Below are 55626 nucleotides of genomic sequence, written 5' to 3'. Positions count from 1 at the left end.
GCCAGCCCAGGAAAAGTCTTTCGGCGCGGCCGGTCAGCTGCGACGCCGCCACCAGCCCCGGTCCGCCTGCGGCACGTGGCAGGCGGCTGTCGATGCTGTCGCCGCGATTGTCCCCCAGCACGAAATAATGGCCGGGCGGAATGCGGGTTCCGGGATGATCGGCGAACGGCCCGCCCGCGCGGTCGGCAACGATGTGGCTGCGTCCGTCCGGCATCTGTTCGCGGCACAGGCCCGGGCCTTCCGGCCAGCAGGGCAGGGCGCGGCCGTTCAGCCGCACTTCGCCCCTCAGGAGGGCCACATCGTCTCCGCCTATGCCGATCACCCGTTTCACATAGTGCCGCCCGTCCGCTCCGGCAAACAGGATGATGTCCCCCCTGCGGATGGAGAGGGCCTGCCGGCTGCCGGCGAAGGCGGCTGTCGCCATTCCTGGCAGGCTGGCGGGCGCCAGGGGCTGGCCCAGCACATGGTCGCCGGGCAGAAGCGTGGGCGCCATGGAGGCGGAATCCACCCGATAGGGCTGGCCCACGAGCATGCGCACCGCCAGCCCGGCGAGAATGGCGAGCAGGACAAGGCGCAGGCTTGTGCCGGGCAATGTGGATGCTGCGCGTATCATCTGCCCGGGCGCTGCGCCGTGGGCGGCCTGCTGTCAAGAAGTGCCTGCCGTTCAGGAGGCATCAACGGGAGCACCGACGGGGAAAGGGCGTGGTTCGTGAAGAAATGTCAATCTCTGCGACAGCAGTCGCGTGGCCTCTTGCGATCGGCTAGGGTGGGGTCATGCTTCCGCACCAGACGCCTGCATGGTCCGCGCTCGAGATGCTGGCGCGCCGTCCACTCCCCCGCATCGCCGCGCTTTTTACGCAGGAACCGGAGCGGCTTTCGCGCATGGCGCCCGAAGTGGCCGGCATCCGGTTCGATTATGCGAAACTCCCGCTCGACCGGCTTTTATTGTCCGCCCTCAAGGATCTCGCCGAGCAGGCCGACCTTGCCGGCTGGCGGGCGCGGCTTGCCGAAGGCGCCATCGTCAATGAATCGGAAGGGCGGGCGGCAACGCACATGCGCCTGCGGGATCCTGCCCGAAGGGGCGGGCATGCAGCGCTTCTCGATCTCGCGCGCCGCGTGCGAACGGGCGCGTTCGGGCCGGTGCGCCACATCATCCATGTCGGAATCGGTGGCTCGGCCCTCGGGCCGAACCTGCTTGTCGATGCGCTGGGGGACAGCGGGGACGGCCCGCGGATCCACATCGCCTCCAACATCGACGGCATGGCGCTTGCCCGCATCCTTGCCGAGGCCGATCCGGCGCACACCATGATCGTCGCCGTTTCCAAGACCTTCACGACCCAGGAAACGCGCACCAACCTCGACACGGCGCTTGCCTGGCTGAAGGCCGGGCGGGTCGCTGACCCCATCGCGCGCACGATTGCCGTGACGGCGGCGCCCGAAAGGGCGCGCGCGCTCGGCATTGCCGAGATCCTGCCCTTCGATGAAAGCGTGGGCGGGCGCTATTCGCTCTGGTCGGCGGTGGGCCTGCCCTTTGCCCTTCGCTGCGGCCCGGATGCGTTCGAGGCGCTTCTCGATGGCGCACATGCAATGGACCGGCATTTCCTGGAAGCGCCGCTGGACGCCAATGCCCCAGTGATGGGGGCGATGGCCGATGTGTGGCAGGCCTGTTTCCTCGGCCGGCCGACACGCGCCATCTTTGCCTATGACGAACGGTTGCGGCTGCTGCCTTCCTATCTCCAGCAGCTGGAGATGGAATCGAACGGCAAGTCTGTCGCACACGACGGGACGCCGCTGCCCTTCCCGACTGCGCCCATCACCTGGGGCGGCACGGGCACCGATGCCCAGCATGCGGTCTTCCAGCTTCTGCACCAGGGCAGCCACGCTGATCCGGTCGAGTTCGTGGCTGTGGCCACAGCCGGGCATCGGCTGGACGCGGTGCATCACCGGCTGCTGCTGGCCAATTGCTTTGCGCAGGGCGCAGCGCTGCTGCGTGGCCGCACGCCTGACGAAGCGCTTGCCGAGGCCGGCGGCGATGAAGCGCTGGCGCGGGCGAAAAGCTTTCCCGGCAATCGAGGGTCAGCCACCATCCTGCTCGACCGCCTGACACCCGAAAGGCTGGGGGCGCTGCTTGCCTATTATGAAGCACGCACCTTTTCGGCTGCGGTGCTGATGGGGGTCAATCCGTTCGACCAGTGGGGTGTGGAACTCGGGAAGCAGGTGGCCGGCCGGCTGGCCGCCGGCGAGGGGGACGGGTTCGACCCGTCTACCGAGGCACTGATGGCGACTGTCGCCCGCCAATGCTGAACGGCCACCCCTGATCCGCCATCCCTGATCCGCCATCTGGGCGGGGCGGCCAATCTCAGACTGGAAAGCCGTGCTGGCGCAGGGCCTCGGCGGCGCCTGTGGCATCGATGAAGCGGTGGGCATGCCAGCCTGCGTTGCGTGCGGCTTCGACATTGGCCGGATTGTCGTCGATGAACAGGGCCTCGCCGTCTTCCAGGCCGAAACGCCGGCGGGCAAGCGCGTAGATGGCCGGATCCGGCTTCACGAGCCGTTCCGCGCCCGATACGACAATGTCGCGGAAATGATCGAAGACGGGGGCTGTCGGCCGGAACATGGCCCAGAATTCCGCCGAGAAATTGGTGATTCCGAACAGGGGCACGCCGGCTTCTGCCAGCCGTTCCACAAGCGGAAGGCTTCCCGGAATGGGGCCGGGGATGGTTTCCAGCCAGCGCGGACCATAGGCGCGGATCAGGTCACTTTCGCCGGGGTAGCGGGCGATGAGTTCGGCGCTGGTTTCGGTGAAAGGCCGGCCGGCGTCATGCTGGAAATGCCATTCGCGCGTGACGACATGGGCAAGGAACCAGTCGAGCCTGTCGGCTTCGGGTATCAGCTTTTCATAGAGGAAGCGCGGATCCCAGTCATAAAGGACATGGCCGACATCGAAGACGACGGCGCGGGGTTGCCGCGCCGAACGTGCAGCCCACATGCCTGCCGGCTGGGTTCCTGTCTCGCCTGCGGCCCCGGCCTTGCCGAAAGGCGCGCCTCCTGTGCCTTGCGGCACGCTTCCTGTGCCTTGCGGCACGCTTCCTGTGCCTTGCGGCACGGGGAATCAGCCCTGGCGGGCCTTGAAGCGGCGGTTCGTCTTGTTGATGACGTAGGTGCGGCCGCGGCGGCGGATCACGCGGTTGTCACGGTGCCGCCCCTTGAGCGACTTGAGGCTGTTGCGGATCTTCATCGGTGTTCCCCGGGGATACGTAAATGAGCCGCGGCGCTTACGGGCAAAGCCGCCCCAAGTCAATTCCTTTCGCCTGTCCGTGCCTTCGCACGCGCCTGTCCGTGCCTTCGCGCGCGGGATGCTTCCTCTTTCCGTTCATGTTTCCTGGGCGCACGGTTGGCCCGGCCGGCACGGGCTGCTAGCTGCCCGGTTCATGGCTATCAGCATTTCAGCATGTTTCGATTCGGGCAACATCGAGACGGTCGACCAGCCGGCGGCCGATCATGTCCGCCTGCGCATCCGCCGCGACGCCGACGGCGTGTTCTTCCAGTGGTTCCACTTCCGCCTTTCAGGCGCAAAGGGGCGGCCCGTCCGCATCGACATCATCGGGCTGGAGGAATCCGCCTATCCGGGCGGCTGGCCCGGCTATCGTGCCCGCGTCTCTTCTGACCGGGAACGCTGGGTCCAGGCTGACAGCAGCTATGACAAGGCTGCTGATGGCGGCACCCTCACGATCCGCGTGACGCCCGAGTCCGATCTTCTGTGGTGCGCCTATTTCGCGCCCTATTCGATGGAGCGGCATCAGGATCTCGTCGCGCGCATGGCGCTGAAGCCGGGTGTTTCGGCTGACGTCCTGGGCCATACGCTCGACGGCCGGCCGATGGATTGCCTCAGCCTTGGGCAGGGGCCGCGCCAAGTCTGGCTCTATGCCCGCCAGCACCCCGGCGAGACCATGGCGCAATGGTGGATGGAAGGCGCGCTGGATGAACTGACGGACCCGTCCTCTCCGGTCGCCCGGTCGTTGCTGGCCAAGGCCCGTTTCCACATCGTGCCAAACATGAACCCCGATGGCGCCTTCAGGGGCTATCTGCGCACCAATGCGGCAGGCGCGAACCTCAACCGCGAATGGGCCAATCCCGCAGCCGACCGCGCGCCCGAGGTGAAGGCCGTTCTCGACCGCATGGGCGAAACCGGAGTCGATTTCGCGCTCGACGTGCATGGCGACGAAGAGCTTCCCCATGTCTTCATCGCCGGCTTCGAGGGCATCCCCTCCCTGCAGGAGCGTCAGACAAGGCTTCTTGAACGATTCAAGACGAGCCTGATGACGCACAGCCGCGATTTCCAGACCCGCGTCGGCTATCCCGTCGCCTCTGCGGGGACGGCCAATCTCTCCATGTCCACCAATGCGCTGGCGGAACGCTTCGGCTGTGTTTCAGCGACACTGGAAATGCCCTTCAAGGATGCGGATGACCTGCCCGAGCCCGTAGAGGGCTGGTCGCCCGACCGTTCCCGCCAGCTTGCGCGCGCCTGCCTTGCAGCGCTCGCCGACATCATCGATGATCTGAGATAGGAAGCCCCGAATGTCTGAACTCGTGCTTGTCCGCCATGGCCAGTCTGCCTGGAACCTCGAAAACCGCTTCACCGGCTGGTGGGACGTGGACATCACCGACAAGGGTGCAGCCGAGGCGCGCGCCGCCGGCAAGGCGCTGAAGGCGCAGGGCTTCGATTTCGATGTCGCCTTCACCAGCGTGCAGACCCGGGCCATCAAGACCCTTCACCTCGTGCTCGAGGAAATGGAGCGGCTTTGGCTTCCCGTCACCAAGGACTGGCGCTTCAACGAGCGCCACTATGGCGGGCTGACAGGCCTCGACAAGGCCGAAACGGCAGCCAGACATGGCGATGAGCAGGTGAAGATCTGGCGCCGCAGCTTCGATGTGCCGCCGCCGCCGCAGGAACGGGGCAGCAGCTTCGATGTGTCCGCCGACCGGCGCTATGCCGGCGTCGACGTGCCGGCCACCGAAAGCCTGAAGGACACCATCGCCCGGGCGCTTCCGGCCTTCGAGGAACTGGTGGTGCCGCAGCTGAAGGCCGGCAAGCGGGTGCTGATCGCGGCCCATGGCAATTCGCTGCGGGCGCTGGTGAAGCATCTGTCGGGCATTTCGGATGCCGATATCGTCTCGTTCGAGATTCCGACGGGCGTGCCCATCGTCTACACACTCGATGCCGGTCTGAAGGCGACCGGGCGGCGGTTCCTGGACATTGCCTGAGCTTGCCGGCCCTGGCTGAAGGGGCGGTGCCTCGGATAACCGGCAGGGGGTCCGCCTCTTGCCAAGGGCGGCCCTTCACCCCTAGGGGCCGTTTTTTGACGGGGGTTTGCCGGTGAGCGAGCAGAAGACCGATCATGAGACTGGCGCCGGGACGGCCGAGGCTGTCCAGGTCGGCATCATCATGGGCAGCGTTTCCGATTGGGAGACGATGCGCCATGCAGCGGAAACGCTGGCAGCCCTTGATGTGCCGCACGAGGTGAAGATCGTTTCCGCCCACCGCACCCCGCGCCGGATGGTGGACTATGCCGACAGCGCCGAGGCGCGTGGCATACGCGTGATCGTCGCCGGGGCCGGTGGCGCTGCCCATCTGCCGGGCATGGTGGCAAGCCTCACGTCGCTTCCGGTTCTGGGCGTGCCGGTCCAGTCGAAGGCGCTTAACGGCATGGATTCGCTTCTGTCCATTGCGCAGATGCCGGCCGGCATCCCGGTTGGCACGCTGGCCATCGGCAAGGCCGGGGCGACCAACGCCGGGCTTCTGGCGGCCGCCATCCTCGCCACCACCGATCCGGCGCTTTCCGCGCGCCTGAAGGCATGGCGCCAGCGCCAGACGGATGCCGTCGCCGATGCCCCCTGAAACTGGCGCCATCATTCCGCCGGGGGGGACCATCGGCATTCTGGGCGGCGGCCAGCTTGGGCGCATGCTGGCGCTTGCCGCGGCGCCGCTTGGCTATCGCACCCACATCTTCGCGCCCGAAGCCGAACTGGTGGCGGCCGATGTTTCGGCTCATGTGACCCGAGCGGCCTATGACGACAAGGCAGCCCTTTCGGCCTTTGCTGCCTCGGTCGATGTCATCACCTACGAGTTCGAGAATGTGCCATCCGGAACGGTCGCCTTTCTCGAAGGGCTGAAGCCTGTCCGCCCCGGTCATCAGGCGCTCGATGTCGCGCAGGACCGGCTGGCCGAGAAACGCTTTGTCGAAGGGCTGGGCGGGTGCACGGCGCCATTCAGGCCGGTCGACAGTCTGGCCGATCTTGAAGCCGGCCTTGCGGCGCTGGGTTGCCCGGCCATATTGAAGACCCGCCGTTTCGGCTATGACGGCAAGGGGCAGGCGCGCATCCACGCCTCGTCCGATGCGGCGGCGGCCCTGGCCGATCTTGGCGGGCGCGACCTCATTCTCGAAGGGTTTGTCCGCTTCGATGCGGAATTCTCGATCATTCTTGCACGCGGGCCAAGCGGGGAAGAGCGCCACTTTCCGGCCTGCCTCAACCGGCATGAAGGCGGCATTCTGGCCGAAAGCCGCGTTCCCGCCCGCAAGCTCGACCCGGCCCATGTCGAGGCGGCGACGGCGCTTGTCGTGCGTATTGCCGATGCGCTTGGCTATGTCGGGGTTCTGGCCTGCGAATTCTTTGCCTGCGCGGATGGCCCCGTCTTCAACGAGATGGCGCCACGGGTGCACAACAGCGGCCACTGGACCATCGAGGGCGCCGAGACCTCGCAGTTCGAGCAGCATGTCAGGGCCATTTGCGGCCTGCCGCTCGGGCCTGTCGGCCTGCGCGCGCCCGAGGTGGTGATGCACAATCTTCTTGGCCAGGATATCGGGCAGTGGCCGGCGATCCTTGCTGATCCGGCGGCCCATCTTCACCTCTATGGCAAGTCCGAAGCCGTGCCCGGGCGCAAGATGGGGCATGTGACCCGCCTGCTGTAAACGGGGCGCGGGTGGCTGCGGCCACAGGCGTGCCCGTGCGTGATGGAAAAACCTGCTTCCTGTGTTAACCTGCATGCCGGGAGGAAGGAGGAGAGCATGAACTTCAGAACTGTCCTGCAACTGGCGGTGATCGGGAAGATCGCTGTTCTGGGCATCTATGTGCTTGATGCACTTCCGGCGCAGGCGGCCATCAGCACGCTTGGCGGCGGGCTGGGCCGGGAATGCTATATGGCGGCCGAACTGCGGCGCGAACCGCGCACCGGGCTGGGCATGTGCGACCGGGCCCTTGCCGAAGAGAATCTTTCCCGGCGGGATCGCGCCGCCACGCTCGTCAACCGTGGCATCATCTACATGCAGTCCCGCGATCTCGAGCAGGCGATCCGGGATTATCGCAGTGCCCTGAAGACGGACCTTGAAATGGCCGAGGCCCATGTGAACCTGGGCATTGCCCTGCTGCACAAGGGCGGCAACGACCGCGAGGCCATAGCGGCGCTCACCAGGGGGCTGGACATGAAACCGTCGCGGCCGGAAGTGGCGCATTACACGCGCGCTGTCGCCCATGAGCTTCTGGGCAATGTGCGCGAGGCCTATGAGGATTATCTCGCCGCAGCCGCCCTGAAGCCGGAGTGGAAGGAGCCGGTCGAGCAATTGAAGCGCTTTTCCGTGGAGAAGCGCGAAACCGCCAACGGCTGACAGGGCGCTGTCAACCACAGGCGGAAAGCTGGCAGCCGGTCGTCGAGACCGGCTGCCTTTTCCTTGATTGCCTTGCGCCGCGCCGCTTAGCGGGGTTTCCAGATGATGCCGTGGCTGGGGCGCGTATCGCCGTTCAGCAGGGCCTCGAAATCGCGCGCATAGCCGTCCGGCCCATGGGTTTCCTCGATGGTCAGCCAGGGCCGGGTGCTGGCCAGGAAGGCCTTGAGGCTGGCGCCCAGTTCGGCGTCGAAAGCGGCCGGTCCGATCTCGCGGGCGCGCGCTTCCCACCAGGTGGGTGCGAAGAACATGGATGGAGCCGGGCCGGGCAGGGTGGTGGCCATCTGCGGCGCATTCCAGTGCGTGCCGCCTACCATGTGACTGGCCTTCAGAGTCTTCACATGGGCATGGACCTGCGCCGTGACGGCGCCATTGCCAGCCACGTCGACAAGCACCGTCGGCCTTTCAGGGTCGAGCTTGCCGATGGACTCATAATCGAGGACCTGATCGTAATAGCCCGTCGTTTCCACGAAGCCCTTGTGCGAAGATGAAGTGATGCCGACGGATTGCGGGCCGCCTGCCTGCCGCAGCGCATAGCCGGTGCCGAGCGCAGTTTTGGATGAGGCGCTGGTGATCAGCACGAGGCAGTCGGCGGCTGTCTGCCGGAGCATGGCGGCAAGCACGAAGGCCGTGCCATAAAGCGGCTGGAACAGGGCCATCAGCTCTTCGGTCTGCTGGTCGAAATCATCCGCCCAGCGATAGCGGTTGTAGACGGCTGCCTGTTCCTGCCGGTGGGGTGCCATGTCCGTCAGCCCGCTTTCGCTGATGGCGCCAGGCGTGATGGCAAGGTGGCTGCCGCTGGGCCAGTAGCCGAACAGCCGCCTGCCGACGGCGACATCGGGGTGCCGGCTTTCCACCACTGTTGCGGTTCCCCACAGCGGAACGATGCCCCAGTCCGGATCGGAAGAAGGAAAGAAACGCCAGTAGTTGAGCGGCGGCCCGCCATGCACGGCATAGGTGAGGTTGTTTGACGTGACAGCCGCCGAATCGATGCGGCACAGGATGCCGTCCTTGCCCGCTTCCATATCAAGGGTGGCAATGCGGCCCTTTTCCAGCGCGCCCTTCTGCCGTTCCAGCCAATAGCCTTCCATCTGGCCCTCCTTCCTCTCTCCCGCTCAGCAGGCTAGGATGGAAGGCGCGGGCTGAACAGACCCAATATTGGCACAAGGGCCGGGGATCGCCTCATATTCCGCACAAAAAAGGGGGCCGGCATGCCGGCCCCCTTCCTGTTCGCTGCCCGAAAGGCTCAGGCGGCAGCGCGCTCGCCCTCGATCACGGGCTGGGCCGGCTTGCTGCCGATCTCGACCTTGCGGGGCTTCTTGTGCTCGGGCACTTCGCGCACCAGGTCAATGTTGAGCAGGCCGTTCTCGCACGAGGCGCCAACCACCTTGATCACGTCAGCCAGCTGGAAGCGGCGCTCGAACGCGCGCTTGGCGATGCCGCGATGGAGGAACTGACGACCGGCCGCGCTCTTGTCCTCGGCGGCCTTGCCGGTGACCACAAGGGTGTTTTCCTGCACCGTGATGTCAAGCTCGGCGCTGTCGAAGCCGGCGACCGCCATGGTGATGCGATAGCTGTCTTCGCCAAGCTTCTCGATGTTGTAGGGCGGGAAGCTGGTGTCGCCTTCGGTGGCGCGGGTGGCGAGGTCGAAGAGCCGGTTCAGATTCTCGAATCCGATCGACGAGCGGAGGAGGGGGGTGAAATCCAGATTGCCACGCATGTGATCCATCCTTTCAAAGCAATGGGTTCATGTTTCCCGCCAAATGGCCGGGCATATGGCCGCAACCCCATGAAGGCAGCCGCAGCCATGGGCATGATCTGGTTTGAAGCGGGCGGATTTCAAGAGGTCGGGGCCGGCGCGGGCAGGGCCTGCCCAAGGCTTCTCTTGCGTCAGGCGCCGTCGCGCCCCTAATGGAGCGCGACCGCCGCATGCCGGCCATCCACAGGCAAAGCCAGGAACATGACGTCAACGTCCGACATCCGACAGTCCTTCCTCGACCATTTCGCCCGCGCCGGGCATGTGGTCGTGCCGTCCGCACCGCTGGTGCCGCAGAACGATCCGACGCTCATGTTCGTGAACGCTGGCATGGTTCCGTTCAAGAACCTGTTCACCGGCCTCGAGACGCGGCCCTACACGCAGGCGGTTTCCGCCCAGAAGTGTGTGCGCGCCGGCGGCAAGCACAATGACCTCGACAATGTGGGCTATACCGCGCGGCACCACACCTTCTTCGAAATGCTGGGGAATTTCTCCTTCGGGGACTATTTCAAGGAAGAGGCGATCCGCCTGTCCTGGGATCTCCTGACCGGCACCTGGGGCATTCCGAAGGAGCGGCTGACTGTCACCGTCTATCACACGGACGATGAAGCCCATGCCCTGTGGAAGAAGATCGCCGGCCTGCCCGACGAGCGGATCATCCGCATCGCGACGAGCGACAATTTCTGGTCGATGGGCGATACCGGTCCCTGTGGCCCCTGTTCGGAAATCTTCTACGACCACGGCTCCCACATCCACGGTGGTCCCCCGGGCAGCCCGGACGAGGACGGCGACCGTTTCGTCGAGGTCTGGAACCTCGTCTTCATGCAATATGACCAGCAGGCCGATGGAACCCGCCTGCCGCTGCCCCGCCCCTCGATCGATACCGGCATGGGGCTGGAGCGCATTTCGGCCGTGCTGCAGGGCACGCACGACAATTTCGAAACCGACACCTTCCGCATGCTGATCGGCGAATCCGCCGCCCTGACGAAAACGCCCATCGATGCGCCCGCCACCCGTGCCTCGCATCGAATCATCGCCGATCATCTGCGCTCGGCCGGCTTCCTCGTGGCCGATGGCGTGCTGCCGGCCAATGAGGGGCGCGGCTATGTGCTGCGCCGAATCATGCGCCGGGCCATGCGCCATGCCCATCTGCTTGGCGCCCAGGAACCGCTGATGCACCGGTTGGTGCCGTCTCTGGTTTCCGCCATGGGGGCGGCCTATCCGGAACTCAGCCGCGCCCAGGCGCTGATCGGCGAAACGCTGAAACTGGAGGAAACGCGCTTCCGCCAGACCCTCGACAAGGGGCTGAAGCTGCTGGACGAGGCAACCGCAGGCCTGAAGCATGGCGATGTGCTGCCTGGCGATGTCGCCTTCCGCCTCTATGACACCTACGGCTTCCCCTATGACCTGACCGAGGACGCGCTGAAGGCCCATGGGCTTGGCGTGGACAGGGGCGGTTTCGATGCCGCCATGGCCGAGCAGAAGGCCCGTGCGCGGGCCGCCTGGGCCGGCAGCGGCGCCAGCGCCACCGACAGCCTGTGGTTCGACCTGGCCGACCGTCTGGGGGCAACGGACTTCATCGGCTATTCCACCACCGAGGCGCAGGGCGAGATCGTCGCCATCGTGAAGGATGGTGTCGAGGTTTCCAGCGCATCTGAAGGCGATGACGTCATGCTCATCGCCAACCAGACGCCCTTCTATGGCGAATCGGGCGGGCAGGTGGGTGACACCGGCCGCATCGAGGGGGCGGGCTTTTGTATTGCCATCACCGATACGCAAAAGCCGCTGGGCAAGCTTCATGCCCATGCCGGGCGGGTGGAAAAGGGCATGGTGCGCGTGGGCGACACCGTCACCCTGTCCGTCGATGGCGGGCGCCGCGCCGCCATCCGGTCCAACCATTCCGCTACCCACCTTCTGCACGCGGCCTTGCGCCGGGTGCTGGGCGAGCATGTCTCGCAGAAGGGGTCGATGGTCGCGCCCGACAAGCTGCGTTTCGATTTTTCGCACCAGAAGGCGCTGACTGCGGAAGAAATCGCCGCCATCGAACGCGAGGTGAATGCGGAGATCCGCGCCAATCTGCCCGTATCCACCCGGCTGATGACGCCGGATGCCGCGATCGAGGCGGGGGCACTCGCCCTGTTCGGTGAAAAATATGGCGATGAGGTGCGCGTGCTGTCCATGGGACGCCCCGGCGACAGCGGGCGGACCTATTCCGTCGAACTGTGCGGCGGCACCCATGTGAACGCCACGGGGGACATCGCGCTCTTCCGGATTCTGTCCGACAGCGCCGTTTCCTCGGGCGTGCGTCGTATCGAGGCGCTCACGGGCGAAGCGGCGCTTGCCCATCTTGCCAGTCAGGAAGCGCTGTTGAAGTCGGCGGCCTCCACCCTCAGGACACGGCCCGAGGAACTGCCCGAACGCGTGCAGTCGCTGGCCGATACGGTGAAACGGCTGGAGCGCGAACTGGCCGATGCGAAGAAGGCGCTGGCCCTGGCCGGCCCCGCAACCGGTGGCGCGCAGGAACCGGAAAAGCTGGGGGCGGCCGCCTTCCTGGGCCAGGTGCTTGAAGGCGTGGAAGCCAAGGCTCTGCGCGGCCTTGTCGATGAAGCCAAGGCGCGGATCGGCTCCGGCATTTCCGCCATCGTCGCCGTGAACGAAGGGCGCGCATCCGTCGCCATCGGCGTGACGGATGACCTGAAGGCCATGGTATCGGCGGTCGATCTCGTTCGTGTCGCCGCAGCGACGCTGGGCGGGCAGGGCGGCGGTGGCCGGCCTGACATGGCGCAGGCCGGCGGGCCGGATGGCGACAAGGCCGCCGAAGCGGTGGCGGCCGTGCGCGCAGCAGCTGCGCAGGCGCTGGGCGTGGCCGCCTGAACATGGCCACGGTGGCGATCGAGCCGGGCGAGAGGCCCATGCTCCTTGCCGCCAGTCCGCGTGTCGCCATCATCGACATCGGGTCCAACTCGGTTCGTCTCGTCGTCTATTCCGGGCTGAGCCGCACGCCTGCCGTTCTTTTCAACGAGAAGGTGATGGCGGGCCTGGGTCGCGGCATCGCCAATGGCGGGACGCTGCTGCCCGAATCCATGGATGCAGCCCTTGCCGCCCTCGCGCGCTTTGCACGACTGTGCGACAGCATGGGCGTCGACAGCATGCGTGCGGTCGCGACGGCGGCCGTCCGCGCCGCCAGCAATGGCCGGGCCTTCCTCGATCGCATCCGGGCCGAAACGGGAATCGAAGTCGAGGTCATCGACGGCGAGACGGAAGCGCGCTGCGCTGCAATGGGGGTGATCGCGGGCATTCCCGATGCGGACGGCGTGGTGGGGGATCTCGGCGGCGGCTCGCTGGAACTGGTGCGTATCGAGGGCGGCGAAGCGCATGAGCGGCTTTCGCTTCCAATCGGCGCCCTGCGCCTCGATGCGCTTCGCAAGGGCAGCCGCCGCGTGCTTGCGGCCGAAATCGAGGCGCGCCTTACCGCGCTCGACTGGGCCGAAAAGGGCCGGGGCAAGCCTTTTTATGCCGTTGGCGGAAGCTGGCGGGCGCTGGCGCACCTCCACATGCACCTGACCGGCTGGCCGCTGCCGGTGATCCACCATCATGTCATGCCGGCCGACACGCCGGCCCGGCTGATCCGTTCGCTTGCCCACATGGACCCCAAGTCCCTGAAGGCGGTGCCGAACATATCCTCTTCAAGAATATCGCAGTTGCCGGGCGCTGCCATCATGCTGAAGGCGGTGCTTCGCCATTTCGGCAGCAGCGCGATCATCACTTCCGCCTACGGGCTGCGCGAGGGCCTGCTTTATCAGGCGCTCCCCCGTGAAGCGCAGCGTCAGGACCCTCTTGTCAGCGCCGCGCGCGAGACGGCCGTCCGCCTCGGCCGCTTTTCGGATGGCTATGACGCCAATGTGGGCGAGGCGCTGCTCGCCTTCATCGACCCGGTGTTCCCGGGGGAACCGCCCAGCCTGAGGCGGATTCGCCACGCCGCCTGCCTGCTCGCCGATGCCTCGTGGCGCGCCCACCCCGACATGCGCGAATCAGACGGGCTGGATCTTGCGCTGCATGGCAACTGGGTTGGGATCGACGCCAATGGCCGGGCGATGCTTGCCGCAGCGCTGTGGGTGGTGAACGGCGGTTCCATGCCCAGCCCGTCGACGGATCACCTCGGCCTGCTGGCTGCCCCGCCGCTGCTTGAGCAGGCGCGTCTGTGGGGCCTTGCCATGCGGCTCGGCCAGCGCCTGGGCGGCGGCACCGCCGAGCCGCTGCAAGGCGCCAGGCTGGTGCCGGAAAGCCGCTGGCTGGTGCTCAGCCTTTCGCGCGCCTGCGCCCCCCTTTACGGGGATTCGGTCCAGAGGCGGCATCGGGCTCTGGCGCAGGCGCTTGGTCTTGAGCCGCGTCTTCGCCTTCTGACGGAAGCCGAGGTTCGAGCGCTCGCATCCTGAGCTTTCCATCTGTCACCGAGAATCCGAGGCGCCCCTCGACAAGCGCCAGAGCATCGGCGCCGAAACTCTGGTAGCGCCAGCCTTCCAGCAACTGCAGGCCTTCGCGCTGGCCGCCGGCCAGCGCTTCAAGCTCATCCGAACGGCCGATCAGGCGCGGCGCCACGCCGGCTTCCTTGGCGCGGATCTTCAACAGCAGTTTCAAGAGGTCGGCGATCAGCGACGCTTCGCTCGACAGGCCGGGCCGGTGTTCACGTGCTGGCATCTCCGCCTCGGGAAGCGGACCGGCTTCGGCGATTGCCGCCATCATCCGCCCGCCGATGGCGTTGCCGGCCCAGGCCGCAGACAGGCCCCGCACCCGCGCCAGATCGGCCTGGGTGGCCGGCGGCGAGGCGGCGATGTCGGCCAGCGTCTCGTCCTTCACGATACGGCCACGCGGGACATTCTTGTCCCGCGCCTCGAATTCGCGCCAGCGGGCAAGCGCCTTCAGCCGGCCAAGCACTTCGGGCTTGCGGTTGGGCAGCTTCAGCCGCTGCCAGGCAGAATCCGGGTCGACCACATAGTTGGACGGGTCCGAGATCCGGGCCATTTCCTCATCGAGCCATTCGCCGCGCCCGGTCTTGCGCAGGCGTGACAGCATTTTCGGGAAAAGCGCCGAAAGATGGGTCACATCGCCGATGGCATATTCTATCTGCCGCTCCGAAAGCGGCCTGCGGGACCAGTCGGTGAAGCGGGCGCCCTTGTCGATCTGGTGGCCGGTGAAATGCGCCACCAGATTGGCGTAGCTCACCTGTTCGCCCATGCCCATGGCCATGGCGGCGACCTGCGTATCGAACAGCGGTTGCGGCACGCGGCCGGAAAGATTCACGAAAATCTCGATATCCTGGCCGCCCGCATGCAGGACTTTCAGCAGCGAGTCGTCGGCAAGAAGCTCCAGAAAGGGGTCGAGGCTGATTCCATCGGCCAGCGGATCGACCGCGAAGGCTTCCTCTGGGCTTGCCATCTGGATCAGGCAAAGCTCTGGATAATACGTGTTTTCCCGCATGAACTCGGTGTCGATGCAGAGATGAGGGTGGGCCTTCATGCGCTTGCACAGGCGCGCGAGGCTGTCGGTGTCGGTCACGAGCGGATGAATCTGCATGAGGCCCGTTAGCGGCTTCGGCGGCGCTTGACAAAAGGGCTGCAACCAGCCTTCTCCCCCGGCCATGACCCATGCCTATCGCACCCACCACTGCGCCCAGCTGACCGTTTCCGATGTCGGTGCCACCGTCCGCCTTTCCGGCTGGATCCACCGCAAGCGTGACCATGGCGGCGTTCTATTCATCGACCTGCGCGACCATCACGGCCTGACCCAGCTGGTTGTCGCGTCCGGTTCGCCGCACCTGCCTTTGCTGGATGGCTTGCGGCTGGAATCGGTGATCATGGTGGATGGCGAAGTCGTTGCGCGCGAAGCCGGAACCGTGAACCCCAATCTCGCCACCGGCGCGATCGAGGTGCGCGTGCGCGGCGTGAGCGTGCTTTCGGAAGCCGCCGAACTGCCGCTGCCGGTTGCAGCCGATACCGACTACCCCGAGGATATCCGCCTGCGCTACCGCTTCCTCGACCTTCGGCGCGAGCGCATCCACCGCAACATCATGCTGCGCTCGAAGGTGATCGCATCGCTGCGGCAGCGCATGCAGGACCAGGGCTTCACCGAATTCCAGACCCCGATCCTCACTGCTTCCAGCCCCGAGGGCGCACGCGATTTCCTCGTGCCGTCGCGCCTGCATCCGGGCAAATTCTATGCGCTGCCGCAGGCGCCGCAGATGTTCAAGCAGCTGCTGATGGTGGCCGGCTTCGACCGCTATTTCCAGATCGCTCCCTGCTTCCGCGACGAGGATGCCCGCGCCGACCGGTCGCCGGGCGAATTCTACCAGCTCGATTTCGAGATGAGCTTCGTCACGCAGGAGGATGTGTTCGCTGCCATCGAGCCGGTGCTGGCCGGGCTGTTCCAGGAATTTTCGGGCTGGAACCGCGAAACGCCGTGGACGGTGACCGCAGCGCCATTCCCCCGCATCCCCTATGCCGAGTCGATGCTGAAATATGGCTCCGACAAGCCGGACCTCAGGAACCCGCTCGTCATCCATGACGTGACGGAGCATTTCCGTGGCGGCGGCTTCGGCGTCTTCGCCCGCATGATCGAGCAGGGCAGCGTTGTCCGTGCAATTCCGGCCCCGGGCGCCGGCCTCAGGCCCCGCAGCTTCTTCGATGGGATGAACGAATGGGCGCGCTCAGAAGGCTGGGCCGGTCTTGGCTATGTCAACTTCAAGGGCGGCGAGGCCGGTGGCCCCATCGCGCGCAACCTGGAAGCCGAGCGCGTGGCCGCGATCGTTGCCCAGATGGGCCTCGGGGCCGATGATGGCGTGTTCTTCGCGACCGACAAGCCGCTGCGGGCGGCGAAGCTTGCCGGCCAGGCGCGCACGCGGGTCGGCGAACAGCTCGGCCTGATAGAGGAGGGCACCTATCGCTTCTGCTGGATCGTCGATTTCCCGATGTATGAAGCCGACGAGGAAACCGGCAGGATCGACTTCTCGCACAACCCCTTCTCCATGCCGCAGGGAGAAATGGAAGCGCTGGAGACGAAGGATCCGCTCGACATCCTTGCCTATCAGTATGACATCGTGTGCAACGGGGTGGAGCTGTCCTCGGGGGCGATCAGGAACCATCGCCCCGACATCATGTACAAGGCCTTCGAAATCGCCGGTTATACGCAAAGCCAGGTGGATACGAACTTCCCCGGCATGATCAACGCCTTCAAATATGGCGCACCGCCCCATGGCGGTTCGGCGCCCGGCGTGGACCGGATCGTGATGCTTCTGGCAGACGAGCCCAACATCCGCGAAGTGACGCTCTTCCCGCTGAACCAGAAGGCGGAAGACCTGATGATGAACGCGCCCTCGGCCGTGACGGAAAAGCAGTTGCGCGAACTGCATATCCGCCCGGCCATGCCGCCCAAGGCCTGAGGCTCACTGCTTGCGGATGAACGGCGCTGCCCGCGTGCAGCGCCGGCACGCTTCATCCTTTGGCCATATTCACCCCCCGGCTCCCATTCATCCCCTGCAAGGCCCGGTATGTCCTGATTTCATGCCGCCGCCTTCTTGTGCATTGCGGCAGAATCGCATAAAATCATGATTAACAACAATTAACCATTTGTTTCCGGATGGGTCGCAAAAAGTCGGGGAAATCTGCGTGAGCAGCTTTCCTCCTTTCTTTTCCGGATCTTTCAATGCCCTCGAAGGAAAATCGAAGGCAAATCGAAAGCCAGGAGACCGAACATGACCATCAGGATGACAGCCTTTCTCGCTCCCTTGGCCCTTGTCGCAGCCGTACCGGCCCATGCCGTGACGGTTGTTCCTGACAATGGTGCTGCGGATTTCACGCTTCCCGCCCCTGCGTTCAGCAACATGCCCGCTGCAATCGAACCGACCGCAGCCGTGCCCGAGCCTGCAACCTGGGCGATGCTGATCGCCGGTTTCGGCGCTGTGGGCCTTGTGGCCCGTCGACGCCGGAAAAAGGACGCGATCAACGCCTGAATCCCGCCCGGGTGCGCCGCCCTGTGTGTGACGGCCTATCCGGTCTATCAGGCCGCAATCATGAAAAAGGGAGCCATAACGGCTCCCTTTTTTTGTCGGGATAGCTCAGTGCCCGCAAAGCGGGCAGGGCCTTCTTCCTCAGTATTTCACCGAGCAGCCGTAAGGCCGGCTCGTCGTGGTGGCGACGGGCTTTCCGGCCTTGATGTCGGCAAGCGCGAGCTTCACAAAATTCTGCGCCTTGCCGATATCGGCCGGATCGGCCGAGGGGATGTTGTCGATACCGCCAGCATAGACAAGCGTCCCCTTCGGGTCGATCACGAACATGTGCGGGGTGGTTTTCGCACCATAGGCGCGCCCGATATCGCCGCTGGCATCGAGCAGATAGGCTGTGGAATTGAAGCCCTGCCGCTTCATGATGGCATTGGCCTGCTGGCCGTTCACATTGCCCTGCTTGCCAGTCGCGCCGGAATTGATCGTCAGCCACACGACGCCATCCGCCCTGGCGGCGGACTGGGTGCGCTGCATGTCGCCGGCGGTATAGAATTTCTGCACGAAGGGGCATTCGGCATTGGTCCATTCCAGCACCACAGTCTTGCCGCGATAGGCCGACAGGCTGTGGCTCTTGCCGTTGCTGTCGGTCGCGGTGAAGGCGGGGGCCGGCTGGCCAACCACGGCGGCTGCCACGGCGGGGGCGGAAATGGCGATGGCGGTGGCTGCGATCAGGATCTTCATCATGGTCTCTCCCTAGCCAATGCTGGATGAACCCTCGCTTGCGAGCGCGGTCAGCATGTTGACGGTCAGTAATTGCGGCAATTCCTGCACTTCCCCGTCGGCGCCATAGAACAGGTAAAGCGGAATGCCGGCGCGGCCCTGCTGTTCGAGGAAGCTGGCGATTGCCGGGTCCGGGCGGGTCCAGTCGCCTACCATTACCTTGATGCCGGCCTGCCCGAAGGCGTGGGCCACATCCGGAGACGCGAGCGCACCGCGCTCGTTCACCTTGCAGGTCAGGCACCAGTCAGCGGTGAAATAGAGGAAGGTGGGCGTGCGCGCGGCCCGCGCGCCGGCCAGTGCTTCGGCCGTATAGGCCGTGGCGTTCAGGCCGGCAGGGGCCGCACCGGTGCCGTCTGCAACAGCGGCCGATGCCGGAAGCTGCGCGAGGCCGAACGGTGCCGCAACCGCTACCAGAAGCGCCAGAAAAGCCGGCACGGTGCCACCTGCCATGCGCTGCTGCCTGAGGCCCAGAACCCAGAGGCCAAGGGCCATCAGCAGCGCGGTCACCAGCCCGAGCATCAGCCCGTTCACACCCGCCTGGCGGCCGAGCACCCAGGCAAGGGCCAGAGCCGTGAGCAGCATGGGAACGGCAAGGATGCGGCGGAAGCTGAGCATCCACGCACCGGGCTTTGGAAGCCGGCGTCGCAGGGCCGGCACGAAGCCGATGGCGAGGAAGGGCAGGGCAAGGCCGAAGCCCAGCCCGGCAAAGACGGCAAGGCCGGCAGCAGGCGGAAGGATCAGCGCCGCCCCCAGGGCGCCTGCCATGAAAGGCCCGGTGCAGGGTGTGGCGACAAAGGCCGCGAGTGCCCCGGTGAAGAATGCTCCTCTGGAGCCGGGCGCCTGTGCCAGCCTTGCGCCAGCGTTGGCGCTGCCCAGCTGCATTTCGAAAAGGCCGGCGAAGTTCAGCCCGATGGCAAAGGTGAGCAGCATGAGGAGAAGGATGACGCGGGGATCCTGCAGCTGGAAGGCCCAGCCAGCCCCCGCACCCGCCCGGGCGATGAGGATGGCGGCAAGCCCGAGCAGGGTGCAGACCAGCACCACGCCCGCCGTATAGGCGAGGCCTTCCTTGCGCGCATGGGCCGGGGATTCGCCGGCCTTGGCAAGGCTCAGCGCCTTCAGGCTGAGTATGGGGAAGACGCAGGGCATCAGGTTGAGCAGCAGGCCCCCCAGGATCGCCAGCCCCAGCGCGGGCAGGAAGGCAGCCGTGGAGCGCGATGCCGCTTGCAGCGGTTCGCCGGTCGCAACCGCCCCCGGGTCTGCGGCAAGCGTAAGTCCCATCACAGTGTCGCCGCGCTCGACGCGGAGAAGGCCTTCCACGCGTGCCGGCGTGGCGCCTGCGACGGCATCGGCCTCGATGATCAGGGCGCTTGCCGTGCGGGTCACGGTTTGCGGGCTGGCAAGGACGAAACTGTCATCGCCGGCTGCGAAGAAATGAGCGGCCGTCACCTTGTCGGTCGCGGCCATGGGCACGGACAGGCGGATTCGCTCAGCAGTGTGGGCGAAGCTGGCGGGTTCCAGCAACTGGCGGGGCAGGGCTGCACGCGCTCCTGCGAAAAGGGTTTCGTGCGCAGGGTCTTTCCTGCCCGTGCCGATGGGCAGGTCGAGCGCGAGGCTTGCGGTTTCGGGGACGCAGATCTTGTCGTCGCAGATCAGCCAGTCGACCTTCACGCGGATCGGCAGCGTGCCGCTGAGGGTTTCAGGGGTCTCCACTTCGGCCAGCAGCACGTTCCGGCTGCCATAGACATGGTTCATGATGCCGGCGACGATGAAGGTTTCCGGCACCGGATAGCGCAAGGCGCTGACGCTCACGCCGGCCGGCACGTCCCACCGGGCGATGGTGGGCATGCCACTGTCGCCGGGATGCTCCCAATAGCTGTGCCAGCCAGCATCGGGTGTCATCACCAGGCCAATGGTGAAACGCTTGCCGGGGGCAGGGTCTGCGACTTCCGAAACCAGTTCGACGCGGGTGTGTTCCTGCCGGGACACGGATTGCGCCGCTGCCGGGCTCGAAGCCCAGCCCAGCAGAAGTGCCATGAGCAGGAGGATCTGTTTCACCATCGGAAGGTCACATAGGGCCAGCCGCGGGAGAGGCCAAGGGCAAGACTGCCGCAGCCTTGCCCGTTCCCGCTGTCTGCGCAGCAATGCCGGGCATCATGGGCGTCTTCAGTCATCCAGTTCGGTGCGGATGATCTTCAGGTCAGAGGGGCGCAGCTTGAGGTCATATTTGCTGCCATTGGGCAGAAGGGCATTGTCCACTTCCCAGCGGCCGTCATCCAGTTCGATGTCTTCCCAGCTTGTGTAGCCGGCCGCGCGCAGCACCTTTTCGATGGCCGTCCGTTCCCCGGGGGTGGGTTGGCGATCGTCGTTGGCGTGCGCGGCAGTTGCAAACGATAGAAGAAGGGCTGGAAGGAGCATAAGGGCTTTCATGCAGCTATCCTGTTTGCAGTGAAATCGGAATGCTTCGATCATGAAGCGGCGTGGTTAATCGCTGGTGAACAGGTGGCGGTATCTGCCAGCCGGAATGATGCCAAGGGACACACGCAAAAAAAAGAGGCCGGAAGACCGGCCTCTTTTCTGTTCGTTTCTGCAGTTCCAGCTTAACGCTTCGAGAACTGGAAGGAGCGGCGGGCCTTGGCCTTGCCGTATTTCTTCCGTTCCACCGCCCGGCTGTCGCGGGTGAGGAAGCCGGCACGCTTCACCACGGTGCGCAGGGTCGGTTCAAAGCGGGTCAGCGCCTGGGCGATGCCATGTTTCACTGCGCCGGCCTGGCCGGAAAGGCCACCACCGGTGACGGTTGCGATCACGTCATACTGATCGCGGCGTTCGGCAACGTCGAACGGCTGGTTGATGACGAGACGCAGGGTCGGGCGGGCGAAATAGACCGTCTGGTCGCGGCCGTTGACCACGATCTTGCCCGAGCCGGGCTTGATCCACACGCGGGCCACGGCATCCTTCCGGCGGCCGGTAGCATAGGCGCGGCCGAACTTGTCGAGGATCTGCGGGCGCAGGGCGACGGGCTCGGACTGGACAGGCGCGGCTTCGGTCACGGCTTCGGCCGCCTGCGCGGCAGCAGGTGCCGCTTCGCTCGCCGGTGCCGGGGCGGCATCGGCTTCAGCCTTCAGCTTCGCCAGATCGGCGAGGCTCATGCGGGTATCTTCCTGGGGGGTGTTCTCGACGCTCATTGCGCGCTCACCTTGTTCTTGCGGTTCATCGAGGCAACGTCCAGCACTTCGGGCTGCTGCGCGGCATGGGGATGCTCGGTGCCCTTGAAGATGCGCAGGTTGCGCATCTGCTGGCGTCCAAGCGGTCCACGCGGGACCATCCGCTCGACAGCCTTTTCGAGCACGCGCTCGGGGAAGCGGCCTTCCAGCACCTTGTCGGCACGGATTTCCTTGATCCCGCCGGCATAGCCGGTGTGGCGATAGTACATCTTCTGCGTCGCCTTGCGGCCGGTGAAGCGCACCTTGTCCGCGTTGATGACGATCACATTGTCACCGCAATCGACATGCGGCGTGAAGCTGGGCTTGTGCTTGCCGCGCAGGCGGTTCGCAACGATGGTGGCCAGACGGCCGACGACGAGACCGTCGGCATCGATCAGGATCCACTTCTTTTCGACCTCGGCCGGCTTTGCCGAGGCGGTCATTCTGGTCAACATGGGATTTCCTCAGGGCGGATGACTTGATCCAAGGTGGCGGGCAATGCACGAGACCTGCCCGGAAATCAACAGATTCAGCCTGTGGTAAAATGATACCTCAAGGGCGGACAGCGCGGCCGCGCCCCTTTTCCCGTGGCTGTGCTAGGCGGGCCGGCGGCCAAGGGCGTGGATGCCCCAGGCCGTGCTGGCGACGACAAGGGCGCCGACCGCCTGGTGAAGGACGGCAAGCGTGATGTTCATGCCTGTCATCACCACGGCGATGCCCAGCAGGATCTGGATTCCGAAGGCGCTGTGGATAGCCACCGAAATGGCGCGGTGGCCCAGCCTGCGCACGCGCCGCGCCAGAATGACAAGCGCGAGCACCACCACCCACGCCCACCAGCGGTGGACGAAATGGGTGAGGAACGGGTCGTTCACGAAGGTCGACAGCCCCTGCCAGTTGACGCTGTGGGGAAAGACGGTGCCGTTCATCAGCGGCCAGTCCGTGGCGGCATAGCCGGCGTTCAGACCCGCCACCCAGGCGCCTACGAGCAACTGGAGGAACAGAATGAGGGCCACAAGGACGCCGAATCCCGTAAGGCGCGCCGGCCTGGCGCGGGCCGAGCGCCGCAGCGCCATGAGATCGAGTGCAGTCCATATAAGCCCGGCAAGGATGAAAAGCGCCGTGAGAAGATGGGCCGCCAGACGGAGGTGCGAGACATCCGTGCGATCGACGAGGCCCGAGGCCACCATCCACCAGCCGATGGCGCCCTGGAAGCCGCCAAGGGCCAGCAGCGCAACCAGCCGCCAGCCATAGCCCTCGGGGATGGCGCGGCGAAGGGCAAACCAGGCAAGCGGCATGGCGAAGGCCAGCCCGATCAGCCGCCCGAGCTGGCGGTGGATCCATTCCCAAAAATAGATGAACTTGAAGTCATCGAGGCTCATACCCTTGTTTATCAACTGATATTCAGGGATCTGGCGGTATTTGTCGAACTCGGCCTGCCATGCGGCATCGCTGAGCGGCGGAATGGCGCCGGTGATGGGTTTCCATTCCGTGATGGAAAGCCCGGATTCGGTCAGCCGCGTGATGCCGCCGACGACGACCATCAGGAAGACGAGCAGAGCAACGGAAAACAGCCAGCGGGCTAGGGCAAGCGGGCGGGCCGTGGGCGGCGAGAGAGCCGGCTGATGGTAGGAAGGGGAAGCCATGACCGACCCCTTAGCCCCGCTTTCGTTCGCGCAAAAGCACCACGAACGTCGCAACAGCCCTTTCGGTGCGTCGCCTTTGTGCTTACTTTGGAAGCATGTCTGATAGCGAACAGCAGAAACTGCCTCTGGCACCCGAAGAACTTGCCGCCACCGGGCCGATGCCCGGCGAGGTTCCGGCCGAGGTGCCGGCCAAGGCTGACACGCCGGCGCAGGATGCGCGGCACATGCCCGTAGCCGCGCCCGCCCCTGCCGCAGAGGAGGCTGAAGCCGCGCCGGAGCCTGTGCGCGATGAGCCTGCGTCATCTGTGGCCGAGACGCCTGTTGAAGCGCCGGTCGCCGCGGAAGGCCCTGCGCCGTCGGTCGCCGCCGGCAGGCCTCCGCTTGCCCCGCATGCCGCCGGGCCGGAACCCGCTGGCTGGCAATGGCCCTCCGTGCACCGCGAAGGCTTTCGGTTCGGTGGGCTTTCGGGCGCACTCGCGCTGTTCGCCTTTTTCGCCGGATGGACGACATTCGGCTGGATTCTGACTGCCCTGACTGTCTTCATCCTCGCCTTCTTCCGTGATCCCAAGCGCGCGTCCCCCGTGGGGGACGGGCTGATCCTGTCTCCGGCCGACGGGCTGGTCAGCCAGATCACCGAGGTGGAGCTGCCGCGCCAGCTGGTTGGCGACGGGCTGCTTGCCCCCGGCACGGCGACCCGCATTTCGGTTTTCATGTCCGTCTTCGATGTGCACATCAACCGCACGCCAATCCCCGGCACCGTCCGCCGTGTAGCCTATGTGCCGGGCGCCTTCCTCAATGCCGAACTCGACAAGGCGAGCGAGGAGAATGAGCGCCAGTACATGCTTGTGGAAGCTGCCGATGGCACCCGTGTCGGCATCACGCAGATCGCGGGGCTGGTTGCACGGCGAATCATCGCCTTCGTGCGCGAGGGCGGGATTGTCGGCACCGGCCAGCGGATCGGCCTGATCCGCTTCGGAAGCCGTGTCGATGTCTTCCTGCCCGCAGGCTATGCGCCGCAGGTGGTGAAGGGGCAGCGTGCTGTTGCCGGTGAAACCGTGCTGGCCGCGCGCGACCGCGCCCCGGCACAGCCCGGCCCCCGGGCATGACGGAGCGGGGAATGGGTGAACAATCGCCGCTTCCTGCCATTCCGGTCCGGGCGCTCATTCCCAATGCCGTCACCATGCTTGCCCTGTGCTCCGGCGCGACGGGCGTGCGCTTCGCCATTTCGGGGGATTATGACAAGGCGGCCGCGGCCATCGTGATCGCGGCTGCCCTCGATGGCGTGGATGGGCGCATCGCGCGCCTGCTTCGCGGCACCAGCCGTTTCGGAGCCGAGCTGGATTCGCTGTCGGATGTCACCGCCTTCGGCCTTGCGCCGGCACTCATCCTCTATCTCTGGGCGCTCAATGCGCTTGGGCCGCTGGGCTGGGTGATAGCCCTGTCGCTGGCGGTCTGCTGCGCGCTCAGGCTGGCGCGGTTCAACACCGCGATCGACCAGGAGGATCTGCCCAAGAAGCGCCTCGGCTTTACAACGGGCGTTCCAGCCCCGGCAGGTGCCGGGATCGCGCTGGCCCCGCTGTTCTGGTCCCTCGCGACGGACAACAGCCTCGATGCCGACCCTGTGCTGCGTGGCACGATCACTGGCGTGGCGACGGCGCTCGCAGCCTTCCTGATGGTTTCGGCGCTTCCGGGCTGGAGCTTCAAATCCCTGCGGGTTCCGCGCAATGCCCGGTTGCTGCTGCTGGTGGGGGTGGGCCTGTTTGCCGCGGCCCTGGGGCAGCGGCCCTGGATGACGCTGTTCGCTGTCAGCGCGGCCTATGCGCTGGCATTCCCCTTCGCCTCGATCAGCTATGGCCGCCAGCGGCGCGCCGAAGCGGCGGTGAATGGTGAAGCCGGATCAGGGCCTCCAGCGGCCACCTGACACTCCTGGCCGCTCGCACTTCACTCAAGCCGGACAGATGGACGCTGCCGGTCTTTCAGGCTGCGAGTCTTGCCTGAAAGGCGGACGCGGCGCGGTGAAGCGCCCGCGTCCCGTGCGGCCTGAGGGGCCGGGTCTGCGGGTTGCCGGACGGATTCCCGATCAGCCGGCCAGCCCGATGGGCCGGGCCGCCGAGCGCACGCGACAGCTTGTGGCGCATCGGCCACAGCAACAGCGCATTCAGCAGCAGCAGGGCGGCAAGGGCGAGCGGCCCGGCAAGGGCGGCAATCGGCGCGATATCATGGCCTTCAATCATCGTGATTTCCCTTCAGGGGGCGATTCGATATAGCGATGTTCATCTTTTGTTCTCATGCTGTCAAGACCGTACCTGAGCTGCTCTTGCCCTTTGCAGGGCGGTGCGGGCGCGGCTAGAGAAGTGGCAGAGGGTATCGAGGGAGATCCGAATGCACGGCACGATGCAGGACTGGCCGCTGAACGTCTGGAAGCTGATTGATCACGCCGCACTGAACCATGGCGACCGGGAGATCGTGAGCCTGACCTGCGAAGGCCATGAGGTGCGAACCAGCTGGCGGCATGTGCAGGGCCGCGCGAAGCAGGTGGCGGCCGCCCTGCGGCGGATGGGGGTGAAGCCCGGCGACCGTGTGGCGACGCTGGCATGGAACACGCACCGCCATGTCGAGAGCTGGTACGGCATATCCGGCATGGGCGGAGTGGCGCACACCATCAACCCGCGCCTGTTCGAGGACCAGATCGTCTATATCGCCAATCACGCCGGTGATCGCGTCCTCTTCTTCGACCTCAGCTTCGTCGACCTGGTGGAAAAGCTGGCGCCCCGCTTCACCACCATCGAAAAATATGTGCTGCTGACCGACAGCGGCCACATGCCGAAGGAGAGCAACCTCGACCTTCTGTGCTACGAGGATCTGATCCGTGGCGAGGACGCCGACACGGCATGGACGGAAGTGCCCGAAACCGCGCCTTCGGGCCTCTGCTATACGTCGGGCACGACGGGAAACCCCAAGGGGGTGCAATATTCCCACCGCGCCAATGTCCTGCATGCCTATGGCGCCTGCATGGGCGATGTGCTCGACATTCGCTCGCGCACGGTCGTGCTGCCGGTGGTGCCGATGTATCACGCCAATGCCTGGGGCGTGCCTTATGCCGCAGCTGCCGCCGGCGCGAAGCTGGTGCTGTGCGGTCCGCATTTCGATCCGCCGACCATCGCCCGCATGATCCGGCAGGAAGCTGTCACCATGACGCTGGCCGTGCCCACCATCTGGCTTGGCATGCTGCAGCATCTCGATGCCACCGGCACCGATCTGAAGCCGCTGGAACGGGTGGTGATCGGTGGTTCGGCGGCGCCGCGCAGCATGATCGAAACCTTCGAGGAGCGCTATGGCGTCGATGTCTGCCATGCCTGGGGCATGACGGAAATGACACCGCTGGGCACCATCGGCTCGCTTTCGGCCGAGGCCCTGAAGCTGCCACGCGAGCGCCAGATCGACCTGAAGTGCAAGCAGGGCCGCGGCATTTTCGGCGTGGAGCTGAAACTGGTGGACGACGAAGGGCGCGAACTGCCGCGTGACGGCCACGCCTTCGGGCGGCTGATGGTGCGCGGCCCATGGATCGTCCAATCCTATTTCAGGGGCGATGGTGGCACCATCCTCGATGCGGATGGCTGGTTCGATACCGGCGATGTCGCCACCATCGATCCGCAGGGCTACATGCAGATCACCGACCGCTCGAAGGATGTGATCAAGTCCGGCGGTGAATGGATTTCCTCCATCGAGATCGAGAATCTGGCTGTCGGCTGCCCCGGCGTGGCCGAGGCTGCGGTCATCGGGGTTGCCCACCCCAAATGGGATGAGCGGCCACTTCTCATCATCGTGCGCAAGGAAGGCGCCGATGTCTCGGCCGAGGATGTCCTCGGCTATCTGGAAGGGAAGATCGCACGCTGGTGGATGCCGGATGCAGTGGAATTCGTGGATTCAATCCCCCACACCGCGACTGGCAAGATCCAGAAGATCGCGCTGCGCGAGCGCTTCGCCGGCTACACGCTCGCGGGCTGAGCCGGGGCTGCCAGCCAGCCCGCTGGTCAGCCCGCCAGTCGGCTGCCCTTCAGCCTGCCGGCACCCGGACCGTCTTGCCGGATGGTCCGGGGAAGTTCTGGAAAAGGGCCTTTGCGAGCGTTTCGGCGGCGGCTGTTCCCCGCATCCTGTCGCGGCCCGAGCTGTCGATGCTGGCGCGGCCTTCCCAGATCGCCTTGCCGCCGGGATTCTCCCTGATCTGCACGGCCAGCGTTGTCGTGACGGCGACTTCGGGGCCCGGCTTCCCGCCCACCGGAACACGCACGCTGGTGCCGATCCCGACATTCCCGCTGCCGAATCCACCCCCGATCCCGATGGACAAGCCGGACTTGCGCGGCGCGGCCGTGCGTTCGGCCATCGTCAGGTCGATGCGCGCGTGGAACTGGGCGGCCCCCGCATCCTCGACAGGCACGAAGCCCTGCTCGCGAAGCTGTCGGGCGACAGCATCGGCCTGCGCGCGGAATTCGAGGCTGCCGGCCATGTCGGTGCGCAGAGGCTGCATCGCCACGGTTCCGCGCACGATCGGCTGGCCGGCGTGAAAGCGCAGCACATCGGCCTGCGGAGTCGCGGCGCAGCCTGCCAGCGCCAGCGCAAGGGCGACGCCTGCAACAAGGCGCCGCACGCCAATGACGGGGAGGGCAGGGTGACGGACGGGCGCTGGCAGAACGGGCATGGCTTTGGCTCCTGAAGCTTTGCCAGAGGTTTAGCATCAGCGCGCGCATCCGGGAATGGGCGCGGCCACGTCTGGCCGCAAGGACGGTTCCCCTGTGGCCCGGCACAGGGCAGGATGCGACTCATGCGCATTCTTTTGCCAGTGCTTCTGCTCTTCCTGTTGCCGGGCTATGCCGCACGCGCCGAACCGCGCGACATGGCCGTGCGGCTGGACGATGGGCGGCAGATGAATTTCTGGTGCGCTGGCAGGGCAGGGCGGCCGGCTGCGAGGCCGATCGTGATTCTCGAAAGCGGCTGGTCTGCAGACAGCAGGGCCTGGGCGCAGGTGATCGGCCCGCTTTCGCGCCATTTGCCTGTCTGCGCCTATGATCGCGCCGGCTCAGGCAAAAGCGATGCCGGCCCGATGCCGCGGGACGGGCCGGCCATTGCGCGCGATCTCGATTCCGCCCTGGGCGCGGCGAACATAGACGGCCCCTATATCCTTGTCGGCCATTCGGCGGGCGGGCTTTACGTGCGCCATTTCCAGGCGCTGCGGCCGGATTCGGTCGCCGGCATGGTGCTCGTGGACAGCAGTGTCGAATGGCAGGAAGCGCGCTTTGCTGCCGTTGCCGGGCCGGGGGCCGGATCGCTTGAGGGCCTGCGCGCGCGGGCTGCCGAATGCCTCGGGCTGGCGCAGGCGGGGCCGATAGCCGATACGCCCGAGACAGCCCGTTGCCGGACGGAACATCCCGTCGCGCGCTGGGCGGCCCGGCTTTCCGAACTGGAAACGCTTGGCGGCGCGACTTCGGAAGGGCTTCCGGCTTCCCTCGGGGATCTGCCCCTCGTTGCGCTGACGGCTGGCCGGGGCTGGGAAGGGGCGGCCCGCGACTTCTGGCATGGCCTTCACCGCGAGATCGCGGCGCGCTCCAGCCGGGGCATGGCGCGGATCGTCGACGAAAGCGGGCACATGATGATCCGCGAAGCACCCGGCGCCATCATTGATGCAGTGCTGGACGTTGCCGCCATGGCAGCTGAGACGGCCATGGACCCGCACGAAAAACCCCCGACGCCCCACTGAGGCGCCGGGGGTGATTTCAGGCCGGGCCTGTTGCTCAGGCCGTGGGGCCGCGCCGGGCCATGAAGGCGAGGCGCTCGAACAGCATCACGTCCTGCTCGTTCTTCAGAAGCGCGCCATGCAGCGGCGGAATCAGCTTCTTCGGGTCGCGCGACTGCAGGATGTCGAGCGGCAGATCCTCGTGGAGAAGCAGCTTCAGCCAGTCCAGAAGCTCGGACGTGGAGGGCTTCTTCTTCAGGCCCGGCACGTCGCGGATGTCGTAAAAGATGGTCAGCGCCTCGCGCACGAGGGCCTTCTGGATACCGGGGAAGTGCACGTCGATGATGGACTGCATCGTCTCGCGGTCAGGGAACTTGATGTAGTGGAAGAAGCAGCGCCGTAGGAAGGCGTCGGGCAGTTCCTTCTCGTTGTTGGAGGTGATGACGACGATCGGGCGCTGGGCGGCCTTCACCGTCTCGCCGGTTTCGTAGACGTTGAACTCCATCCGGTCGAGTTCCTGGAGGAGGTCGTTCGGGAACTCGATGTCTGCCTTGTCGATTTCATCGATCAGGAGAACAGGAAGCTTCGGGGCCGTGAAGGCCTCCCACAGCTTGCCGCGGCGGATGTAGTTGGAAATGTCCGCGACGCGCGGGTCGCCGAGCTGGCTGTCGCGCAGGCGGGCGACGGCGTCATATTCGTAAAGCCCCTGCTGGGCCTTGGTGGTGGACTTGATGTGCCATTCCAGAAGCGGCGCATCGAGCGCTTTCGAGATTTCATGGGCAAGCACGGTCTTGCCGGTTCCGGGTTCCCCCTTCACCAGAAGCGGGCGCCTGAGCGTTGCCGCTGCGTTGACGGCCACCTTCAGGTCGTCTGTGGCGACATAGCGTTCGGTGCCGGTAAAGCGAGTAGGGGCGTCGGTCTGGTCGGCCATGCGTTCCTGTCCTTGGGCAATCTTGATGATCTTCCCCGCCTTGTTGCCACCGCTTTCGCCGCGCGCCAATGCGGCTTTTGGCAGGGTGGGGCGAATTGGCTGCCCGCTTGGCCGGTTTTCCGGCTTGCATGGGAAGGGCTTCGCCCGCATCAACAGGGCATGACAGGGGCGCCCCCGGCAGAGGGGCGACCGACGCAGGGAGATCCGCGTGACCGAACTGACCACAGATGCCGTGGGAGAGGAGGGCCGCCAGACCTGGCTTGGCCACCCCCGCGGGCTTTTCGTCCTTTTCTTCGCCGAAATGTGGGAGCGCTTTTCCTATTACGGGATGCGCGCGCTGCTCATCTTCTATCTCGTCCAGCACTGGCTTTATTCCGACAGCGAGGCGAGCGTCATCTATGGCGCCTATACCGCCCTGGTCTACATCACCCCGGTGATCGGCGGCTATCTGGCCGACCGCTATCTGGGGCAGCGCAAGGCGGTTCTCTATGGCGCCGTGCTGCTGACCATAGGCCACGGGCTGATGGCCATCGAGGGCAATGGCGGCCAGACCGATCCGGCGATCAACGCCTTCTGGCTGGCGCTGTCCTTCATCATCGTCGGCTCGGGCTTCCTGAAGGCCAATATCTCGGTGATCGTGGGCCAGCTTTACGGCCGCACCGACCCGCGCCGTGACCCGGCCTATACGATCTTCTACATGGGCATCAATCTGGGCGCCGCCATGGGGGCGCTGGGGGCGGGCTATCTGGGGCAGACCCATGGCTGGGCATGGGGCTTCGGGGCTGCCGGCTTCGGCATGCTGCTGGGCCTCATCGTCTTCGTGATCGGCAAGCCCTGGCTGGAAGGGCGCGGCGAGGCGCCTGACAAGGCCGCCCTTGCACGCCGCGTGGCGGGCGTGCCGTTCGAATGGCTGCTCTATGCGCTGGGTATCGTGGCGGTGCTGATCTGCTGGGTGCTGGTGCAGAATCAGGCCATTGTCGGCTGGCTGCTTGGCGCGGCTGGCGCCATTCTCGTCGGCTATGTGCTTTTCACTGCTGTCGCGCGGCTTCCGCGTGAAGACAGGGACCGCATCTTCGCGGCCATGTTCCTGATCCTCGGCTCGATCCTTTTCTGGGCGCTGTTCGAGCAGGCGGGGTCTTCCCTCAACCTCTTCACCGACCGCTCCGTGGATCGCAGCATCTTCGGCTTCGAAGTGCCGGCGGCGATGTTCCAGTCGATCAACGCCATCTACATCGTGCTTCTGGCGCCTCTGTTCGCCAGCCTGTGGCTGCTGCTGGCCAGGCGCGGGCTGGAGCCTTCGGCCCCGGCCAAGTTCGGTCTTGGCATCGTGCAGCTGGGCCTAGGTTTCCTGGTGCTGGTGTGGGGGGCGACTTCCGCCGGAGACGGGCTGACCCCGGTGATCTTCATCTTCCTCATCTACCTGCTGCACACCACGGGCGAGCTTTGCCTGTCGCCTGTCGGGCTTTCGGCCATGAACCGGCTGGCCCCCGCCCACATGGCCGGGCTGATCATGGGCACATGGTTCTTCGCATCGGCCACCGGCAATTTCGCCGCCGGCCTGATCGCAGCCGCCACCGGCGCCGAAGGGGCCGAGGGCGCCGGCACGACTCAGGTGATCACCGTCTATTCCAATGTCGGCTGGCTGGCCGTCGGCGTGGGGGTAGCGGTCATTCTCGTCTCGCCGCTCATCCGCAGGCTGATGCACCTTGAAACGCTGAAGGATGCCGATGTACCGGGCAAATCCGAAATCGGGGAGCCGCAGGCAGCCGGAACCCGCACTGGGAGTGTGAACTGATGCGATTGTCACTCGTGGGGGCGATGGCCCTGCTTCTTGCCGGTTGCGCGACAACCGGCGCGGGCCAGGGGGCGACGGCGTCCACCGGCCCCGCGCCAACCCTGCCGGGCAGCCTGCCTTCGGCGGAGTCGGCCCATGGCTCGACTTACCGCCCCTGGCCGGGCGTGCCGACCGTCATCCGCAATGTCGTCATCTTCGACGGCAAGGGCGGGCGCATCGACAATGGCGCCATCCGCTTCGAGAACGGCAAGGTGGCGGCCATCGGCCAGAGCGTCGATGAAGCCGGCGCGACCGTGATCGACGGCGCTGGCCGCCATGTGACGCCCGGCATCATCGATATCCACAGCCACCTTGGCGATTATCCATCGCCGGGCGTTCCCGCCCATTCCGACGGCAATGAAGTGACGGGCCCTGTCCGCCCGGAAGTCTGGGCCATTCATTCCGTCTGGCCGCAGGATCCGGGCTTTGCGCGGGCGCTGGCCGGCGGCGTGACGGTGCTGCATGTGCTTCCCGGTTCCGCCAACCTGTTCGGCGGCCGTGGCGCGACGCTGAAGAATGTTTATGGCCGTACTGCCCAGGACATGCTGATGCCCGGCGCGCCCTGGAGCCTGAAGATGGCCTGTGGCGAAAACCCCAAGCGGGTCTATGGCACGCGCAACCAGATGCCCGGCACCCGCATGGGCAATGTGGCGATGATGCGCCAGACCTGGGCCAATGCGCGCGACTATCAGCAGCGCCTGAAGCAGGCCAAGGGCCCGATGAAGCGCGACCTGCAGATGGAAACGCTGGCGCAGGTGCTTGACGGGGACATACTCGTCCAGAACCATTGCTACCGGGCTGACGAAATGGCCAATGTGATCGCCATGTCGAAGGAATTCGGCTACAAGGTCACGGCTTTCCACCATGCGGTCGAAGCCTACAAGATCGCCGACCTGCTGCGCGAGGAAGGCATCTGCGCCGCCCTCTGGGCCGACTGGTGGGGCTTCAAGATGGAAAGCTATGACGGCATCCAGGAAAACCTGCCGTTCATTCACGCGGCCGGCGGCTGCGCCATCACCCATTCCGACGATGCCCATGGCATCCAGCGCCTGAACCAGGAAACCGCCAAGGCGTTGGCCAATGGCCGCCGCATGGGCATCGAGATTGCCGACGAGGAAGCCTGGACCTGGGTTGGCATCAACCCGGCAAAGGCGCTGGGCATCGCCGACAAGGTCGGTTCGCTCGAACCCGGCAAGCAGGCCGATGTGGTGCTGTGGAACGGCAACCCGCTTTCTGTCTATTCACGGCCGGAAAAAGTCTGGGTCGATGGCGCGCTTCTCTATGACACGGATGATCCCGCGCGGCGGCCGGTGAGCGATTTCGAACTCGGCCAGCCTGGCGAAGGAGACCGCAAGTGAGGAAACTCGTTCTCGCACTGATGATCGGCGCGGCGGTGCCCGCCATGGCTCAGGAACGGCTGGCGATCGTGGGCGGCAAGGTCGTGACCAACGCCGGCCAGCCCGTGGAAGGCGGCACCCTGCTGCTTTCCGGCGGCAAGGTGGTTGCTGTGCAGCCGCAGGGCGCGCCGGTGCCGGCCGGCTATCGCCAGATCGACGCGCGCGGCAAATGGGTGACGCCCGGCGTGATTGCCGGCATCAGCCAGATCGGCGCTGCCGAAGTCCATGGCGACGACAGCGCCAATGATGTTTCGGCACGCCAGTCGCCTGCCTCGGCGGCGCTGCAGCTCGATGTCGTCATCAACCCGGCTGAAACCTCCATCCCCGTGACGCGCGCCGAAGGCGTGACGACGGCTGTCGTCGGCCCGGCGCCCGGACGCACGCTCTTTGCCGGGCAGGGGCTGGTGCTTTCGATGGCCGATGGTGCAGCATCCCCCGCAAAGCCACGCGCCTTCCAGTATCTTGCCTATGGTGAACAGGGTGCGCGGCTTGCCGGCGGCTCGCGCGCTGCGGCCTGGGCGGAAATCGTGAACGCGCTGGACGAGGCTAAGCGTGTGACGGCCGGCCGCGCCGGTGAACGGGACCAGAGCCGCGACCTGCGGCTCACGCGCGAGGATGCCGAAGCACTCGTGGCGGTGCTGCGCGGCACGCAGCCGCTGCTGGTTCGGGTGGATCGCGCGTCCGACATAAGGCAGGTGCTGAAGCTGCCTGCCCTCTATCCGGGCCTGAAGCTCGTGCTCGTCTCGGCGAATGAGGGCTGGATGGTGGCCGACGAGATCGCCCGCGCCGGGGTGCCGGTGATCACGCTGGGCATGGACAATCTGCCCGGCCGCTTTGAAGCGCTTGGCGCCACCATGTCGAACGTGGGGCGCATGGTGCGCGCCGGCGTGAAGGTGGCGCTCGGCACGCCCGATCTCGATGCCAGCTTCCAGCCGCGGCTTCTGCCCCATTATGCCGGCAATCTGGTTGCGCAGGGCCGCGTGCCCGGCGCCATCGGGCTGGAATGGGCCGATGCCTTCGCCACCATCAGCAGCGCGCCAGCCGAAATCTTCAGGCTGCAGGGCCGCGGGGTTCTGCGCCCGGGCGCGGTTGCCGATATCGTCGTCTGGTCCGGCGACCCGCTCGAGCTTTCGACCCATGCCGAGCATGTGGTGATCGGGGGGCAGCCGCAATCCCTTGAAAGCCGGCAGTCGAAGCTGGCGCGGCGTTACGCACCGGGGCGCGACAGGACGCGCCTGCCGGAAAGCTACAGCCGCTAGGCCTGTCATCCGGCCCGCACGGCGAGGGAGACGCCGTGCGGGCCATTTCCCCATTCATGGGGAAGCGGGCGCCGGCGGAAGGACGAGGGAGGAATTGCCATGCTGCTGTTCGTTGCGCTTCTGCTGGCCTTTGTCGCCAGCCACATGCTGCTCGCCAACCCGCCACTGCGGGATGTGCTGGTGGCAAGGCTGGGGGAAAAGGGCTTTCAGGCTTTTTATTCCCTGCTGTCGCTGGCGCTGCTGGCGGGCGCCGTCCACGCCTATCGCGCAACGCCTGACAGGCTGTTGTGGGTCGCGCCGATCGGCTTCTGGCATGTCTCGACACTGGTGATGCTGCTGGCTGCCATATTGTTCGTCGGATCGCTGACTCCGGCCAACAAGGCGCTTGCGGGTGTTCCGGCCAGCAACCGGCCGGCCAGCGGCGTTCTCAGGATCACGCGCCATCCCATGATGTGGGCCTTCGGCCTGTGGGCGGCCGTTCATGCAACCCTGTCCGGCAACCTGCCGACCGTGATCATGGCGGCCGGAATCGGCATTCTGGCGCTGGCGGGCGCACGCCTGCAGGATGGCAAGAAGCGCCACCAGCTCGGCTCTGCCTGGGCCGCCTATGAGGCACAGACCAGCTACTGGCCTTTGGGCGCGATCCTTTCGCGCCGCCAGCCGCTTTCGGCCCTTTGGCCGGGGTTCGTTCCGGTGGCGGGGGGCGTGGCGCTGTGGGCGCTCGTCACCTTCGTGCACCCCATGCTCCTGAAGGCGCCGGTGGTGCCGCCCTGGGGCTTCATGACGGGAGGAGGATTGTGATGGCATTCGAAGGCAAGCGCATCTGGATCACGGGTGCATCCTCGGGCATCGGCGCCGGGCTTGCGCGGGCGTTCGGCAAGGCAGGCGCGACAGTGATCCTTTCGGGCCGCAACCGCGATGCGCTGGCGGCGGTTGCCGCCGATGTTCCCGACCATGTGATCCTGCCGTTCGAGGTGACGGATTACGAAGTCCTTCCTGCCGTGGTCGACCATGCCGGCCGGGTGGACCTGCTGATCAACAATGCCGGCATTTCCCAGCGCGGTCTTGCCGAGGATACCGGCATGGATGTCTATCGCCGGATCATGGAGGTGGATTATTTCGCCCCCGTCGCGCTTACGAAGCTGGTGCTGCCTGCCATGCTGGCGCGCGGCGAAGGCCATGTGTCGGTCGTCTCAAGCATCGCCGGCAAGGTTGGGTCTCCCCAGCGCACCGGCTATTCCGCTGCCAAGCACGCGGTGATGGGCTTTTTCGATGCGCTGCGAACCGAAGTCGGCCATCGCGGCGTCAGGGTGACGACAATCGTGCCGGGCCTTGTGCGGACTGAGATCGGCAAGCGCGCGCTCACGTCCGACGGCACCCCCAAGGGGGACAGCCCGGATGATGTCGACGCCGGCATCACGCCGGATGAAGCCGCCGCCATCATCCTCGACGGTTTTGCGCGCGGCCTGCGCGAGATTCCCGTGGGCGCCAGCGGCGGCGCCGACATGGCGCTCCTCGACCTGAAGCGCCAGGATCCGGACGCCTTGCTCGATGCCATGGGGCAGATGGGCGCCGAAGTCGTGCGGCGGTTTCGCGGCCAGGCCTGACGGTGGAATCCCTGCACCGGGCCAGCCTGGCGCTGGCGGCCCTTCTGGCCTTCGGCTTCGGTGCGCTGTCCCATGCGGCCGATCTCGCGCCATATCTCTGGGGGCCCATACTCCTGATCGTCATCTTGCTCCTCTATCGCGTTCCGGTTCAGCCGCACGTGAAGGGAGACGCAGAGATGCAGCCGAAGCCCGGCAGGGTTCAGGAAACAGGCCGTGACGATGGCGACCGGGTTTCGATCGCCGCCCTCGCTGACCCTGCGATCCTTGCATCGCCGGGCTGGCGGGTGCTGGCAGCCAATGAAGGCGCCCAGGCCATGTTCGGTCGCCGGATCGTCGGCGGGGATCTCAGGCAGACCGTGCGCCATCCTGTCGTCATCGATGCGGTGCGACTGGGCATGCTGGGGGAAAGCCCGGTCCTGCGTGAGGTGACGGGCCTCGGATCGCAGGACGGCGCCTTCCGCGTGCGGGTTGCAGGGCTGGAGGACGGCACCTTCCTCCTCGGCTTCACCGATATCACCCAGACCCGTCTCACCGAGCGGATGCGGGTCGATTTCGTCGCCAATGCCAGCCACGAGCTGCGCACCCCGCTGGCGAACATCTCCGGTTTCATCGAGACCCTGCAGGGGCCTGCCGCCGACGATGCGCCGGCCCGTGCGCGCTTTCTGGATATCATGGGCCGCGAGGCGTCGCGCATGTCGCGCCTCATCGATGATCTTCTGTCGCTCTCGAGGATCGAGCTGGACAAATATGTCCGGCCGCAGACCATGCTCGATCTCGCGCCGATCCTGTCCGATGTGGGCAAGACGCTGGCGATGCGCCTGGAGGCGGATGGCCGTCGCCTCGACATCGCGGTGGCCCCGGATCTGCCGCAGGTGGTGGCCGACCGCGACCAGATTCTCCAGGTCCTCCACAATCTTGTTTCCAACGCCCTGAAATATGGCCGGGAGGGAACGCCTATCCGGCTCTCGGCAACGCTGGAGCATGGGCCGGCCGGGCGTGCGGCAGACATGGTGCGCATCAGCGTCTCCGACGAAGGGGAGGGCATAGCCCCCGAGCACCTGCCGCGCCTGACAGAGCGTTTCTACCGCATCGACACCGGACGGTCCCGCTCCATGGGGGGGACGGGGCTCGGGCTCGCCATCGTGAAGCATATCGTCGAGCGGCATCGCGGCCGGCTCGAGATCGAAAGCCGGCAGGGTATCGGCACGACGGTCTCGTTCCTGCTGCCGACGATGCTGGCCGCCCAGGCTTCTGTTACAGCCACTGCGATTGCCGGGCCGGCACTGTCACAAAACCGAAACGGGGATGTAACATAAGCCGCACCGTCGGGCGCTAGAGCGGCTGCGACCGAAGCCGGTGGTGCCGGCTTTGCGATATCATGGCCCGTCAAAAGGCCGGAAACTGGGCTGTCACAAGGGGAAAACTGGTGCAGGCGCGAAGGTTTGGACAATTCGCACTCGCGGCCGCCACGCTGGCATTTCTGGCGGGCTGCTCCGATTCGCGCACCCAGATCAGGATCGTCGGCTCCTCGACAGTCTTCCCCTTCACCACGGCCGTTGCGGAAAATTTCAGCCGCAACCACCCGGAATTCCCGGCGCCGATCGTCGAATCGACCGGCACGGGCGGCGGCATAAAGCTGTTCTGCGGCGGCGTTGGCTCGCGCCACCCTGACATCGTGAACGCCTCTCGTCGCATCAAGCCATCAGAACTTGAGGATTGTGCGAAGAATGGCGCCACCGAAGTGGTCGAGATCCAGGTGGGGATTGACGGGCTGGTGCTGGCGCAGGGCAAAGGCGGAACGCCTTTCTCGCTCAGCCTGCGCGATGTCTATGCGGCATTGGCAGCCGAGCCGTTCGGCAAGCTGCAGACGGCGCGCACCTGGCAGGATGTGAACCCGTCGCTTCCCGCCATCCGCATCGAGGTCATCGGCCCGCCGCCCACCTCCGGCACGCGCGACAGCTTCAACGAGCTTTACATGCTGGCCGGCTGCAACACCGACCCGTCGATGAAGGAACTGAAGAAAAGCGACGAAAGCCGCTACAAGACCGTCTGCGAAAAGATCCGCGAGGACGGCGCCTATGTCGAGGCGGGTGAGAATGACAATCTGATCGTCCAGAAACTGGCCGCCAACCCCAACGCCATCGGCGCCTTCGGCTACAGCTTCCTTGATGCCAATCTCGACACGTTGCGCGACGTGCCGATCGATGGCGTGCAGGCCGATTATGACTCCATCTCGAACCGTACCTATCCGGCCGCGCGGCCGATGTTCATCTATGTGAAGGCGCAGCATGTGCGTGCAATCCGCGGGCTTCGGGAGTTCCTCGATGAATATACCCGCGAGCGTGCCTGGGGCCCCGGCGGCTATCTGCAGCGGCGCGGCCTTGTCGCTTCGCCCGAGGATGTGCGCGAAGCGAATCACGCGCGGGCATCCGGGCTTGTGCCGCTGAAGGCTGAGGATCTGGCGAAATGAACGGGACGATTGCTTTCGCCGCTGTTCTGGCGCTCGGCGCGCTGGGCTGGTGGTTTGGCCGCCAGCGCGGTCTTTCCTATGCGATGGCGGGTGGATCGCGGGTCGGCGCTGTCCACTCGCGCCCGAATTATCATGGCGCCTACGTGGCGGTCTTCGCCCTCGTGCCCTCATTCCTCATCCTGATTGCATGGGCAATCTTCGGGGAAGGGCTGGTCTCGCGCGAAGTGCTGGCGGCCCTCCCGCCGGAAGCGCGCCCTGAGACGGGTCTCGACCGCGCGGCCTTCTTCTCGGAAGTGCGCGGCCTTGTGCGCGGCGATTATGCCGAGGCGTTCAGCGCCAACGCCGAAGAGGCGGCCCGCGTCTGGAAGGCGGCATCCTGGCGTTATGGCCTGATGTTCGGAAGCGCTGCCATCGCGCTTGGCCTGATGGGCGGGCTGTGGGGCTGGAGCCGCCTGCGCCCGGATTTCCGCGCCCGCACCCGGGTCGAGCGGATGGTGATGTTGCTTCTTGTGGTCGCCTCCCTCGTCGCCATCCTCACCACCTTCGGCATCGTGGCGAGCCTCGTGTTCGAAAGCTTCCGCTTCTTCCAGATGGTCAGCCCGGTCGAGTTCCTGTTTGGAACCCAGTGGTCGCCGCAGACCGCGATGCGGGCCGACCAGGTCGGGTCGTCCGGCGCCTTCGGGGCCGTGCCGCTCTTCTGGGGCACGGTGTTCATCGGCGCCATCATCGCCATGATCGTCGCCATTCCACTCGGCCTGATGACAGCGATCTATCTCACCCAATATGCAGCCCCCGGCTTCCGCCGCGTGGCAAAGCCGGTGCTTGAAGTGCTGGCCGGGGTGCCGACCGTCGTTTACGGCTTCTTTGCAGCGCTTACCGTTGCGCCGGCGGTGCGGGATTTCGCGCTTTCCATCGGCATTTCCAATGCGTCTTCCGAATCCGCGCTTGCCGCGGGCCTCGTGATGGGGGTGATGATCATCCCCTTCGTTTCCTCCATGGCCGATGATGCGCTGGCCGCCGTGCCGCAATCCATGCGTGATGGCAGCCTCGCCATGGGGGCAACGCCTTCGGAGACGATCCGCAAGGTGCTGATCCCGGCAGCGCTTCCGGGTATCGTGGGCGGGGTGCTTCTTGCCGTCTCGCGCGCCATTGGCGAAACGATGATCGTGGTGATGGCCGCCGGCCTTGCCGCCAAGCTGACCGCCAACCCGTTCGACAGCGTGACCACCGTGACGGCCCAGATCGTGGCCCTGCTGACAGGCGACCAGGAATTCGACAGCGCCAAGACCCTGTCGGCCTTCGCCCTGGGGCTGGTTCTGTTCCTCGTCACGCTTGCGCTCAACATCTACGCACTGTCCGTCGTGCGCAAATATCGGGAAGCCTATGACTGAGGCCGTTCAGAAAGCAGCCGTGGCGCCGACCGCCTGGTCCTCGCCCGAGATGCAGGCGCGCATCCGCCGCCGATACCGTGCGGAACGCAATTTCCGCACGATGGGGATGGTCGCCATCTCCATTGCTGTCGGCTTCCTGCTGTTCCTGATGGGAACGATCGTGGCCGATGGCTGGAACGCCTTCCGGCAGACACAGGTGGCCGTGCCCGTCACCTTCGATCCGGCCCGCCTGGAACTGACCGAGGAACAGGCGCGCAGCGACCCGCAGGCCGTTTCCCGCGCGAACTATCAGGGCATCCTCACGGATTCCCTCGAGCGCTCGCATGGAACCAGCGTCGAGATCGTTTCGGAAGCGGCGTGGCTTGCCCTGCGCGAAGCAGTCATTGCCGATCCGTCGGTCATCGGCAGCACGCGCGATATGTGGCTTATCTCCACCTCTAGCATCGACCAGATGGCGAAGGGCGGGATCGACCTCGACGCCGACGAAGGCGACCGCCCCGTGTCTGATGCCGAAGTCGCCATGTGGAAGACGCTGGCCGAAGCGGGCCAGATCCGCACAGGCCTCAACATCAGCTTCCTCACCGGTTCGGATTCCGTCGACCCCGAGCTTGCCGGCATCTGGGGCGCCCTGAAGGGCAGCTTCCTCACCGTGCTCGTTACGCTGCTGATCAGCTTCCCCGTGGGTGTTCTGGCGGCCGTCTATCTGGAGGAGTTCGCGCCCCGCAACCGCTGGACCGACGTGATCGAGGTGTCGATCAACAATCTCGCAGCCGTTCCCTCCATCATCTTCGGCCTGCTGGGCCTTGCCGTGTTCCTCAACACGCTCAACATGCCGCGGTCGGCGCCTGTCGTCGGCGGCCTGACACTGGCCCTGATGACGCTTCCGGTCATCGTCATCGCCAGCCGCGCGGCCATCAAGTCGGTGCCGCCGTCCATCCGTGACGCAGCGCTCGGCGTGGGCGCCAGCCCGGTGCAGGTCGTGTTCCACCATGTGCTGCCGCTGGCGCTGCCCGGCATGCTGACCGGCACGATCCTCGGCATGGCACGCGCGCTCGGGGAAACGGCGCCGCTGCTGATGATCGGCATGCGGGCCTTCCTGACATCCGCCCCCCAGGGGCTTGAACAGCCGGCAACCGTGCTGCCGGTGCAGATCTTCATCTGGTCCGACAATGTCTCGCGGGGCTTCGTCGAGAAGACCAGCGGCGCGATCATCGTGCTGCTCATGTTCCTTCTCGCGATCAACGGTCTCGCCATCTATCTCCGCAACAGGTTCGAGGTGCGCTGGTGAACGAAATTGGCATGATGGCCGTATCCGCGGCAGCTTCGAAGGCGTCGCCGTCGAAGCCCAAGATGACAGCGCGCGATGTTCGCGTCTCCTATGGCGAGACGGAGGCCCTGAAGGGCGTTTCGATCGATGTCTCGAACGAGGACGTGACCGCCTTCATCGGCCCGTCGGGCTGCGGCAAGTCCACCTTCCTGCGCTGCCTGAACCGCATGAACGACACGGTGGCGTCGGCGCGGGTGACGGGGAAGATCGAGCTTGACGGCGAAGACATCTATTCACCCGACATGGACGTGGTCCAGTTGCGCGCGCGGGTGGGCATGGTCTTCCAGAAGCCCAACCCCTTCCCGAAATCCATCTATGAGAATGTGGCCTATGGGCCGCGCATCCACGGTCTTGCCCAGAAGAAGCCCGATCTCGACATCATCGTCGAGCAGTCGCTGCGCCGCGCCGGCCTGTGGGATGAAGTGAAGGACAGGCTGCTCGACAGCGGCACCGCGCTTTCGGGCGGGCAGCAGCAGCGCCTGTGCATCGCGCGCGCGATCGCGGTGAACCCCGAGGTGATCCTGATGGACGAGCCGGCCTCGGCGCTCGACCCCATCGCGACCGCCAAGATCGAGGAACTGATCGACGAACTGCGCGGACGCTATGCCATCGTGATCGTCACGCACAACATGCAGCAGGCCGCCCGCGTCAGCCAGAAGACGGCCTTTTTCCACCTCGGCACGCTGGTGGAATATGGCGACACGCGCGAGATCTTCACCAACCCGCGCGAAACGCGGACGAAAGACTATATCACCGGCCGCTACGGCTGAGGGGAGCGATCAATGCCGCAGACACCCACCGCACACACTGTCCGCTCCTTCGACGAGCAGATCCACGAACTGCGCAGCCTGATCGCCCAGATGGGCGGACTGGCCGAAAGCCAGGTGAAGGATGCCGTCGATGCCATGGTCCGTCGCGATGTCGATGCAGCGGAACTGGTCGTCGCGCGTGACGCCGAGCTTGACCGGCTGGAAGTGGAAGCCGAGCGCTTGGCCGTCACTATCATCGCGCTGCGCGCGCCCATGGCCGACGATCTGCGCGAAATCATCGCTGCGCTCAAGATGTCGGCCATCATCGAACGCATCGGCGATTATGCCAAGAACATCGCCAAGCGCGTGCCGGTGCTGACTCAGGGCGCGCCGGTCGGCCCGGCTGTCATCATTCCGGAAATGGCGAAGACGGCGGGCTCGATGGTGCGTGACGCGCTGGACAGCTATGTCGACCGGGACCCCCAGCTTGCCCGCCAGGTCGCCGAGCGGGACCGGATCGTGGACGATTTCTACAATTCGCTGTTCCGCACGCTGCTTACCTACATGATGGAAAACCCCCATCACATCACGCCCTCGGCCCATCTTCTGTTCATCGCCAAGAACCTCGAGCGTGTCGGTGACCATGCGACGAACATCGCCGAAATGGTCTATTTCTCGGTGACTGGGCAGGACCTGGGTGAGCGTCCGAAGACCGACGAGACTGCGTCGATCGCCGTCGACGAGGCGGGCGGCAACTGACATGCGCCCCAAGATCCTTCTCGTCGAGGATGACAGCAGCCTTGTCGAGCTTATCCGCTACAATCTCGACCGTGAAGGTTTTTCCGTCGTCACCACGCCCGATGGCGAGGAGGCGCTGGTGCTGGCCGAGGAAGAGCAGCCCGATCTCGTCATACTCGACTGGATGATCGCCAATCTTTCGGGAATCGAAGTCTGCCGCCGGCTGCGTCGCGCGCCGGAAACAGCCTCGCTGCCCATCATCATGCTGACGGCCCGCGCCGAGGAGACGGACCGTATCCGCGGCCTGGAGACCGGAGCGGACGATTATGTGACCAAGCCCTTTTCCCCGCGCGAGCTGGTGGCCCGCGTGCGGGCGCTGCTGCGGCGCCTGCGGCCGGCTCTGTCCGGCGGCCATCTGGAGCATGGCGGCGTGGTGATGGACACATCGGCCCACAAGGTCACACGCGATGGCGTGCCGGTTCAGCTGGGGCCGACGGAATTCCGCCTGCTGCGGCACTTCCTCGAGCATCCCGGACGCGTCTTCAGCCGCGAGCAGCTGCTCGATGCCGTCTGGGGGCGCGATGTCTATGTAGAGCAGCGCACGGTCGATGTGCATATCCGTCGCCTGCGCAAGGCCATAAACCAGGACAATCTGCCCGACATCATCCGTACCGTGCGCTCGGCCGGCTATGCCCTCGATGCAGACGGGAGCGCCCGCGTCGCGGGTTGAAAAAGGCCCTGCTGCCGGGCCTTTTCATCAAAATTTCATGCATGCGCGGGCCTTGACCACCCAGGCCGCCATGCCTATCTGCCCTTTCGTTAGCACTCGCCAAGCGTGAGTGCTAAAAGCTTCGGGCCCGGTCGCCTGGCCCGTGGCTTCCAACACAAGCGACAAGAGGGAATATCCATGAGCTTTACCCCGCTGCACGATCGCGTGCTTGTCCGCCGTGTCGAGGCCGAGGAAAAGACGGCCGCTGGGATCATCATCCCCGACTCTGCCAAGGAAAAGCCGCAGGAAGGCGAAGTCATCGCCGTCGGCAAGGGTGCCCGCGACGAGAAGGGCGCCCGTGTGGAGCTTGACGTCAAGGTGGGTGACCGCATCCTGTTCGGCAAGTGGTCCGGCACCGAAGTCAAGGTTGCCGGCGAAGACCTGATCATCATGAAGGAAAGCGACATCCTCGGCGTTCTCGCCTGAGGCTCTTTCCTCCATTCATCGCCCAACAAGACAGCAAGGATATTGAACTATGGCAGCCAAGGACGTGAAGTTCGGGCGTGACGCCCGCGAACGCATCCTCGAAGGTGTGGACATTCTCGCCAACGCCGTGAAGGTGACCCTCGGCCCGAAGGGTCGCAATGTCGTCATCGAAAAGAGCTTCGGCGCGCCGCGCATCACCAAGGACGGCGTTTCCGTCGCCAAGGAAATCGAGCTCAAGGACAAGTATCAGAACCTCGGCGCCCAGATGGTGCGCGAAGTTGCGTCCAAGACCAACGACATTGCCGGTGACGGCACCACCACCGCCACGGTGCTGGCCCAGGCGATCGTTCGCGAAGGCCTGAAGTCGGTTGCAGCCGGCATGAACCCGATGGACCTGAAGCGCGGCATCGACCTCGCTGTCATCAAGGTCATCGAAGACCTGAAGGGCCGCTCCAAGCCGGTCGCCAACTCCTCCGAGATTGCCCAGGTCGGCATCATTTCGGCCAATGGCGACACCGTCGTCGGCGAAAAGATCGCCGAAGCGATGGAAAAGGTCGGCAAGGAAGGCGTGATCACCGTGGAAGAGGCCAAGGGCCTCGACTTCGAACTGGATGTCGTCGAGGGCATGCAGTTCGACCGCGGCTACCTCAGCCCCTATTTCATCACCAACGCCGAGAAGATGCAGGTGGAACTCGAAAACCCCTACATCCTCATCCACGAGAAGAAGCTCTCGAACCTGCAGTCGATGCTGCCGATCCTCGAAGCCGTGGTGCAGTCTGGCCGTCCGCTCCTCATCATCGCCGAAGATGTCGAAGGCGAAGCGCTGGCGACCCTCGTCGTCAACAAGCTGCGTGGCGGCCTGAAGATCGCCGCCGTCAAGGCGCCGGGCTTCGGCGATCGCCGCAAGGCGATGCTTGAAGACATCGCGATCCTGACGGCTGGTGAAGTCATCTCGGAAGACCTCGGCATCAAGCTCGAGAACGTCACCCTTCCGATGCTCGGTCAGGCCAAGAAGGTCACGATCGACAAGGACAACACCACCATCGTCGATGGCTCGGGCACGGAAAGCGCCATCAAGGGCCGCGTGGAACAGATCCGCGCCCAGATCGAGACGACCACCAGCGACTATGACCGCGAGAAGCTGCAGGAGCGTCTTGCCAAGCTCGCCGGCGGCGTTGCCGTCATCAAGGTTGGCGGCGCGACCGAAGTCGAAGTGAAGGAACGCAAGGACCGCGTTGACGATGCCCTGCATGCCACCCGCGCTGCGGTGGAAGAAGGCATCGTTCCCGGCGGCGGCACGGCGCTGCTCTATGCCACCAAGGCCCTCGATGGCCTGAAGGGCGCCAACGACGATCAGACCCGCGGTGTCGACATCATCCGTCGCGCGCTGCAGGCGCCGGTTCGCCAGATCGCTGCCAACGCTGGCCATGACGGCGCGGTGGTTGCTGGCAAGCTGCTGGAATCGAATGATACCACGCTCGGCTTCAACGCCCAGACGGATGTCTATGAGAATCTGGTGGCCGCTGGCGTCATCGACCCGACCAAGGTCGTCCGCACGGCGCTGCAGGATGCAGCCTCGGTTGCCGGCCTGCTGATCACCACCGAAGCCACCATCACCGAACTGCCGGAAGACAAGCCGGCCGGCGGCATGCCCGGCGGCATGGGCGGCATGGGTGGCATGGGCGGCATGGACTTCTGATCCAGCCGAACTGCTGAAGGATCGGGGCGGGGACCATTGGTTCCCGCCCCTTTTCTTTCAGTGGCCCGCTGCTAGAGTCTCCCCCTGCGCCGGGCTGAGGGGGCCGTCGCGGACATAGCGGGAGACATTATATGAAAACGCTTTTCCTGGCCGGGCTTGCGGTTCTGGCCGCTGCCCCCCTGCACGCCCAGCCGATGCCGTCACATAGTGGAGCCGGAATGACCGAAGCCCCCCTTATCGAACGCAACCGCCTTTTCGGAAACCCCAGCCGCGTGCAGGCGCGCCTTTCACCCGACGGCCGGTGGCTCAGCTGGATCGCCCCCTCCAACGGCGTGCTCAACATCTGGGTGGCCCCCGCTGGCAGCCCGGATCAGGCGCGTGTGCTGACGGGCGAGGCTTCGCGCCCCATCCGCCAGCATTTCTGGTCGCCCGACAGCAGCATGATCCTCTTCATCAACGACCGCGGCGGGAATGAGGATTTCCTGCTTTATGGCGTCAGGCCCGAAGGCGGGGACACGAAGCTGTTCACCCCCTTCGACAAGACGATGGTGCAGCTTGTCGGCACGTCGCACCGGGTGAAGGACCGGATCCTCGTCGGCCTCAACAACCGCGACCAGCGCTGGCACGATGTGCACAGCCTCGATCTTGCGACCGGCGCGCTCACGCTGGTGCAGCAGAATGACGGCTATGCCGGCTTCATCGCCGACGAGGATCTCGCCCTCAGGGTCGCCATCCGCCCCAATGCCGCCGGCGGTCAGGATTATTTCCGCATGCGCGATGGCGTGGTGGATGCGGAGCCTTTCCTGACGCACGGCCTAGATGACAGCCAGACAACCCAGCCCTTCGGCTTTTCCGCCGATGGAAAGACGCTCTACTGGATTGACGCGCGCGGTCGCGACACGGCGGCTGCCTGGGCCATGGACTATGAGAGCGGCCGCATGACGCTGCTTGCCGAGGACCCGCGCGCCGATGTGGACAATGTGCTGATCCACCCGGTGACCGGCCGGCTGGAAGCCGTGGCGGTCAATTATCTGAAGCCCGAGTGGAAAGTGCTCGACGAGGCGGTGAAGCAGGACATCGCCTTTCTCGATGCCGAACTGGGCCGCTGGCTGCTTTCGGCGCGCACCGATGCCGATGACAAATGGGTGCTGGCCACCGACAACAGCAATGTGCCTTCGGCCAGCTGGCTTTACGATCGCAAGGCGCGAACGCTGACGAAGCTGTTCGAAAGCCGGCCCGAACTTGTCGGCGCGCCGCTGGCGACAATGCGCCCGGTCGAAATCCGCTCGCGCGATGGCAGGATGCTGGTTTCCTACCTCACCCTGCCGCCGGGCGCCGGTGAAAAGCCGTCTACCCCGCTGCCCATGGTGCTGCTGGTGCATGGTGGCCCCTGGGCGCGCGATGCCTATGGCTTCGACCGGGAGGCCCAGTTCCTCGCCAATCGCGGCTATGGCGTGCTGCAGGTGAACTTCCGTGGCTCCACCGGTTTCGGCAAGGCCTTCACCAATGCCGGCAACGGCGAGTGGGGCCGCCGGATGCATGACGATCTGCTCGATGCAGTGGAATGGGCCGTTTCCGGCGGCTATGCCGATCGCGGGAAGATCGCGATCATGGGGGGCAGTTATGGCGGCTATGCGACGCTTGCCGGCCTGACCTTCACGCCCGACACTTTCGCCTGCGGGGTGGACATTGTCGGCCCGTCGAACCTGATGACTCTGCTGTCCACCGTGCCACCCTATTGGGAAAGCTTCCGCAGGCAGCTCATCAGCCGCATGGGCGACCCTGATACCGAGGAAGGCCGCGCCTGGCTGAAGGAGCGTTCGCCGCTGACTCATGCCGACCGCATCCGCAAGCCGCTGCTGATCGGGCAGGGCGCCAATGACCCGCGCGTGAAGCAGGCTGAAAGCGACCAGATCGTGGCGGCCATGCAGGCGAAGAACATCCCGGTCACCTATGTCCTTTATCCTGACGAGGGGCATGGCTTCGCGCGGCCGGAAAACAACATCGCCTTCATGGCCATCACCGAGAATTTCCTCGCCCGTTGCATTGGCGGCCGCGCCGAACCGATCGGGGATACGGTGAAGGCATCCTCCGCGAAGGTGCCGCATGGTGCGGACTATGCGCCCGGCCTGAAAGAGGCGCTGGCGGCAGACTGAAGGCTGGAAGGAAAAAGTCCATGTCGATTACCATCCTGCAGGTGGATTTCCCCTTCGCGGGGCCGTGGGGCGCGGAAATGGCGGCCGCGATGGAAGGGCTTGCCCGGTCCATCGCGGAGGAACCGGGCTTCCTCTTCAAATATTGGACCGAGAACGAGGCCGAGGGGCTGGCGGGTGGCATCTACGGTTTCAGCAACCGTGCCGACGCCGAACGCTACATCGAGATGCACAGCGCGCGACTGCATGGCTTCGGCGTCTCGGGCATCCGCGCCATTGTCTTCGACGTGAACGAGCCGCTCAGCCGGATCGACAAGGCCCCTGTGCTTCAGGACTGATGCTTCAGTCCTCGTAGATGATGTGGATGCGCGCCGCGGCCTCCATTGCGATGCGGCGCGCATCATCGGCCGTGCCGGCGCGCGCCAGCGCCACGGCCATGCGCCTGTAGGGGCGGGTGACGGGCTTTCCGAAGACGCGCACGTCGACATTTTGGCCTGCTCCGCCCTCTGCCCCGCATGACGTCGAAAGAGCGTCGGCCAGCCCCTCGATCCGGAAATTGTCTGCATGCCTGTCTGCCAGCACCACGGCCGAGGCCGACGGGCCGATGAGTTGCACTTCGGGGATGGGCAGGCCGAGGATGGCGCGGGCGTGAAGATCGAATTCCGAAAGCGTCTGGGAGGCAAGCGTGACCATGCCCGTATCATGCGGGCGGGGCGACAGTTCGGAGAAGATGACTTCATCGCCCTTCACGAAGAACTCGACCCCGAAGATGCCGTAGCCGCCCAGATTGTCCACCACCTTGCGCGCCATGTCCTCGGCGGCGGCGATGGCGGCCAGCGACATGGGGGTAGGCTGCCAGGATTCCTGGTAATCGCCTCGTTCCTGCCGGTGGCCGATGGGCGGGCAGAAGCTGACCCCGCCCCGGTGGCGGATGGTGAGCAGGGTGATTTCATAGTCGAAGGCGATGAATTCCTCGACAATGATGCGCCGCCGGTCACCACGCATGTTGGCGACCGCATGTGCCCAGGCGGCCTCCATGCCGGCTTCGTCCCGCACCATGCTCTGCCCCTTGCCGGACGAGGACATGACCGGCTTCACGACAGCCGGCAGGCCGGTGTGGGCGAGCGCCGCGCGCGCTTCCTCGAGGCTTTCGGCATAGCGGTAGCGCGATGTCCTGAGGCCGAGCTCGCTGGCCGCCACTTCGCGGATGCGGTCGCGGTTCATGGTCATCACGGCGGCGCGGGCGGATGGCACGACGGTGAAGCCCTCTGCCTCCATCTCCGCCAGCACTTCGGTGCGGATCGCCTCGATCTCGGGCACGATGAAATCCGGGCGGTGCTTCAGGATGGCAGCGCGCAGGGCTTCGCCATCCAGCATCGAAAACACCTCGCTGCCATCGGCCAGCTGCATTGCGGGCGCCTTGTCATAGCTGTCGCAGGCGATGACCTCGCAGCCGAGCCGCTTGGCCGAAATGGTGAATTCCCGGCCGAGTTCGCCCGAGCCGAGCAGCAGGATCCTGGCGGTTGGGGTCATGTGCCTGCCTTTCCACGTGAACAGCATCCTGCCGATGCAGCGCGGGCGGGGTGGCCGTCAACTCGTGTCTTGCAGCCAGTCCTGCAGCCCGTCTTGCGGCCAGTCATGCGGCTGGCGCTGGCGCAGGGCCGCGGCTGCAGCTAGGGCGACTTCATGCTGCGCCTGTCGAACCTCATCCTCCCGCTCGACCATCCGCCCGAAGCCTTGCCGGCGGCGATCTGCGCCCGTCTCGGCATCAGGCCCGATGCGCTTCAGTCTTTCACTGTCTTCCGGCGCGGCAATGATGCCCGCCGCAAGACGGACATCAGGCTCGTCTATGTGGTGGACGTGGACCTGGCGGACGAAGCCGCCGTCCTTGCCCGTTTCCGCGACGATCCGGACGTGAAGCCGAAGCCGGACATGGATTACCGCTTCATCGGCCATGCGCCGCCGGGCCATGCCGGGTTGCGGCCGGTGGTGATCGGGGCCGGGCCATGCGGAGTGATGGCGGCCCTGATCCTCGCCCAGATGGGGCTGCGCCCGATCATCATCGAGCGCGGAAAGGCGGTGCGGGAGCGCACGAAGGACACCTGGGGCCTGTGGCGCCGCGGCGTGCTGGAGCCGGAATCCAACGCACAGTTCGGGGAAGGCGGGGCCGGCACCTTTTCCGACGGCAAGCTCTACAGCCGCATCAAGGATCCCCGCCACCTCGGGCGCAAGGTGCTGGAAGAGTTTGTGAAGGCGGGCGCGCCGGATGACATATTGTGGGAAGCCCACCCCCATATCGGCACCTTCCGGCTGGTGACGATGGTGATGAACATCCGCGCAACCGTCGAGGCGCTGGGCGGGGAATATCGCTTCCAGACACGGGTCGAGGATTTCGAGGTCGAGAGCCTGCCCCATGGCAGCCGCCAGCTGCGCGGCCTGCACCTGAGCGACGGCAGCTTCCTGCGGGCGGAGCATGTGATCATGGCGGTGGGCCACAGCGCCCGCGACACCTTCCACCGCCTGCACGAGCGCGGCGTCCATATCGAAGCCAAGCCCTTCGCCATCGGGGTCAGGATCGAGCATCCGCAATCCTGGATCGACAGGGCGCGCTATGGCCCCCATGCGGGTAACAGGATCCTCGGGGCGGCCGCCTACAGCCTTGCCCACAAGGCGCGCAACGGGCGCAGCGTCTACAGCTTCTGCATGTGCCCGGGCGGCCGGGTGGTGGCCGCGACGTCCGAGGAAGGGCGCGTCGTCACCAACGGGATGAGCCAATATTCCCGCGCCGAGTTCAACGCCAATTCCGGCCTTGTGGTCGACATCAGCCCCGAGCGCGATTTCCCCGGCAACCCGCTTGCCGGCATCGCGCTCCAGCGGAAGCTGGAATCGCTTGCCTATGAGGCCGGTGGCGGCGGTTATCGCGCACCGGTGCAGCGGGTCGAGGATCTGCTGGCAAGCCGCGCCTCGACAGGGCTGGGCGAGGTGGTGCCATCCTACAAGCCGGGCGTCACGCCCACCGATCTTTCCGCCTGCGTGCCGGATTTCGTGCTGGAGGCGATGCGCGAGGCGCTGCCGGTCTTCGGCCGGAAGCTGCAAGGCTATGACCATCCGGACGTGGTGCTGACAGGCGTGGAAACGCGCACCTCGTCGCCCATCCGCATAACGCGCGGCGCCGACATGCAGAGCCTGAACACGGCCGGCCTCTATCCCGGCGGGGAAGGGGCGGGCTATGCAGGGGGCATTCTTTCGGCGGCGGTCGATGGCATAAGGCTTGCCGAAGCCGTGGGCCGGTCGCTGCTGGACGATGCCGCCCCCGCCGTCACCAGCCCGGCAATGCGCGCGTGACGGGAACACATGATGCCATCATCCTGGGCGCGGGCGCGGCCGGGCTGATGTGCGCGGCGGTTGCCGGCCAGCGCGGCCGGCGCGTGCTCCTGATCGACCATAACCGCACGCCCGGCGCCAAGATCCTGATTTCCGGCGGAGGGCGCTGCAATTTCACCAACATCGGCGCCGTGCCCGAGCGCTACCTGTCGGAAAACCCGCATTTCGCGCGCTCCGCGCTCAGCCGCTACACGCCGCGTGACTTTCTCGATCTTGTCGAGCGCCACGGCATTGCCTGGCATGAAAAGACGCTCGGCCAGCTCTTCTGCGACGGCTCCGCCCGGCAGATCCTCGCCATGCTGCTTGACGAATGCGCGAAGGGCGGGGTGGATCTGCGCGGCGGTGTTTCGGTCACGGCCATAGATCATGCCGATGGCCTCTACCGCGTGGAAGCGGGCGGCGCGGTCGCACGGGCGCCAGCCCTTGTCCTGGCGACGGGCGGGCCATCTATCCCCAAAATGGGGGCGACGGGTTTTGCCCATGACGTCGCGAAGCGCTTCGGCCTGAAGCTGGTGCAGCCGAGGCCGGCGCTCGTGCCGCTGACCCTGAGCGGTGGGGAGGCGCTTTTCACCACGCTTTCGGGCGTTGCCTCTAACGTGGTGGCGCGGTGCGGCAAGGCGGCCTTCCGCGAGGCCGCGCTCTTCACCCACAAGGGGCTTTCCGGCCCCGCCATCCTGCAGATTTCCTCCTACTGGCGGCACGGAGAGGGCATCGCCATCGACTATGCGCCCGACAGGCCCGCCGGCTGGCTGCTGGATGCCAAGGCAGCCAGCCCCCGAACCAGCCTGAAACGCCTTCTGGCAGAGGACATGCCCGAGCGGCTGGCAGCCACGCTGGCCACCCAGATCGGGCTGGAGGGCGAACTGGGCCAGACGACCGACAAGGCGCTGCGCGCCGCCGCCCAGCGCCTGAAGGACTGGCGCTTCCACCCCACCGGCACCGAAGGCTACGCCAAGGCCGAAGTGACGGCGGGCGGCATCGCGACCGCAGGGCTTTCCTCGAAGACCATGGAGGCGCAGCGCGTGCCGGGCCTGTTCGCCATCGGGGAAGCGGTGGACGTGACCGGATGGCTGGGCGGCTATAATTTCCAGTGGGCCTGGGCCAGTGGCTGGGCCGCCGCCCAGGCGCTGTAACGGATCAGGCCGCGAAGCCTTCGGCAAGGAAGCGTTCGGCAAGGGCAGCATGCACTGCCGCCCCGCGCGCCATCACGCTTTCATCGAGCATCATGCGGTTGGAATGGAGTGCGCAGCACTGCCGCCAGTCATCGCCTTCGTGGCTGGCGCCCAGGAAGAACATGGCGCCCGGCACCTTTTCCAGCACATAGGCGAAATCCTCCGCACCCATGACCGGGCTTGTCAGCGTGACCCAGCCTTCCGCGCCCAGAAGCGCCTTCACGGTGCGTTCGCCGAATTCAACCGCGCGGCCATCGCAGACCGTCACGGGAAATCCCGGCGTGAACGCAACATGCGCCGATGCGCCATGGGCCTGCGCAATGCCTTCTGCCAGCCGCTTCAGCCCTTGCTGCACGGCTGACCGCCGCTGCGGGGACAGGGTGCGGATGGTGCCGAACAGCATCGCCGATTCGGGGATGACATTGTCAGTCGAGCCGGCCTTCATTTCCGCGATGGTGACGACGGCCGGGTCTGCGATGGGCACATTGCGGGTTACCCAGCTCTGGATGGCGAGCACGATCTCGCAGGCGATCGGCACCGGGTCGAGCGCGTCGTGCGGCATGGAGGCATGGCCGCCCTTGCCGGTGATGGTGATGCGGATCTTGTCGGCCGAGGCCATCAGCGGCCCGGCCTTGCCCGATACCAACCCGTGCGGGGCATTGGGCATGACATGCAGGGCGAAGGCGGCATCGGGCAGAGGGTCCAGCAGGCCGTCTTCCAGCATGTAGCGTGCGCCATGATGGCCTTCCTCGCCGGGCTGGAACATGAAGATGACCGTGCCCGCCAGCTGCGCGCGCCGGGCGGACAACAGCCGCGCCGCACCCGCCAGCATGGCGACATGGCTGTCGTGGCCGCAGGCGTGCATCGCGCCCTTTATGATGGATGCGAAGGGCAGGCCGGTATCCTCCTGCATCGGCAGGGCATCGGTATCGCCGCGTAGCAGCACGGTGCGGCCATTGGCGCCGCCCTTCAGCGTGGCGACCAGCCCGCTGGTCGATGGCCCTTCGCGCCATTCGAGCGGCAGGTCGGCAAGTGTCTCGCGGATGCGCGCGGCCGTTCGCGGATTGTGCAGGCCGAGTTCCGGCTCGGCATGGATGGCCCGGCGCAGGGAAACCATGCCCGGCAGCAGCGCTTCGGCCTCGTCAAGCATCGTCATCGCATCATCCTTCGCATCGTTCGCCCTGTCCCGGTGCGGAACGCTACCGGCCCATGCCGGCGGAGGGAAGGGGAAGGCGGCACACAGACATGTCGGCGATGCTACATGGGTCATTCCGGGCGGGCATGAAAACGCCGCATGAGGCCCGGCAATGCAACGATAGTTTGCATTCATGCAATATACGTCTTGCCCGGCCTTCTGTCCTTTGCTATGCAAATATTGAAGGGTTGCAACAAGAACAAAGGTGGCAGCATATGCAAGCCTCTGACCTGATCCGGAGACTGAAGGCCGACCAGCGCGGCGCGATCGCGGTGGTCCTCGCGGCCTCGCTTCCGATGCTGATGGGCGGCGTGGCGCTTTCGGTGGATACGATCCAGTGGTCGCTCGCCAAGCGCGTCATGCAGCGCCAGGCCGATTCCGGGGCGCTTGCAGGCGCCTATGGCCTGGCCCAGGCGCAGGATGTCGAGATGACGGTGACGGGTGATCTCATCCGCAACGCGCGTGTGACGCTGACGGAGGCGCCTGTCATCGAGAATGCGCCCACCGCCGGGCCGTTCGCCGGCGATGACCGGGCTGTGCGCGTGGTGTTGCGCACGCGCATGCAATTGCCCTTTTCCCGCATGTTCCTCGAGGATGGCATGCCCATTTCGGCGGAATCGACGGCGGCCGTTGTCAACAATGGCGAATATTGCGCCATCTCGCTCGAGGACACGAGCACGACCGGCATCAGCATGGGCGGCAACGCGACGGTTGATCTCCGCTGCGGCATGTCCACCAATTCCGTGGCAGCGAACGCGGTTACGGCGGGCGGCAGCAGCCAGATCACCGCGACGCCCATCGCCGCGGTCGGCGGGCTTCAGCCCAGCGGCAATTATGTGGGCGACACCACCCTCATTCCCTACACGGTGCCCCAGCGCGACCCCTTCGCGGACCTGCCGAACCCGGTGATCTCCGGCGCGGTCCAGAACGGGAATGTGAACTCCAACCAGACCCGCACGCTCAACCCCGGTGTCTACAAGGGGATGAATCTGAAGGGTAATGTCACCCTCAATCCGGGCGTCTACATCATCGATGGCGGCGAGCTTTCGGTCGGTTCGCAGGCCAGGGTCACAGGCGCCGGCGTCACCTTCGTGCTCACCAGCTCCAACATCGCCTCGCAGCCCTGGTCGGCCGCGACGGTCAAGATGAACGGTGGCGCCACCCTCAACCTGGCCGCGCCCAGCTTCGGGCCAATGGCGGGCATCCTCTTCTACCAGGATCGCCGGGCAGCGGCCGGCAACACCAACAAGGTGAACGGCAACAGCTCCAGCTTTCTGCAGGGCGCAATGTATTTCCCGCGCGGAGAGCTGGAATTCACCGGCACCACGGGCATGCAGATCGATTGCATCCAGATGGTGGCCAAGAACCTGACCTTCAGCGGCAACAGCACGGTGAAAAACATCTGCCCGGCAGGTTCCGGCGCCAGCTCCTTCACCGGCACTGCCGTCAGGATGGTGGCGTGATGGGGCGGCCGTCATTCCTCAGCAGGCTACTGGCGGACAGGCGCGGCGCCAGCGCTGTCGAGTTCGCGCTGGCGTTGCCGGTGCTGATCCTGATGCTGCTCGGGGCCTTTGATTTCGCCCGCGCCTTTTCCGCCCGGCTCGATCTGGAGCAGGCGGCGGGCCGGGCGGCGGAACTGGCCACGGCCCCCGGGCAGGTGCGGGCGGATTATGCGCACCTCGCCAGCGAGGCGGTGGCGGCGGCCAATGATGCCGGCCTGCAGAATGCGCTCGCCACGGTCGACTTCTGGCTGGAGTGCAATGGCGTGCGCCAGGGCCAGACGAACGCCGTCTGCCTCGGCGGGGCGCAGATCGCCCGCTATGTGTCCGTCAGGGTGCGGGCTTTCCATGCGCCGCTCTTCGGGCTTGCGGGTCTTGCCGGCTCCAATGGCATGGTCCTTGTGGAAGGGGCCGCCACGGTGAGGCTGCAATGAGCCGCCAGCACCATATGCGGAGTCGGGATTCCGGCTTTCTGTGCCGCGCGCTCCGGGACAGGCGCGGCAGCACGGCGGTCGAATTCGCGCTGACCGTGCCGATGCTGATGGTGTTCCTGTTCGGCATCTTCCAGCTCGGGCTGCTGTTCTTCGCCAATGCCGGCCTGCAGAATGCGCTGGGGGAAGCCGCGCGCGAGGCGACGCTCTGGCCACGGCGCTCGGAAGCACAGATGACGGCCGTTCTCAACCAGTCCCGCTTCGGGATGGATCCGCAGCGCTTGGGCCAGCCCGTCTTCACGCACGGCACCGAGGCCGGGCAGGATTTTGTCGAGATAAGCGCCACCTACACCACCAGCATCAACATG

50 protein-coding genes and 2 pseudogenes (2 of these 52 only partly in view) are annotated in these 55626 nt (G+C 65.8%); 35 read left to right on the top strand and 17 right to left on the bottom strand.

Going from position 1 to position 55626, the window contains the following annotated elements; genetic code table 11:
• On the bottom strand, positions 1–613 hold the 5' portion of the coding sequence (lepB, locus tag ACUJ46_RS07550; protein WP_445389853.1) for a signal peptidase I. It extends 38 nt beyond the left edge of the window; 613 of the gene's 651 nt are visible here — the first part of the coding sequence; its start codon is at positions 611–613; its stop codon lies beyond the left edge, outside the window.
• Positions 614–774: 161 nt separating this feature from the next.
• On the opposite strand from lepB, the gene pgi reads away from it, so the two are divergent.
• Positions 775–2304, top strand: coding sequence for a glucose-6-phosphate isomerase (pgi, locus tag ACUJ46_RS07545; RefSeq protein WP_445389852.1), 1530 nt, complete (start codon positions 775–777; stop codon positions 2302–2304).
• Positions 2305–2359: 55 nt separating this feature from the next.
• On the opposite strand, the gene ACUJ46_RS07540 is transcribed toward pgi, so the two are convergent.
• On the bottom strand, positions 2360–2989 hold the full coding sequence (locus tag ACUJ46_RS07540) for an HAD family hydrolase (RefSeq protein WP_445389851.1): 630 nt from the start codon (positions 2987–2989) through the stop codon (positions 2360–2362).
• A 123-nt stretch (positions 2990–3112) separates the two neighbouring features.
• Complete coding sequence (gene ykgO, locus ACUJ46_RS07535) at positions 3113–3238, bottom strand: type B 50S ribosomal protein L36 (protein ID WP_004210176.1); 126 nt, start codon at positions 3236–3238, stop codon at positions 3113–3115.
• A 193-nt stretch (positions 3239–3431) separates the two neighbouring features.
• Between ykgO and ACUJ46_RS07530 the strand changes: the two genes are divergently transcribed.
• The 5 genes from ACUJ46_RS07530 to ACUJ46_RS07510 all read left to right on the top strand — a co-directional run bounded on the left by ACUJ46_RS07530 (position 3432) and on the right by ACUJ46_RS07510 (position 7664).
• Entirely contained in the window at positions 3432–4568 is a 1137-nt protein-coding gene (locus ACUJ46_RS07530; protein WP_445389850.1) for a M14 family metallopeptidase, read from the top strand.
• 10 nt (positions 4569–4578) lie between these two features.
• On the top strand, positions 4579–5265 hold the full coding sequence (gene gpmA / locus ACUJ46_RS07525) for a 2,3-diphosphoglycerate-dependent phosphoglycerate mutase (protein WP_445389849.1): 687 nt from the start codon (positions 4579–4581) through the stop codon (positions 5263–5265).
• 112 nt (positions 5266–5377) lie between these two features.
• Entirely contained in the window at positions 5378–5899 is a 522-nt protein-coding gene (purE, locus tag ACUJ46_RS07520; protein WP_445389848.1) for a 5-(carboxyamino)imidazole ribonucleotide mutase, read from the top strand.
• The gene (locus ACUJ46_RS07515) at positions 5889–6971 is read left to right on the top strand and encodes a 5-(carboxyamino)imidazole ribonucleotide synthase (protein WP_445389847.1); all 1083 of its coding nucleotides are present in this window, start codon (positions 5889–5891) and stop codon (positions 6969–6971) included. The genes purE and ACUJ46_RS07515 overlap by 11 nt, the downstream gene beginning before the upstream one ends.
• A 96-nt stretch (positions 6972–7067) precedes the next feature.
• The gene (locus tag ACUJ46_RS07510; RefSeq protein WP_445389846.1) at positions 7068–7664 is read left to right on the top strand and encodes a tetratricopeptide repeat protein; all 597 of its coding nucleotides are present in this window, start codon (positions 7068–7070) and stop codon (positions 7662–7664) included.
• Between the two features lie 86 nt (positions 7665–7750).
• Here ACUJ46_RS07510 and ACUJ46_RS07505 read toward each other — a convergent pair whose 3' ends face one another.
• Together ACUJ46_RS07505 and ACUJ46_RS07500 are read right to left on the bottom strand one after the other, a co-directional pair.
• Positions 7751–8812 carry a DUF2855 family protein gene (locus ACUJ46_RS07505; RefSeq protein ID WP_445389845.1) on the bottom strand — a complete coding sequence of 354 codons (1062 nt, stop codon included), beginning with the start codon at positions 8810–8812 and terminating at the stop codon, positions 7751–7753.
• A gap of 155 nt (positions 8813–8967) precedes the next feature.
• The gene (locus tag ACUJ46_RS07500; RefSeq protein ID WP_445389844.1) at positions 8968–9441 is read right to left on the bottom strand and encodes an Hsp20 family protein; all 474 of its coding nucleotides are present in this window, start codon (positions 9439–9441) and stop codon (positions 8968–8970) included.
• Between the two features lie 240 nt (positions 9442–9681).
• Between ACUJ46_RS07500 and alaS the strand changes: the two genes are divergently transcribed.
• Together alaS and ppx are read left to right on the top strand one after the other, a co-directional pair.
• A complete protein-coding gene (gene alaS, locus ACUJ46_RS07495) occupies positions 9682–12351 on the top strand; it encodes an alanine--tRNA ligase (protein WP_445389843.1) in 2670 nt (889 codons plus the stop codon).
• A 2-nt stretch (positions 12352–12353) separates the two neighbouring features.
• A pseudogene (ppx, locus tag ACUJ46_RS07490) lies at positions 12354–13709 on the top strand (exopolyphosphatase); the annotation flags it as partial.
• A gap of 67 nt (positions 13710–13776) precedes the next feature.
• Here the strand turns inward: ppx and rnd are convergent.
• Positions 13777–15051, bottom strand: a complete 1275-nt coding sequence (gene rnd, locus ACUJ46_RS07485; RefSeq protein ID WP_445389842.1) for a ribonuclease D — start codon at positions 15049–15051, stop codon at positions 13777–13779.
• 64 nt (positions 15052–15115) lie between these two features.
• Here rnd and aspS point away from each other — a divergent pair, with 64 nt between their 5' ends.
• A complete protein-coding gene (gene aspS, locus ACUJ46_RS07480; RefSeq protein WP_445389841.1) occupies positions 15116–16912 on the top strand; it encodes an aspartate--tRNA ligase in 1797 nt (598 codons plus the stop codon).
• A 468-nt stretch (positions 16913–17380) separates the two neighbouring features.
• A pseudogene (locus tag ACUJ46_RS07475) lies at positions 17381–17482 on the top strand (PEPxxWA-CTERM sorting domain-containing protein); the annotation flags it as partial.
• A gap of 138 nt (positions 17483–17620) precedes the next feature.
• Here the strand turns inward: ACUJ46_RS07475 and ACUJ46_RS07470 are convergent.
• The 6 genes from ACUJ46_RS07470 to ACUJ46_RS07445 all read right to left on the bottom strand — a co-directional run bounded on the left by ACUJ46_RS07470 (position 17621) and on the right by ACUJ46_RS07445 (position 23096).
• The gene (locus ACUJ46_RS07470) at positions 17621–18217 is read right to left on the bottom strand and encodes a thioredoxin family protein (protein ID WP_445389840.1); all 597 of its coding nucleotides are present in this window, start codon (positions 18215–18217) and stop codon (positions 17621–17623) included.
• Between the two features lie 9 nt (positions 18218–18226).
• Entirely contained in the window at positions 18227–20311 is a 2085-nt protein-coding gene (locus ACUJ46_RS07465) for a protein-disulfide reductase DsbD family protein (protein ID WP_445389839.1), read from the bottom strand.
• Positions 20312–20416: 105 nt separating this feature from the next.
• Positions 20417–20668 (bottom strand): PepSY domain-containing protein, encoded by a 252-nt coding sequence (locus tag ACUJ46_RS07460; RefSeq protein WP_445389838.1) that lies wholly within the window; start codon positions 20666–20668, stop codon positions 20417–20419.
• A gap of 182 nt (positions 20669–20850) precedes the next feature.
• Positions 20851–21435, bottom strand: a complete 585-nt coding sequence (rpsI, locus tag ACUJ46_RS07455) for a 30S ribosomal protein S9 (protein ID WP_445389837.1) — start codon at positions 21433–21435, stop codon at positions 20851–20853.
• The gene (rplM, locus tag ACUJ46_RS07450) at positions 21432–21908 is read right to left on the bottom strand and encodes a 50S ribosomal protein L13 (protein ID WP_445389836.1); all 477 of its coding nucleotides are present in this window, start codon (positions 21906–21908) and stop codon (positions 21432–21434) included. Before rplM ends, rpsI begins: the two co-directional genes overlap by 4 nt.
• Positions 21909–22049: 141 nt before the next feature.
• A complete protein-coding gene (locus tag ACUJ46_RS07445) occupies positions 22050–23096 on the bottom strand; it encodes a COX15/CtaA family protein (protein WP_445389835.1) in 1047 nt (348 codons plus the stop codon).
• A gap of 95 nt (positions 23097–23191) precedes the next feature.
• On the opposite strand from ACUJ46_RS07445, the gene ACUJ46_RS07440 reads away from it, so the two are divergent.
• Complete coding sequence (locus tag ACUJ46_RS07440; protein ID WP_445389834.1) at positions 23192–24202, top strand: phosphatidylserine decarboxylase; 1011 nt, start codon at positions 23192–23194, stop codon at positions 24200–24202.
• A gap of 11 nt (positions 24203–24213) precedes the next feature.
• Positions 24214–25017, top strand: a complete 804-nt coding sequence (locus ACUJ46_RS07435; RefSeq protein ID WP_445389833.1) for a CDP-alcohol phosphatidyltransferase family protein — start codon at positions 24214–24216, stop codon at positions 25015–25017.
• Positions 25018–25072: 55 nt separating this feature from the next.
• Here ACUJ46_RS07435 and ACUJ46_RS07430 read toward each other — a convergent pair whose 3' ends face one another.
• The gene (locus tag ACUJ46_RS07430; RefSeq protein ID WP_445389832.1) at positions 25073–25330 is read right to left on the bottom strand and encodes a hypothetical protein; all 258 of its coding nucleotides are present in this window, start codon (positions 25328–25330) and stop codon (positions 25073–25075) included.
• 148 nt (positions 25331–25478) lie between these two features.
• Here ACUJ46_RS07430 and ACUJ46_RS07425 point away from each other — a divergent pair, with 148 nt between their 5' ends.
• A complete protein-coding gene (locus ACUJ46_RS07425; RefSeq protein WP_445389831.1) occupies positions 25479–27104 on the top strand; it encodes a long-chain fatty acid--CoA ligase in 1626 nt (541 codons plus the stop codon).
• 49 nt (positions 27105–27153) lie between these two features.
• Here the strand turns inward: ACUJ46_RS07425 and ACUJ46_RS07420 are convergent, their stop codons facing one another.
• Positions 27154–27795: a DUF4136 domain-containing protein gene (locus ACUJ46_RS07420; protein ID WP_445389830.1), complete on the bottom strand. Its 642-nt coding sequence runs from the start codon at positions 27793–27795 to the stop codon at positions 27154–27156.
• A gap of 123 nt (positions 27796–27918) precedes the next feature.
• Here ACUJ46_RS07420 and ACUJ46_RS07415 point away from each other — a divergent pair, with 123 nt between their 5' ends.
• Complete coding sequence (locus ACUJ46_RS07415) at positions 27919–28851, top strand: alpha/beta fold hydrolase (protein ID WP_445389829.1); 933 nt, start codon at positions 27919–27921, stop codon at positions 28849–28851.
• Between the two features lie 34 nt (positions 28852–28885).
• Here ACUJ46_RS07415 and ACUJ46_RS07410 read toward each other — a convergent pair whose 3' ends face one another.
• Positions 28886–29758: an AAA family ATPase gene (locus ACUJ46_RS07410; protein ID WP_445389828.1), complete on the bottom strand. Its 873-nt coding sequence runs from the start codon at positions 29756–29758 to the stop codon at positions 28886–28888.
• Positions 29759–29966: 208 nt separating this feature from the next.
• Here ACUJ46_RS07410 and ACUJ46_RS07405 point away from each other — a divergent pair, with 208 nt between their 5' ends.
• The 16 genes from ACUJ46_RS07405 (at position 29967) to ACUJ46_RS07330 (ending at position 47915) form a co-directional block, all read left to right on the top strand.
• Positions 29967–31553, top strand: coding sequence for a peptide MFS transporter (locus tag ACUJ46_RS07405; protein WP_445389827.1), 1587 nt, complete (start codon positions 29967–29969; stop codon positions 31551–31553).
• A complete protein-coding gene (locus ACUJ46_RS07400; protein WP_445389826.1) occupies positions 31553–32950 on the top strand; it encodes an amidohydrolase in 1398 nt (465 codons plus the stop codon). Before ACUJ46_RS07405 ends, ACUJ46_RS07400 begins: the two co-directional genes overlap by 1 nt.
• A complete protein-coding gene (locus tag ACUJ46_RS07395) occupies positions 32947–34248 on the top strand; it encodes an amidohydrolase family protein (RefSeq protein WP_445389825.1) in 1302 nt (433 codons plus the stop codon). The genes ACUJ46_RS07400 and ACUJ46_RS07395 overlap by 4 nt, the downstream gene beginning before the upstream one ends.
• Positions 34249–34347: 99 nt before the next feature.
• Positions 34348–35049, top strand: coding sequence for an NnrU family protein (locus tag ACUJ46_RS07390; protein WP_445389824.1), 702 nt, complete (start codon positions 34348–34350; stop codon positions 35047–35049).
• The gene (locus ACUJ46_RS07385; RefSeq protein WP_445389823.1) at positions 35049–35855 is read left to right on the top strand and encodes an SDR family NAD(P)-dependent oxidoreductase; all 807 of its coding nucleotides are present in this window, start codon (positions 35049–35051) and stop codon (positions 35853–35855) included. The genes ACUJ46_RS07390 and ACUJ46_RS07385 overlap by 1 nt, the downstream gene beginning before the upstream one ends.
• A gap of 2 nt (positions 35856–35857) precedes the next feature.
• Complete coding sequence (locus tag ACUJ46_RS07380; protein WP_445389822.1) at positions 35858–37171, top strand: sensor histidine kinase; 1314 nt, start codon at positions 35858–35860, stop codon at positions 37169–37171.
• A 62-nt stretch (positions 37172–37233) separates the two neighbouring features.
• The gene (locus ACUJ46_RS07375) at positions 37234–38325 is read left to right on the top strand and encodes a substrate-binding domain-containing protein (RefSeq protein WP_445389821.1); all 1092 of its coding nucleotides are present in this window, start codon (positions 37234–37236) and stop codon (positions 38323–38325) included.
• Positions 38322–39716, top strand: coding sequence for a phosphate ABC transporter permease subunit PstC (gene pstC, locus ACUJ46_RS07370; protein ID WP_445389820.1), 1395 nt, complete (start codon positions 38322–38324; stop codon positions 39714–39716). Before ACUJ46_RS07375 ends, pstC begins: the two co-directional genes overlap by 4 nt.
• The gene (gene pstA, locus ACUJ46_RS07365) at positions 39709–41004 is read left to right on the top strand and encodes a phosphate ABC transporter permease PstA (RefSeq protein ID WP_445389819.1); all 1296 of its coding nucleotides are present in this window, start codon (positions 39709–39711) and stop codon (positions 41002–41004) included. Before pstC ends, pstA begins: the two co-directional genes overlap by 8 nt.
• 14 nt (positions 41005–41018) lie before the next feature.
• A complete protein-coding gene (gene pstB / locus ACUJ46_RS07360; RefSeq protein WP_445390144.1) occupies positions 41019–41813 on the top strand; it encodes a phosphate ABC transporter ATP-binding protein PstB in 795 nt (264 codons plus the stop codon).
• 12 nt (positions 41814–41825) lie between these two features.
• Entirely contained in the window at positions 41826–42551 is a 726-nt protein-coding gene (gene phoU / locus ACUJ46_RS07355) for a phosphate signaling complex protein PhoU (protein WP_445389818.1), read from the top strand.
• Position 42552: 1 nt separating this feature from the next.
• Positions 42553–43260, top strand: coding sequence for a phosphate regulon transcriptional regulator PhoB (gene phoB, locus ACUJ46_RS07350; RefSeq protein ID WP_445389817.1), 708 nt, complete (start codon positions 42553–42555; stop codon positions 43258–43260).
• 177 nt (positions 43261–43437) lie between these two features.
• Positions 43438–43725, top strand: coding sequence for a co-chaperone GroES (groES, locus tag ACUJ46_RS07345; protein WP_445389816.1), 288 nt, complete (start codon positions 43438–43440; stop codon positions 43723–43725).
• A 49-nt stretch (positions 43726–43774) separates the two neighbouring features.
• A complete protein-coding gene (gene groL, locus ACUJ46_RS07340) occupies positions 43775–45424 on the top strand; it encodes a chaperonin GroEL (protein ID WP_445389815.1) in 1650 nt (549 codons plus the stop codon).
• Between the two features lie 131 nt (positions 45425–45555).
• Entirely contained in the window at positions 45556–47580 is a 2025-nt protein-coding gene (locus ACUJ46_RS07335) for a S9 family peptidase (protein WP_445389814.1), read from the top strand.
• A 20-nt stretch (positions 47581–47600) separates the two neighbouring features.
• Positions 47601–47915 (top strand): monooxygenase, encoded by a 315-nt coding sequence (locus ACUJ46_RS07330; protein WP_445389813.1) that lies wholly within the window; start codon positions 47601–47603, stop codon positions 47913–47915.
• Positions 47916–47919: 4 nt separating this feature from the next.
• On the opposite strand, the gene purT is transcribed toward ACUJ46_RS07330, so the two are convergent.
• Positions 47920–49110 (bottom strand): formate-dependent phosphoribosylglycinamide formyltransferase, encoded by a 1191-nt coding sequence (purT, locus tag ACUJ46_RS07325; protein ID WP_445389812.1) that lies wholly within the window; start codon positions 49108–49110, stop codon positions 47920–47922.
• A 153-nt stretch (positions 49111–49263) separates the two neighbouring features.
• Here purT and ACUJ46_RS07320 point away from each other — a divergent pair, with 153 nt between their 5' ends.
• Both ACUJ46_RS07320 and ACUJ46_RS07315 read left to right on the top strand, forming a co-directional pair.
• Complete coding sequence (locus tag ACUJ46_RS07320; protein ID WP_445389811.1) at positions 49264–50922, top strand: NAD(P)/FAD-dependent oxidoreductase; 1659 nt, start codon at positions 49264–49266, stop codon at positions 50920–50922.
• Complete coding sequence (locus ACUJ46_RS07315; protein ID WP_445389810.1) at positions 50919–52094, top strand: NAD(P)/FAD-dependent oxidoreductase; 1176 nt, start codon at positions 50919–50921, stop codon at positions 52092–52094. Before ACUJ46_RS07320 ends, ACUJ46_RS07315 begins: the two co-directional genes overlap by 4 nt.
• Before the next feature lie 4 nt (positions 52095–52098).
• Here the strand turns inward: ACUJ46_RS07315 and ACUJ46_RS07310 are convergent, their stop codons facing one another.
• Complete coding sequence (locus tag ACUJ46_RS07310) at positions 52099–53289, bottom strand: M20 metallopeptidase family protein (RefSeq protein WP_445389809.1); 1191 nt, start codon at positions 53287–53289, stop codon at positions 52099–52101.
• A 254-nt stretch (positions 53290–53543) separates the two neighbouring features.
• Here ACUJ46_RS07310 and ACUJ46_RS07305 point away from each other — a divergent pair, with 254 nt between their 5' ends.
• The 3 genes in view from ACUJ46_RS07305 to ACUJ46_RS07295 are tightly spaced (at most 14 nt apart) and all read left to right on the top strand, a layout consistent with a single transcriptional unit that may run on beyond the window.
• Entirely contained in the window at positions 53544–54791 is a 1248-nt protein-coding gene (locus ACUJ46_RS07305; RefSeq protein WP_445389808.1) for a pilus assembly protein TadG-related protein, read from the top strand.
• Positions 54791–55261 (top strand): TadE/TadG family type IV pilus assembly protein, encoded by a 471-nt coding sequence (locus tag ACUJ46_RS07300; RefSeq protein ID WP_445389807.1) that lies wholly within the window; start codon positions 54791–54793, stop codon positions 55259–55261. Before ACUJ46_RS07305 ends, ACUJ46_RS07300 begins: the two co-directional genes overlap by 1 nt.
• A gap of 14 nt (positions 55262–55275) precedes the next feature.
• Positions 55276–55626, top strand: partial view of a TadE/TadG family type IV pilus assembly protein gene (locus tag ACUJ46_RS07295; protein ID WP_445389806.1) — the 5' portion only. It continues 60 nt past the right edge of the window; 351 of the gene's 411 nt are visible here — the first part of the coding sequence; it begins with the start codon at positions 55276–55278; its stop codon lies beyond the right edge, outside the window.

The sequence above is a fragment of the Sandaracinobacteroides sp. A072 genome, from assembly GCF_052616365.1.
The sequence above is the reverse complement of the archived record's forward strand: the minus strand, read 5'-3'. Positions and strand labels throughout refer to the sequence as shown.

What these genes read in the sequence shown, in the direction of transcription:
- ACUJ46_RS07320 (WP_445389811.1), top strand. Translation starts at nt 49,264, where the DNA reads ATGCTGCGCCTGTCGAACCTCATCCTCCCGCTCGACCATCCGCCCGAA.
- gpmA (WP_445389849.1), top strand. Translation starts at nt 4,579, where the DNA reads ATGTCTGAACTCGTGCTTGTCCGCCATGGCCAGTCTGCCTGGAACCTC.
- ACUJ46_RS07385 (WP_445389823.1), top strand. Translation starts at nt 35,049, where the DNA reads ATGGCATTCGAAGGCAAGCGCATCTGGATCACGGGTGCATCCTCGGGC.
- ACUJ46_RS07505 (WP_445389845.1), bottom strand. Translation starts at nt 8,812, where the DNA reads ATGGAAGGCTATTGGCTGGAACGGCAGAAGGGCGCGCTGGAAAAGGGC.
- ACUJ46_RS07515 (WP_445389847.1), top strand. Translation starts at nt 5,889, where the DNA reads ATGCCCCCTGAAACTGGCGCCATCATTCCGCCGGGGGGGACCATCGGC.
- pstA (WP_445389819.1), top strand. Translation starts at nt 39,709, where the DNA reads ATGACTGAGGCCGTTCAGAAAGCAGCCGTGGCGCCGACCGCCTGGTCC.
- ACUJ46_RS07400 (WP_445389826.1), top strand. Translation starts at nt 31,553, where the DNA reads ATGCGATTGTCACTCGTGGGGGCGATGGCCCTGCTTCTTGCCGGTTGC.
- ACUJ46_RS07445 (WP_445389835.1), bottom strand. Translation starts at nt 23,096, where the DNA reads ATGGCTTCCCCTTCCTACCATCAGCCGGCTCTCTCGCCGCCCACGGCC.
- ACUJ46_RS07460 (WP_445389838.1), bottom strand. Translation starts at nt 20,668, where the DNA reads ATGCTCCTTCCAGCCCTTCTTCTATCGTTTGCAACTGCCGCGCACGCC.
- ACUJ46_RS07330 (WP_445389813.1), top strand. Translation starts at nt 47,601, where the DNA reads ATGTCGATTACCATCCTGCAGGTGGATTTCCCCTTCGCGGGGCCGTGG.
- ACUJ46_RS07530 (WP_445389850.1), top strand. Translation starts at nt 3,432, where the DNA reads ATGGCTATCAGCATTTCAGCATGTTTCGATTCGGGCAACATCGAGACG.
- ACUJ46_RS07335 (WP_445389814.1), top strand. Translation starts at nt 45,556, where the DNA reads ATGAAAACGCTTTTCCTGGCCGGGCTTGCGGTTCTGGCCGCTGCCCCC.
- ACUJ46_RS07470 (WP_445389840.1), bottom strand. Translation starts at nt 18,217, where the DNA reads ATGATGAAGATCCTGATCGCAGCCACCGCCATCGCCATTTCCGCCCCC.
- phoU (WP_445389818.1), top strand. Translation starts at nt 41,826, where the DNA reads ATGCCGCAGACACCCACCGCACACACTGTCCGCTCCTTCGACGAGCAG.
- ACUJ46_RS07465 (WP_445389839.1), bottom strand. Translation starts at nt 20,311, where the DNA reads ATGGTGAAACAGATCCTCCTGCTCATGGCACTTCTGCTGGGCTGGGCT.
- ACUJ46_RS07440 (WP_445389834.1), top strand. Translation starts at nt 23,192, where the DNA reads ATGTCTGATAGCGAACAGCAGAAACTGCCTCTGGCACCCGAAGAACTT.
- ACUJ46_RS07305 (WP_445389808.1), top strand. Translation starts at nt 53,544, where the DNA reads ATGCAAGCCTCTGACCTGATCCGGAGACTGAAGGCCGACCAGCGCGGC.
- ACUJ46_RS07410 (WP_445389828.1), bottom strand. Translation starts at nt 29,758, where the DNA reads ATGGCCGACCAGACCGACGCCCCTACTCGCTTTACCGGCACCGAACGC.
- purT (WP_445389812.1), bottom strand. Translation starts at nt 49,110, where the DNA reads ATGACCCCAACCGCCAGGATCCTGCTGCTCGGCTCGGGCGAACTCGGC.
- ACUJ46_RS07420 (WP_445389830.1), bottom strand. Translation starts at nt 27,795, where the DNA reads ATGCCCGTTCTGCCAGCGCCCGTCCGTCACCCTGCCCTCCCCGTCATT.
- groL (WP_445389815.1), top strand. Translation starts at nt 43,775, where the DNA reads ATGGCAGCCAAGGACGTGAAGTTCGGGCGTGACGCCCGCGAACGCATC.
- ykgO (WP_004210176.1), bottom strand. Translation starts at nt 3,238, where the DNA reads ATGAAGATCCGCAACAGCCTCAAGTCGCTCAAGGGGCGGCACCGTGAC.
- groES (WP_445389816.1), top strand. Translation starts at nt 43,438, where the DNA reads ATGAGCTTTACCCCGCTGCACGATCGCGTGCTTGTCCGCCGTGTCGAG.
- ACUJ46_RS07430 (WP_445389832.1), bottom strand. Translation starts at nt 25,330, where the DNA reads ATGATTGAAGGCCATGATATCGCGCCGATTGCCGCCCTTGCCGGGCCG.
- phoB (WP_445389817.1), top strand. Translation starts at nt 42,553, where the DNA reads ATGCGCCCCAAGATCCTTCTCGTCGAGGATGACAGCAGCCTTGTCGAG.
- ACUJ46_RS07310 (WP_445389809.1), bottom strand. Translation starts at nt 53,289, where the DNA reads ATGACGATGCTTGACGAGGCCGAAGCGCTGCTGCCGGGCATGGTTTCC.
- ACUJ46_RS07435 (WP_445389833.1), top strand. Translation starts at nt 24,214, where the DNA reads ATGGGTGAACAATCGCCGCTTCCTGCCATTCCGGTCCGGGCGCTCATT.
- ACUJ46_RS07375 (WP_445389821.1), top strand. Translation starts at nt 37,234, where the DNA reads ATGGCCCGTCAAAAGGCCGGAAACTGGGCTGTCACAAGGGGAAAACTG.
- rplM (WP_445389836.1), bottom strand. Translation starts at nt 21,908, where the DNA reads ATGTTGACCAGAATGACCGCCTCGGCAAAGCCGGCCGAGGTCGAAAAG.
- ACUJ46_RS07300 (WP_445389807.1), top strand. Translation starts at nt 54,791, where the DNA reads ATGGGGCGGCCGTCATTCCTCAGCAGGCTACTGGCGGACAGGCGCGGC.
- rpsI (WP_445389837.1), bottom strand. Translation starts at nt 21,435, where the DNA reads ATGAGCGTCGAGAACACCCCCCAGGAAGATACCCGCATGAGCCTCGCC.
- alaS (WP_445389843.1), top strand. Translation starts at nt 9,682, where the DNA reads ATGACGTCAACGTCCGACATCCGACAGTCCTTCCTCGACCATTTCGCC.
- pstB (WP_445390144.1), top strand. Translation starts at nt 41,019, where the DNA reads ATGGCCGTATCCGCGGCAGCTTCGAAGGCGTCGCCGTCGAAGCCCAAG.
- pstC (WP_445389820.1), top strand. Translation starts at nt 38,322, where the DNA reads ATGAACGGGACGATTGCTTTCGCCGCTGTTCTGGCGCTCGGCGCGCTG.
- ACUJ46_RS07415 (WP_445389829.1), top strand. Translation starts at nt 27,919, where the DNA reads ATGCGCATTCTTTTGCCAGTGCTTCTGCTCTTCCTGTTGCCGGGCTAT.
- ACUJ46_RS07390 (WP_445389824.1), top strand. Translation starts at nt 34,348, where the DNA reads ATGCTGCTGTTCGTTGCGCTTCTGCTGGCCTTTGTCGCCAGCCACATG.
- aspS (WP_445389841.1), top strand. Translation starts at nt 15,116, where the DNA reads ATGACCCATGCCTATCGCACCCACCACTGCGCCCAGCTGACCGTTTCC.
- ACUJ46_RS07425 (WP_445389831.1), top strand. Translation starts at nt 25,479, where the DNA reads ATGCACGGCACGATGCAGGACTGGCCGCTGAACGTCTGGAAGCTGATT.
- ACUJ46_RS07500 (WP_445389844.1), bottom strand. Translation starts at nt 9,441, where the DNA reads ATGCGTGGCAATCTGGATTTCACCCCCCTCCTCCGCTCGTCGATCGGA.
- rnd (WP_445389842.1), bottom strand. Translation starts at nt 15,051, where the DNA reads ATGCAGATTCATCCGCTCGTGACCGACACCGACAGCCTCGCGCGCCTG.
- ACUJ46_RS07510 (WP_445389846.1), top strand. Translation starts at nt 7,068, where the DNA reads ATGAACTTCAGAACTGTCCTGCAACTGGCGGTGATCGGGAAGATCGCT.
- pgi (WP_445389852.1), top strand. Translation starts at nt 775, where the DNA reads ATGCTTCCGCACCAGACGCCTGCATGGTCCGCGCTCGAGATGCTGGCG.
- ACUJ46_RS07540 (WP_445389851.1), bottom strand. Translation starts at nt 2,989, where the DNA reads ATGTGGGCTGCACGTTCGGCGCGGCAACCCCGCGCCGTCGTCTTCGAT.